The sequence below is a fragment of the Palleronia caenipelagi genome, assembly GCF_007004065.1.
GTDB lineage: Bacteria > Pseudomonadota > Alphaproteobacteria > Rhodobacterales > Rhodobacteraceae > Palleronia > Palleronia caenipelagi.
Genome location: NZ_VFSV01000021.1, coordinates 1 through 55,376 on the forward strand (window position 1 = coordinate 1; position 55,376 = coordinate 55,376).

Sequence of the window (55,376 nt, forward strand, 5' to 3'; positions counted from 1 at the left end):
CTTGTTCTCCTTGCGCAGCCGCTCCAGCTCGGCGGCATCGGCCTTCTGGCGGTGTTTCGCTTCCATCGAGCCGAAGGCCTCGATCTCCAGCCGCCAGGTTTTCAGCTGCGTGCCGGTGATCCCCAGCTCTCTCGCAACGCTGCCCTGCGTCGCGCCTGGCTCATGAAGCCGGTCAACCGCGTTCGATGCGGTGTTTGAACCAGTGGCGCACAGCGCATCTAACCTTTGAACTCATCCGTGTATTTCCGTCGATGCTGTCCCATGGCGTGCTCCTCTCATGGACAGGGGTAAAGTACCCCACTGTCCGGTGACAGGGACGAAGATCAGTTGGCCGGGCTGGCGCCGGACAGGTCAGCGATACTATCGGCGCACGGGCACGGCTTAGTGGCCTGCCAAGCGTCAAATGGCTCCTCGGGGATCGCGGCTATGACGCTGATTGGTTCAGAAAAGCTCTGCAGGACAAGGGGATACGCGCCTGCATCCCGGGCCGGAAGAAACGCAAGACGCCGTTCAGATCCGACAAATGGAGATACAAGCGGCGCAACCGCATCGAAATCATGTTCGGCAGGCTCAAGGACTGGGGGCGCGTCGCCACCCGCTATGACCCCTGTCCAAAGGTGTTCCTGTCTGCCATCATTCAGCGCCGCTCGTTCATCCTTGGGTCGATCCGACGCAAACGGAGGGCGTTGGTGAGGACTGATACCGAAGAGAGCGCCATGGCGCCTGCTGCAAAGACGGGCGATAGCAAGAGCCCGAAGGCCGGATAAAGAACGCCCGCAGCCAAGGGGATCAACGCGACGTTGTATCCAAAGGCCCATGCCAGATTTTGGCGGATGTTCGTCATCGTTCTGCGGGACACCTCGACCGCGTTGACCACGCCACGCAGATCGCCCGACATGAGGACAACATCTGCGCTTTCAATGGCGACATCCGTGCCAGTCCCGATCGCGATGCCAACGTCGGCATGGGCCAGTGCGGGCGCATCGTTGATCCCGTCGCCGACAAATGCAACCTTGCGGTTTCCGTGCCGCAGATCGTCAAGCGCCGCCACTTTCCCGTCTGGCAAGACCCCAGCGATCACATGGTTGATTCCGGTCTCTCTGGCGATTGATTCCGCGGTGGCCTGCTTATCCCCCGTGATCAGCGCGACTTCAAAGCCAAGCTCCCGAAGTGCGGCAATCGACGCCCGACTTGTCGGTTTGACCGGATCGCTCACACCGATCACAGCAGCCAGCTGACCATCCACAGCGGCATAGAGCGCGGTCCTGCCTCGGTGGGCCAGGTCACGCTCGACCGCTGTCAGCGGCGCCATCTCGACTGCTTCGCGGTGCATGTAGCGGTCGGCGCCCACTATGACGTGACGCCCTTCAACTATCGCAGCGACGCCATATCCGGTGGTCGAGCGGAACTCTGCCGCCCGTGGCACGTCAATGCCCTCACTTTCCGCTCCCCGGACAATCGCTTCGGCAATAGGGTGCTCGGATTGGGCCTCGACGGCTGAGATCAGTCTAAGAACCGTCTCGCGGTCGAAGTCTCCTGCCACCGCGACATCGGTCAGTGTTGGACGCCCTTCGGTCACGGTGCCGGTTTTGTCGAGCGCGATGACGTCGACCTCGGCCAAAGCCTGAAGCGCATCACCTTTGCGGAACAGGACGCCCATCTCGGCCGCCCTGCCCGTTCCGACCATGATCGAAGTCGGTGTCGCTAAACCCATGGCACAGGGACAAGCAATGATCAGGACGGAGACCCCCGCCACCAAGGCTAATGTCAGCGCCGGATCGGGACCCAAGATCAACCATGCGAGCACTGTCAGCGCGGCCACACCCATGACTGCGGGCACGAACCACATCGTGACGCGATCGACCAGCCCCTGGATGGGCAGCTTGGCGCCTTGTGCATCTTCGACCATGCGAATGATCTGCGACAGCGTCGTATCGGCACCAACCCGCAACGCTCTGACTGTGAGACTGCCAGTGCCATTGACTGTTCCGCCGGTCACCGTTGCGCCGGACGATTTGGAAACCGGCACAGGTTCTCCGGTGATCATGCTCTCATCGACATTGCTGGTGCCATCGACCACCTCTCCGTCTACGGGAACCCGCTCACCGGGACGAATAAGGACCGTATCCCCGGTGGTCAGAGCATCTACATCCGTTTCGACGAACTGCTCTCCCCGCAAGACCTGAGCGGTGCGCACCTGTAGTCCGAGTAGTGCCTGAATTGCAGCTCCCGTCCGGCCTTTCGCGCGCGCTTCGAGCCAGCGGCCAATCAGGATCAGGACCACGATCACGGCGGCGGCTTCGAAATAAACTGCGCGCACCCCTTCAGGCAACAGGCTCGGCAGGAAGGTCGCCACGACAGAATAGGACCATGCGGCGCCGGTGCCCATCGCAACAAGGCTGTTCATGTCCGGCGCGCCCCGGAGCAACGCGGGGATTCCTTTCGCAAAGAAGTGACGTCCCGGACCGAACAGGACCAGCGTCGTCAGCACGAACTGGATCATCCACGAGGTCTGTGTCCCGATGCTGTGCTGGATTGCCATGTGGAACGCCGGGATTAGATGCGCGCCCATCTCAAGAATGAACACCGGCAAAGTCAGAGCCCCGGCGAGCAGCACGTTCCGCCGGAGGTTCTCCGCTTCGTCGGCCTTGCGCTCGACGCGCGACTGGCTGGCATTCGCCCCGCTGATCTCGGCCGGATAGCCTGCCGCGGTTGCGGCCGCGGCCAGACCGGCGGGCGAGGTTGCGCCTTCGAGAAAAGTCACAGTTGCTGTTTCAGCAGCCAAATTCACCGCCACGGACAGAACCCCGGGAACCTCCACCAATGCCTTGTCCACGCGTCCCACACAGGATGCGCAGGACATGGAGGCCACATTCAGGGTCACTTGCCCGGTCCTCGCGGGATAGCCGAGATGGTCCAAAGCCTCTGCGGCATCCGCGAGGCGGTCCGGACGATCAAGGCTCAGGCGGGCCGTCTCGGCAGCGAGGTTTACGGAAACATCGGATACGCCGTCCAGAGCTGTCAGCGTTCGTTCGACCCGGCCCACACAAGATGCGCACGACATTCCGTCGATGCTCAGTGTCGCTTCAACTTGTCCGGTCATGATGATCGCCTTTTCCTTATTCGGACAGGATATAAGGCTTCCAGTCACTGGAATCTCAAGGGGGAGACGGCCTTTTTCTGCAGGCCCGTTATGCACCCGGCTGGATCAGCGTGCCAGTCTGTGAAGAGTCACCAGAATCTGGCGCTCCTCATTCGCAGGTTCCACGCAAATCTCCAGCGCGCTGCCGTCAGACCGACGAAGGAACGACAGACCCGCTGTGATACGGTCGCGCAGATCGGCAGCGTTTTCACCGATCCCACCGCTGAACACGACGCAATCCAGCCCGCGCATCGCAGCCGCCATTCGGGCAATCTCCTCAATTACCCGCTCGATGAAATAGGCGATGGCCTGGGCCGCCTCAGGGGCGTCCGAGGTGGCAAGGTCGCGCATGTCGTTGGACATCCCTGACAGGCCAAGCAGCCCCGACTGGTGATACAGAACGCGTTCAATCTCATCAGCGTCCGAGCCGTTCTTCATCAGATGCAGCAGCACGCCGGGGTCGATCCGCCCGCAGCGGGTGCCCATGGTGAGGCCGTCGAGCGCCGTAAATCCCATGGAGGTCGCCACCGACCGCCCCCCGGCCACCGCCGTTACGGAGCAGCCATTGCCCAGATGGGCTATAGCGATCTTGCGGTCTGCGAGAGGATAGCCACCGCGCTCCAGAGCATCGCAGATCGAGGCACAGGCGAGACCGTGGAACCCGTAACGCCGGACCCCTTCGTCGAAATACTGCCGCGGAAGGGCGAAGCTTTCGTGCACCCACGGTTTGCCCGCGTGGAACGCTGTGTCGAAGCACGCCACGTGGGTTGCCTCGGGGAATTGCGCCTGCGCGGTCTCGATCCCGAGAATGCCATGGGGCTGGTGCAGAGGAGCCAACGGGATCAGCTCGCGCAACGCGTGAAGCACCTCAGGCGTCACCGGCAGCGGGTCGTTAAAGTGTGTCCCGCCGTGGACGATGCGATGTCCGACGCCGGTGATGCGCAGCTCTGGCCGGAGCCGGGAGATGGCCGCGCAAAGCTCGGTCAGCGCCTCGCCATGACCAGCGGCTCCGAGGCTGCCCTGTACCTGTTTGCCGTACGCGTCACGGATCGCCAATGTGGCCGCATCCGAGCCCAACCGCTCGGCGCTGCCGGACAGGAGGATCTCCGCCGGGTCGCTGGCCTCGGAGAGCCCGAACTTCATCGAGGAGCTGCCTGCGTTCAGGGCGAGATACGCGTCGGTCATGGGAGGTGCCTTTGGGGACGCTAGGAACGACCCCCGACCCCATAGGGCCGGAGGCCGGGGAGTTTACTCTGCCGCCATGTCGCTCGCGTCGACGCCAGCGACGGCCACGGGCTTCTTCATCGCGTCACGACGGAAGGGTTCACCCAGTTCCTGATTGATCATCGCCTCGATGAGCGTGGTCTTGCCGTGCTTCATCTGGTCCTCGATGGCCTGTTCCAACGCAGCGGTGAGCTCGTCCATGGTCCGGGCGACGACGCCTTGCAAGCCGCACGCCTTGGCGATGCCCGCGTAGCTCACCTGCTCATCCAGCTCGGTACCGACGAAATTGTCGTCGAACCAGAGGGTCGAGTTCCGCTTTTCCGCGCCCCACTGGTAATTGCGGAAGACGATCTGGGTGACGGCGGGCCATTCCTTGCGGCCGATGGCGGTCAGCTCGTTCACCGCGATGCCAAAGGCGCCGTCCCCGGCAAAGCCAACCACCGGCACATTCGGGCAGCCGATCTTGGCACCAACAATGGCAGGCAAACCGTAGCCGCACGGACCGAAGAGACCCGGCGCGAGGTATTTGCGACCCTCGTCGAAGCTGGGATAGGCGTTGCCGATCGCGCAGTTATTACCGATGTCGGAGGAGATGATCGCTTCGCGCGGCAGGGCGCTCTGGATCGCGCGCCACGCCATGCGGGGGCTCATCCAGTCGGGCTTGGCGGCACGGGCGCGCTCGTTCCAGGAGGTGCCAGGATCGTCGTCTTCGTGATCCATAGAGGACAGCTGCTGTGCCCAGCGGGATTTGGTCTCGGCGATCTTCGCCTTGCGCTCCTCGCGGCCCGCATCCCCGGCCGTATCGGAGAGCTGAGACAAGATACCCCGGGCGACCTTGGCGGCATCCCCCACGATGCCCACGGAAACCTTTTTGGTCAGGCCGATGCGGTCAGGGTTGATGTCCACCTGAATGATCTTCGCGTCGGCGGGCCAGTACTCCATCCCGTAGCCCGGCAGGGTCGAGAACGGATTCAGACGGGTTCCGAGGCAGAGGACCACATCGGCTTCCTTGATCAGCTCCATCCCGGCCTTCGATCCGTTATAGCCCAGCGGTCCGGCAAAAAGCGGGTGCGAGCCGGGAAACGCGTCATTGTGTTGGTAGCCCACGCAGACCGGCGCATCGAGCCGTTCGGCCAGCGCCTGACTTGCGGCGATCCCGCCATCCGAAAGCACGACACCGGCCCCGTTCAGGATCACCGGGTTCTTCGCTTCGGACATCAGTTTGGCAGCCTCGGCCACGGCTTTTTCACCACCGGCGGCGCGCTCGAATTCAACGGCGGTGGGCAGCTCGATATCCACGACCTGCGTCCAGAAATCCCGCGGGATGTTGATCTGCACAGGGGCGGAGAGATGATGCGCCTTGCCGATCACACGGGCCAGAACCTCGGCGATGCGGGTCGGGTCGCGCACCTCCTCCTGATAGGCCACCATGTCTTCGAACAGCTTCATCTGCTCGACTTCCTGAAAGCCCCCCTGACCGATGGTCTTGTTTGCGGCTTGCGGCGTGACCAGCAGGAGCGGCGTGTGGTTCCAATAGGCGGTTTTTACAGCGGTGACGAAATTCGTGATGCCCGGCCCGTTCTGGGCGATCATCATGCTCATCTCGCCGGTCGCGCGGGTGTAGCCATCGGCCATCATGCCGGCGCTGCCCTCATGGGCGCAGTCCCAGAAGGTGATACCGGCCTTTGGGAACAGGTCCGAAATCGGCATCATGGCCGAGCCGATAATGCCGAAAGCATGGCGGATGCCGTGCTTTTGCAGGGTTTTGACGAAGGCTTCTTCGGTGGTCATCTTCATGGCGTGTCTCGTCCTTTCAAACAGGGTATTCCGGGGTCAGGCGGTGTGGTCTTCGAGGATCATATCCGAGGCTTTCTCGCCGATCATGATCGCAGGTGCGTTGGTATTACCAGAAACGATTTCTGGCATGATGGAACAATCGGCGATCCGCAGACCCTCAATCCCATGGACCCGCAATCGGGCATCGACCACGGCGTCGGGACCGGGGCCCATCTTGCAGGTGCCGGTGGGATGGTAGATCGTCGTGGAGAAATTTCGCGCCCACTCCAGAGTGCCCGCGTCATCCTCCATGTCCAGGGTGTTGTCGGGCCGGTAGGCAGCGGAAATCTTGCCCTTGAGCGGTTCGAACTCTGCGATCCTGCGGGCTATCTTTACCCCGGCGGTGACGGTCTGGCAGTCGGTTTCGGTCGACAGATACCGCGGGTGGATCTTCGGATAGGTGCGCGGGTCGGACGACGCGATCCGGATCTCCCCCCGGCTTTCGGGTCTGAGCTGACAGACCGACATGGTAAAGGCGGAAAACGGATGCACCCCCTCGCCCGGACTGTCCGCTGACCAAGGCTGGACGTGGAACTGAATGTCGGGCGTCTCCACATGGGGGCCGGTGCGCATGAAGCCGGTGGCAAGACTCGCCGCCATGGTCATCGGCCCGGAGCGGAAGAGCGCGTATTTCAGGGCAATGCGCGCCTTGTTCACCAGACTGCGCACCTCGTCATTCAGCGTGGGCTCGTTACATTTGAAGACCAGCCGGGCTTGCAGGTGGTCCTGAAGGTTTTTGCCCACGCCGGGCAGATCGTGACGCACCTCCACACCCGCTGCCCGGAGCTGTTCCGCCTCCCCGATCCCTGAGAGCATCAGGAGATGCGGCGAGCCAATGGCTCCGGAGGACAGCACCACCTCGCGCCCTGCTCTGACCCTTTGCTCGGTCCCTGAGCGGTCGCGATAGACGACCCCGGTCACCCGGCGCCCGTCGAAGGTCAACCGGCTGGCCTGCGCACCGGTGATCACGGTGAGGTTCTCGCGATCCTTCACCGGACGCAGGAACGCTACAGCGCTGGAGCAGCGCCGTCCTTTGTGAGCGGTCAGCTGAAAGTACCCGACGCCCTCCTGCGTGGCGCCGTTATAGTCGGGATTGAACGGGTAACCCGCCGCCTGCGCGGCCTCGACCCAGGCATCGCAAATGGGCCGCGACAGCCGCATATTCGACACCGAGAGCGACCCGTCCGCGCCGTGAAACTCACTGGCACCGCGCTCTTGCCGCTCGGACCGCTTGAAGAGCGGCAGCACCTGATCCCAGCCCCAGCCCGGATTGCCCATCTGCTGCCAGCGGTCGTAATCCTGTGGCTGGCCACGCACATAGAGAAGTCCGTTCAGTGAGGACGACCCACCCAGAACCTTGCCTCGCGGCCAGTCGAGCTGGCGGCCATTGAGACCCGGATCGGGCTCGGTGCGGTAACACCAGTCCACGCTCGGATTATGCATGGTGCGGAAATAGCCGACGGGGATGTGGATCCACGGATTCCAGTCCCGCCCGCCCGCCTCTAGCAGCACGACGCTGTTCTGTGGATCGGCCGAGAGGCGATTCGCGAGAACGCATCCGGCAGAGCCCGCTCCAACGATCACATAATCCGCAATCCTCTCCGCCATGTCCCGGTCTCCCCCCGAACCTCTGCGCCAAGAAATCTTTTTCTTGCCACGCAAGCAATAATACTATCATTATTGAGACTGCAAGTATCAATATTTGCGAACCGGGAGGAAAAAATGAAAGTATCAAAAACTCTGAGCCGCATCTCGCGCCGGGATCTCCTGCGCCTGTCGGGCCAGTATGGCATGTCGTCCGTTCTGCTCGGCGCTGGCGCCCTGACGGGCGCGGCGACGCTGCCGCAGCTCGCCAAGGCAGCCGAGCATACCGCGGAAAAGCGATTCGCGAAGGAAGCAAAGCACACGCTCAAACTCGGCGCGTCGGGCTTTAACGAGCGCAACCTGCTCATCGAGCGGGCCGGTGTTCTGGAATTCGCCCGCGATCTGGAGGAGCGCACCGAGGGCGAGATCCGTGTGGAATTCATCGGGGACAACCAGATTTGCGGCCAGCTAAACTGCGTCGAGAAAACCCAGCTCGGCGTTGTCGACATGTATGCGGCCTCGACCCAGAACTCCGCTGGCGGCGCGCCCTATCTGAACGTGCTGGACTACGCCTATATGTTCCCCAGCCGTGCCTCGCAGTATCATTTCCTCTACAGCCCCGAGTCGATGAAAGTCCTGCGCGAGCCGCTGGAGCAGCGTCACGGGCTGAAATTCCTGTTCAGCCATTGCGAACTGCGCGGCATCCAGTTGGGCCAGTCCTTTGCGGGCAAGCCGACGGTGACGAAGCTCGAAGAGCTGTTCGGCACGAAAAACCGCGTCACCGGCACCCAGCTGGGCCGGATTGCCATGCAACTTCTGAACCTCAACCCGGTGCCGGTCGCCTGGGAAGAAACCCTAGACGGGCTAAAGCAGGGCCTGATCGACGGTGCCGAGACCTGGGCCTCTGCAGTGGCCTATGCCAACATGGCGCCGGTGGTCAGCCAGTCGGTCGATCTGCGCTTCTTCTGCGGCACCGAGCACACCTCCATGTCCGCCAAGGTCTTCGACGGCCTCGAAGGGCACCTTCAGGACGCGGTGATGGAATCCGCCTATCTGGCGCAGGTCCATGTGCAGGCCGCCAATGAAGCCGCGCTGGTGAAAACCGTGGGCTTCAGCGATCCGCAACTGCCCGGCACGATCTTCGCCGAGAATGACGTGACCCCGGCTTTCCTCGCGGATGATCAGATCAAGATGGCCGAGGAAATGTGCTCGCCCGAGTTCAATCCCGATCCGTGGGCCCAGTGGCGCGACCGTCTCGATAAGTGGGCTGGTGGCATGGACACCTATCAGACGATCTACGACGTCGCCCGGCAGATCCCAGCGGACACGAAGCCCGAGAACGTCTCCCCCACCCGCTGGTGGCGCTCGGCCTGAGCAAAGTCAAAACCGGCCGGTGCGCGAGATCACGCGCCGGCCTTACCCGGGGCCGCGTGACGACGTGACCCGGATTTATGACCCAAAGGGAGGAATGGGGCATGACCGGACTATTTCAGGGTGCGGGAGAGATCTTCTCGGCCCTGGCCGACGGCGATTCATGGATGCTGAGCGAAGCGATGACCCAGCCCGCCATCTGGCCGCTGGGCCTGATCGCGATGATGGCCGTGGCGGTGCTGATCCTGTTCGCCTATCGCCTGAGCCCATGGCTGGAGCGTAATTTCGAGTCCACCGTCATGGTGGTCTCCTATCTGGCGATCGGCGGCATCATCTTTGTCGAAGTGTTCCGGCGGTTCGTCCTGTCGCAGCAGGCACCGTGGTCCACCACCCTGCCCCCTTTCCTGTTCCTGATCATGACGTGGTTCGGGTGCAGCTATAACGTCAAGCTCCGGACCCATCTGGCCTTTGCCGAATTTCGGGGGGCCATGCCTCGCGTCGGACAAATGGCCTGCCTGATCCTCGATGCCGCGCTCTGGATCGGGTTCTCGTGGATTGTCGTCGTCACCTCCACCCGGGTCGCGGTGAACTCGGCCTCGAATTTCCAGATCATGCTGGGCACCGACAACGTGATGCAATGGTGGTTTCTTGTCTCGGTCCCGCTGGCCTTTACCGTCCTGGTGGCGCGGGTTCTGGAGAACCTCTTGACCGACTTTGACAACTACCGCACCGGCGCGCCGCTCTTGCAGCAAGCCGTGATCGGAGGCGACTGACATGGCCGATTCAACCATCGTGACCCTGATCTCCATCGGCGTCACCGTTCTTTTCATGCTGGGCGTGCCGGTGTTCCTCGTCATCGGCTACTGGGTGATCGGCATGTCCTTTCTCCTCGGGATGCCGCTGGACAATATCGGCGCAGCGCTGGCGGATGTGTTCACCGACGGCTTTGCGCTGCTGGCCATGCCGCTCTTCATCCTCACCGGGGATCTGATCAACCGCTCGGGCATCGCAAGACGGCTCAGCGATTTTGCCTATGCCTGCCTTGGCTGGATCCGCGGTGGCCTCGCCATGGCGTCGCTCGGGGCCTGCGGGCTGTTTGCGGCGATCTCCGGGTCGAACTCGGCCACCACGGCCACCATCGGCTCCATGCTCCACCCGGAAATGGTCAAGGGCGGCTATGACGAACGCTTCTCCGCCGCCACCGCCGCCGCAGGCGGTACGGTGGGGATCATCATCCCGCCCTCGATCATCTTCATCGTCTACGGGTTCCTGATGAACCTGCCGATTTCCGATCTCTTCGTAGCGGGGATTATCCCGGGCACGATGATGGTTCTGGGCATGATGCTGGCCTGCTTCCTCGTGTGCTGGAAAAACGGCTGGGGCTATATCATCGCCCTCAGCCCGTCCCGGATCATCAAGACCGCCATCGGCGCGTGGCTGGGTTTCTTCGCCATCGGGCTCGTGCTCTGGGGCATCTACACAGGGAAATTCTCGCCCACGGAAGCCGCAGGTGTCACCGTGGGGTTCTGTGTTATCGTCGGGTTCCTGTGCCTGCCGCTCTATAAGCTCATTGGTGGCGCCAAGGAAAAGCCCGTCAGCGAGAAATCCTTTGCCGAGATGCTGGTCGTCGAAGGGTTCAGCCCGCTGGAACTGCCCTCGATCACCATGCGTTCAGCGCAGATCACGGGCATCCTCGCGCCGCTCATTGCCGTTTCAGTGGTGATGCAGCAGATCCTGTCGGTGCTGGGCGCGCAGGAAACCATCGGTAATTTCGTCACCTCCATGGGCGGCTATCACGCCGTGCTCTTCACCTCGATGGCCATCGTCTTCGTCGCCGGGATGGTGCTCGAAAGCCTGCCTGTTACCATCATCCTCGCGCCGATCCTCGCCCCTATCGCCCATTCGGTGGGAATCGAGCCGGTGCAATTCGCGGTGGTGTTCCTCGTGGGCGCGTCCATTGGCTTCATCACGCCGCCATACGGGCTGAACCTCTACGTGGCTTCCGGGGTGACGGGTGTTCCCTATTTCCGCCTGCTCCGCTATGCGATGGTCTACCTGGTAGCGCTGCTGACTGTCTGGATCATCGTGGCACTGGTGCCGTCGCTGTCCACAGCCCTGCTACCGCAACGGTAGGATGATACGCGATGGATGGGGATAAGAGTGCGACGATCCCGACCAATCTGCGTCTCTTGCTGGTGATCGAGGAAATCGCCCGGGCCGGGGTACCTGTCACCCCGACTGAGGTCAACGCTCACCTGGGCCTGCCCAAGCCCACCATCCATCGCCTTTTTTCTACCCTCACGGACGAGGGCTTCCTACAACAGGACATCGACGGTCGTACGTATTCCCCCGGCCCGCGTCTGCGTACGCTGGCCGGGGGTGTTTTGTCTTCGCTCCGGATCCGTACCGCCCGGCAAGCCATCCTGCGCCGGCTCAGTCGCGAGATCGGCGAGACTTGCAACATCGCTCTGCCCGACCGCGACGCGATGATCTATCTGGAGCGCGTCGAGACCGAATGGCCGCTGCGGATCCAGTTGCCCATCGGCACGCGCGTGCCCTTCTATTGCACCGCCAGTGGCAAGCTCTATCTCAGCAGTCTGGCCAGCAATCATCTCAAGAGTTACGTGGCCGCGACGCGTCTTGAAGCGCACACGCCAAACACCCTCACCGACCCCGACGCACTGATGGACGAACTGTCGCGCATTCGGTCTCAGGGCTATGCGCTCGATCGCTCGGAATTTATGGATGGAATGGTCGCACTGGCTGTTCCGGTGCAGGATCCCAACGGGCGGCTGATGGTCACCCTGTCCTTCCACGCGCCGACGCAGCGCTTCGACGCCGATCAGGCGCTCTCGTGCCTCGACAACCTCAAACAAGCTGCCGCTGCGCTGGCCGGACTGGTTGAAAGCGATATAGAACCCGCCTGATCGGACGCCGAAAGACGGTCAGACGCCGCGCTTGTTCCCCCAGATCAGAACATGAAGCTGCGGCAGAATGCGGGGGGTAAACCACCGGTCTTCCATAGCGAGTCCGGTCAACCACCCCAGTCGATCCGCCAGCGCTTGGGGATCGACCGGTATCTCAGGGTCCACCTCAGGATTCCCGGGCTGGAGATAGAGCGGCAGGTCCGGATGGCGCGCATGGGCGTCTTTGGCCCAGTCAAAGTCGGCTTGGTCAAACACGACGATCTTCATAACCGTGCTGCGCGCAGCGCGACCTGCCTCGACACAATCGGCAAAAACGCTCCAGTCCACGGTCTCGCCACTGGAAGGCGGCTTGGGCGACAGAACCAGTGTGTCGAGCGCGCCGAACCAGCCCCGGGCGAGCGAGCCCTGGGTTTCGCAGGCAAAACGGTAACCCGCCGCGCGTCCAAGTGCGATGACCGGTCCAAAGTCCTGAATTGCCGGGTTACCACCGCTGAGCGAAATCGTGACCGGCTGATCTCCGGACAGGTGCCGCAACTCGGCCCAGACGTCCTCTGACGACATTGGCGCCCATGTGTGGCGATAGCGGCTTTCCACGGCATGAAGACTATCGCACCACACGCAGCGATAATCACACCCACCGGCGCGAACGAACAGGGTTGGTTCCCCGATCAGAGCGCCTTCGCCCTGAATGGTCGGGCCGAAGATCTCGGCGATGCGCAGAACCGTCACGGGCGATATTCGGCCCAGGTTTTGGGCGTCTCGCTGACCTGTACGGCGCTCGTTTCCGGCCAGCGGGATTTGCACCAGTCGTAGAAATGTTTGGCCATGTTCTCTGCGGTGGACGGCACATCCATGACGTCGTTCAGGTGACGATGGTCGAATGTGTCATCAATATAGACCTTCAACGGCTTCAGATCGTGGTAGTCACGCACGAACCCATCCGCATTCAGCGTCTCTGAGGCCAGCTCGACCACCACGATATAGTTGTGCCCATGCAGACGGGCACATTGATGATCGTCCGGCAAATGGGTCAGTTGGTGCGAGGCGGAGAAGTGGAATTCCTTACGAATCCGGTACATCAGGATGCCTCCTTCGCCTCAATGGCCGTGGTCCAGTAATCGGGGTCGGCATAGGATGTGGGGTCTTCGACTCCCGCGAGATGAAACGCTTCTCGCCGCTCGACACATGTCCCACACCGCCCGCAATGAACGGCGCCACCCTTGTAGCAGGACCATGTCTCGGCGAATGGCGTACCATGTTTCGCCCCATCCGCAACGATGTCGGCCTTCGAGCGGGTGACGAACGGGGTATAGAGTTGCACATCCGCATAGCCGTCGAGGGCCTGACGCTGCATTGCGTCAAAGGCTGTTGTAAACTCGGGACGGCAGTCGGGATAAATAAAGTGATCTCCCCCGTGAACAGCCGTCGCGACCGCGTCATCCCCATTGGCCGCCGCGATTCCAAAACCGATCGCGAGCATGATCGCGTTTCGGTTAGGAACAACGGTGATACGCATGGTGTCTTCGGCATAATGCCCGTCAGGGACGTCGATGTCATCGGTTAGCGCGGAGCCCGTCAGGGCAGCGCCGATGGTCCGCATATCAATGAGGTGATGCGGCACGCCCAGTCGAACAGCGGCCGACGCGGCGTAGTCCAGCTCTTTACGATGGCGCTGGCCGTAGTCAAAGGACACGAGTCGGGTCAGCTGGTGCTCTGCGGAGACGATATGGGCCAGAGACACGGAGTCGAGCCCGCCCGAGCAAATCACGAGTGTTTTCATTTTTAACCCTTGTTTTGATAACCGGGTAGGCTGCGACCGGTAGGCTCGCTTACAGCGACGGCGTCTTCTCTGCAAGGGTCGCTCTGAGAGACGTCTCGTCTGAGACCGGCAGTGGTACTCTGGATGCAGGTCTCGTGTAGCGCCAGATCTGCCGTTTGCTCAGGTCGCTCAGCGTCGGGGATCCGTATGCCCCATCAGTCGCAAGAGAGACCCTGTGGGATCGCTACCAAGCGGCGATCACACTCCACGAGAACCGTAGTGGACGGCAACAGTTCAGCCGCAGCCTCAGGCGACCGCGGATCCCCCCGATCAACTTCGGTATAGGAGAGGCCATTTGCGGACAGGAAGAGCTTCGCCACAGTCCCGCGGACCGCAAATTTCACATTCTGCGCGATATCTCCCGTCTCGTCTGCGAGTGCGTTCAGCTTCGAAACGACAACGCCGATCACGGCATCCTAACTGTTGATCGCCGGTCCGCCGCTATTGCCGGGCTGCACCGGTGCGGAGATCTGGATGCTTGTCTCATCTCTGCCAAGCCTCTTCATCGAGGAGACGACACCCCGGCCCACCGTCAATCCGTCGAGGAGATCCCGCTCAGGAAATCCGGCAATCTTGATGTCGGCATTGAGCGCCACGCCGTCTCTCCCGAAGGGCAAAGCCCTTGCTTGTATGGATGCTGTGAATGCGAGAGCGGTGAGATTGAAGGTTGAATTTACGCTCTGGACCTGTGCTGGCTTGCCGGCACGCGCCACGATGCTGTATTCTTAGACCACATGCGGATTTGTCTGTGTAACACCGTCGTCGGTCACGAAGAACGCGGTCCACATTGATGTCTCGCCGCCGGCAGGGGCTGTCTCGGCCGGTTCTGCCACCACATCGGCGCGATGCTCGCCGGGAGCCTCGGCAATTTCCCACGCAAAGCGCGTCAGCAGCCCGGTTTCGACGCGTAGAAATTGGGTCGCCTCACCGATCTGGAGACTTCCCGAGACCAGAGCGACGTCAGGCTGCAGATCACGGGCCGCAATGATGACGACCGTTGACCATGGTCCCCCGATCCTGTTGCTGCGGGCATACATGAGTCAGCTGCGCGTCTCGACAGATGTTATTCAGATCTTTTTCGTCGCAGAGCATGTAGGCCCGCCAGGGTCGATCCGGAGATCGTTCCAGCCTATCGTGCAGCTCAATCAGAGCAGCGCTGCCAAGGTCTTCGAGAATGACCGTCAGATCCTTGTCGCGATGCATCCCGCGTTCCATCACATCGGCGCGCAGTGTCCGATCGAGCCGATCCAAGGGCAGGAGCATAGAAATCCCCAACTTCGGCGCATATTTCGGACGGCAACCTTCCTCCTCCATACGTGAAAGCGTCAGTAGCGTCAGCAATCCGACATGGGCATTGGCGGATTTCGCGATATCGAATTCCCTCCTGGTAAACCGCTCCAGCGCTGTTTGGCTCCCGCGGCCCCCAGATCCGTCAAAAAGACCATTGTAATCCCCTGTGAGTGCGATTGCTGCCTGTAAGAACCGCTTTTCACCCAGAGCCAGCGGCCGGGCATCGAACTATGCCGAGAGGTCTCCGGAGACGGAATATCTTCTGTCTCGCCACGCCAGTCGACCTCCCGCAGTTATTTTTGCCCCGTGGAACAACATGCATCCTGCGGGTAATGGACCGGCAGCTTTGCGGCTGGAGAGGATTGCGCCAGCCGCCTCCGCCAGCACAACATCCTCCGCAGTGGCATACCGGCCGTTCTCGCTGAGCGATACTAAAGCCAGGTTGGCCCGCCACCGGTCAACCCCGGGAGTCACGCTCCGGGTGACTTCGGTGTCGGTCCGTCCGCGAGGCGGACCACAAGTCGCGGAGCAGATCTGCGACATCCGCTTCGGCGATCAGGTCGGCCGCCAGGTCTTCCATCATCCGGACGCCCTCACCCGGATCAGGTCGAAGAGCGATGCCGTTCAATCGCAGGAAGGTAAAAGCGGCAACGAAAGCGGTCCGTTTGTTTCCGTCGACGAAAGCGTGAGCCTTGGCGATCCCGTAGGCATACGCCGCTGCAAGGTCGAAGACATCCGGTGTCTCATAGGTGGCGAGATTGACGGCCCGCATGCAGCCCATCTCCAGCAATGCCGTATCACGCGTCCCGGGCGCGCCGCCGTGCCGCGCGATCTGGCGGTCGTGGACAATGTGCAGGGCAGCCAAGGGCACCCACACCCAGGATGTCATGCAAGAGCCTGAAGCAGCTCGCGGTTCTCATCCATAACCACCTCTGCGGCAGCCAGCGCAGACTGTAATTCCGGGTTCTCCGTCATCAGCTTCAACCCGCCATCATCCGTGCGAACAACGTACAGAGTATCGCCTTCCTTGGCATCAAGGAGCGCGAGCATATCAGCGGTCAGGGTCATCACGGCGGAATTCCCGACCTTGCGGATCTTCGACTGAATCATGGAACGCCCCTTAAGTTTATACATCTGTATATCCAAATAGGGCGCATGTCGTCAACTGTCCGTGCTTGAGCCATGCGTGACCGACACTTGCATCAAGAGCTCTGTCCAACTGGCAGAGCTGAGAGAGGATGATTGTCAGGCACCCATCGCGGCGCGGTACATTTTCAGCGTGGGATCATCTCCGAGATCGACGTCATCCAAAGTCAGCATCCCACCGACTTTGATGTTCCGTTTCAGACAGACCCCGTGCGCGAGGCCAATGGGCAGCGCGTGACCGGCCTTCGCCCGAGGCATGGCACGGCCCCACACAGTATATCCGCCCTCTCCATCAAGAGTTTCGCCAGCGGTCAGATCCCGCTTTGCCACAGACGCGACAGTGCCGCGCATCTCACGCGCCTGCCCCGTCGGCTCACACCGCAAAGCAGCGCTCAAGACCGAGACCGACAGTTCCAGCCCGATCAGGTGAAAGGGCTTATACATGGCGGCAAACCGACCCGTCGCGTCGGTAGGCAAGCCATACTGGCGAAAGCACGCGGCCGCATAATCGTTGGGCGCCTCGATGACGACATAGACGCCCCAGCGCAGATCCCGAAACACCGGCCGACCATCGCGTTCCAGCGAGGACACGGTTTCGACCAATCCCCGCCGCTCGAGCTGTCCGCCAAGATCACGGGGGCGCAGGACATGGGCGAGATCATCGACACCGCAGGGTGGAAAGCTCAGCCCGTCATCGGGCACATCCAACCCACAGGCATTGGCGATCGCCACCATCTCGATAGCGCTCTTGGTCCCGTCGAGAAAGGAATTGAACATCTGGGGGTTCATCCCGGCCCCCTGCGCCTCACCTGGAGTGAGCCCGTAATGGGTCCAGACCGTGTCCGGGGTCACCGCGTGATAGGCTGGCAGGTATTTGGTGCCTTTGCCTGCTGCGGCGACGTGAAACCCCGATGCACGCGCCCAGTCCACCATCTCGGAGACCAGCGCGGGTTGGTCGCCATAGGCCATGGAATAACAAAGACCGGCCGCACGGGCTTGCTGCGCAAGGAGCGGCCCAACCAGCACGTCGGCCTCAACGTTGACCATGACCACATGTTTGCCCCCCGACAGAGCCGCCTCCGCGTGGTCGATGCCGGCACGGGGATTACCGGTGGCTTCGATCACCACGTCTACATCATCTGACCACGCGAGGGCTTTGCCATCCTCCACAAACCGGGTCGCTGCAATGCGATCATCGTCCCAGCCCACGTTCCGACACGCCGCTTGCGCCCGATCAGGAGATAGATCGGCAATGACGCTGACCTCAAGACCCGGAATCGTCGGGACCTGACTGAGGAACATCGAACCGAATTTACCACTCCCGATCAACCCGGCCCGAATGGGACGACCACGGTCTTCGGCCTCTCGGGCTAATCTGGCTAGGTTCATCTCTTCCTCCGCGTGACGGGCTGCTCGGACCGAGGATACGGTGCCCAAGGTGATCTGTCACACGCAAAGAAAAAACGCCGCCCGAAGCAACCCGGGCGGCGTGGGGGACTGAGCTCTGACGGGATCAGTTGATCCGAAGACCGTCGGCCCCAAACTTGTGCAATTTGTCCAGCTGAGGCGTCAGATAGATGTCGTCGCCGTGGCTGACCTGAATGTCGCCGTTGATGCGAACCGTTACCAGGTCGGCCAGACCCGTGTCGTGGATGTGGAGGAACGTGTCAGAGCCCAGATGCTCGGCCACGCCCACACGGCCTTTCCAGGTGCCCTCGGTGGTGCTCACATCAATATGCTCGGGTCGGATGCCAACGGTGGTGGCCCCGTGCTTTTGAGCCTCAGCGCCAGTGACGAGGTTCATCTTGGGAGAGCCGATGAAGCCTGCCACGAACTCGTTGCGCGGGTTGTGGTAGAGGTCGAGCGGGCTACCCACCTGCTCGATATTGCCCGCGCGCAGGACGACGATCTTGTCAGCCATGGTCATGGCTTCGACCTGATCGTGCGTCACGTAGATCATCGTGGTCTTCAGGCGCTTGTGCAGCTCGCTGATCTCAAGCCGCATTCCCACGCGGAGCGCGGCATCGAGGTTCGACAGCGGTTCGTCGAAGAGGAACGCCGCCGGTTCGCGGACTATAGCCCGACCAATGGCCACACGCTGACGCTGACCGCCCGAAAGCTGGCCGGGACGCCGGTCCAGATAATCGGTGAGGTTCAGGGCTTTGGCTGCGCTCTCAATGCGCCGGTTCTGCTCGGCCTCGTCAATGCCCGCCATTTTCATCGGGAAGGCAATGTTCTTGCGCACCGACATATGCGGATAGAGGGCGTAGGACTGGAACACCATCGCCAGACCGCGCTTGGCGGGCGGCACGTTCGTTGCGTCCTGACCATCGATCTGGATCTGCCCGCTGGAAATGTCTTCGAGACCGGCGATCAGACGCAGAAGGGTGGATTTACCGCAGCCCGACGGACCAACAAAGACCGTGAACTCCCCGTCTTCGATGGTGAGATCCAGCGGCGGGATCACATTGACGTCGCCAAAAGACTTCGTGACTTGATTCAGTTTAATTTGTCCCATGGATCTAGGTCCTTATTTCACAGCGCCGAAGGTCAGGCCGCTGACAAGTTGCTTTTGGCTGAACCAGCCAAGGATCAGGATCGGCGCGATGGCCATGGTCGAGGCCGCACTGAGCTTGGCAAAGAACAGACCTTCGGGGCTGGAATAGCTCGCAATAAAGGCCGTCAGAGGTGCCGCGTTGACTGCGGTCAGGTTCAGCGTCCAGAAGGCTTCGTTCCATGCCAGAATGAAGTTCAGGAGGAGCGTCGAGGCGATGCCAGGAACCGCCATGGGCGTCAGGATGTAGAGAATTTCTTCTTTCAGAGACGCCCCGTCCATTCTTGCGGCTTCGAGGATCTCGCCGGGAATTTCGCGGAAGTAGGTGTAAAGCATCCAGACAATGATCGGCAGGTTCATCAGCATCAGGATGACAACCAGTGCGAGCCGGCTGTCCAGAAGGCCGAATTTGATGCAAATCAGGTAGATCGGATAGAGCACACCCACCGCTGGCAGCATCTTGGTGGAGAGCATCCAAAGCAGTATGTCCTTGGTCCGCTTGGACGGCACGAAGGCCATGGACCATGCGGCGGGTACAGCGACCAGAATGCCCAACAGGGTCGAGCCACCGGCGATGATGATCGAGTTCCAGAGGAATTTCGCGTAATTCGAACGCTCCATCACCGCCGTATAGTTCTCCAGAGTCCAGTCAAAGTTCAGGAAAACCGGCGGATCCGCGATCGCGGTGGCCTCGGTCTTGAAGCTGGTCAGGATGGTCCAGAGGATCGGGAAGAAGATCAGCAGGCCGATGCCCCAGGCGATGGCGGTGTTGATGAGCTTGCGTTGTTGCGTGACTGCGCGTGCCATGATGTCCTCCTCACGCGTCCAGGTTCTTGCCAACGATGCGCATCAGGAAGATCGCAACGATGTTGGCGAGAATAATTGCGTAGACACCCCCCGCAGAGCCAAGGCCCACATTCTGCGCTTCGAGAACGCGCTGGAAAATCAGGTAGGTCAGGGTCCGGGTGCCAAAGGCGCCGCCCGTGGTGACGAAGATCTCGGCAAAGATGGCGAGCAGGAAAATCGTCTGGATCAGGAGCACGATGGTGATCGCGCGGCTGAGGTGAGGCAGCGTGATGTAGAGGAAGCGCTTGAAGGTCGGCGCTCCGTCCATCTCAGCGGCTTCGAGCTGTTCGCTGTCGAGGGACTGGATGGCCGTCAGCAGGATCAGGGTCGCGAAGGGCAGCCATTGCCATGACACGATCATGACGATGGAGGTCATCGAGGCTTCGGACAGCCATGAGACTGGCTCTGCACCGAAGAACCGCCAAAGATGCGAGAGCAGACCGTTTGTCGGGTCCATGAACATGTTCTTCCAGACCAGCGCTGACACAGTCGGCATAACGAAGAAGGGAGCGATCACGAGGATCCGGACAATCCCCTGCCCCCACATCGGCTGATTGAGCAAAATCGCGAGCAAAATGCCAAAACCAATGGTGATGACAAGAACGCCGCCAACGATAGCGAGTGTGGCGACGACGGACGGCCAGAACGCACTGGAGGTCACAAAGCGGGTGTAGTTTTCAAACCCGACCCATCCCAGATCACCGCCCCGTAGCGGGAGATATTTCTTGAATGAAAAGGTCAGGGTCATAATCAGCGGAACCAGCATCCAGCCCAGGAGCAGGATCACTGCCGGGGCCATCATGAGGCGCGCTGCTGATCGGGAGTGTTGGGTTGCCATCGGGCAAGCCTCCTCTGTTGACCGCCCAGTGGGCAGTCGCGTTCAGAACCGCAATTTCTGGAAAATGAACCGGAGAGCGTCCTGATTTCTGGCGCTCTCCGGCGATCTTAGGCCTGAAGCTTAGCGGTAGCCGGCAGCTTCCATGGCGTCGTTAGTCAGCGCCTGCGCCTTTTCAAGCGCTTCGTCGATGCTCTGCTGACCAGCATAGACAGCCGAGAACTCCTGGCTGACTTCGGTTGCAATGCCCGCAAATTCCGGGATCGCCGCGAACTGGATGCCAACATAGGGCACCGGCTTTACGGTCGGGTTCGTCGGGTCGGCGGCATTGATCGAGTCGAGGGTCATCTTGGCAAAGGGAACCGCCTGATACTCGGGGTTCTCATAGAGAGAGGTCCGCGCACCCGGGGGAACGTTGGCCCAGCCTTCCTTGGACGCAACGAGCTCGATGTAGTCTTTGGAGGTGGCCCACTCGATGAACTGCTTGGCCGCAGCTTCTTTCTGGGTGCCAGCCGGAACGGCCAGAGCCCACGCCCAGAGCCAGTTGGACTTCTTGTCCACGCCCTCGGAGTTCGGCGCCAGAGCAAAGCCGACGCTGTCCGCAACGGTCGAGTCGTTGGTGTTGGTCACGAACGAAGCCGCCACGGTGGCGTCGATCCACATGCCACACTTGCCCTGCTGGAACAGCGACAGGTTCTCGTTGAAGCCGTTGGTGGCATAGCCTTCGGGGCCGTAGTCATTCATCAGGCCCACGTAGAACTCGAGCGCTTCTTTCCACTCGGGCTGGTCGAACTGAGCGTTCCACTCTTCGTCGAACCAGCGCGCGCCGAAGGAGTTGCCGGTCACGGTGATGAACGCACCGCCCTCGCCCCAGCCGGCCTTGCCGCGGAGGCAGATGCCGTTGATGTCGTTCTCGGGATCATCCATGGCCGCAGCGGCTTCGCGGATGAACTGCCAGGTCGGGGCCTCAGGCATTTCCATCCCGGCCTTTTCCATCAGATCGGTCCGGTACATGACCATGGAGCTTTCGCCGTAGAAGGGCGCGGCGTAGAGGGTGCCTTCGTGGCTCAAGCCGTTGGCCATCGCGGGCAGAATGTCAGCGACATCGTACTCTTCCGAAAGGTCATCCAGCGGCACGAGCCAGCCATTGGCGCCCCAGATCGGCGTTTCGTACATGCCGATGGTCATGATGTCGAAAGAACCGCCCTTCGCCGCGATGTCGGTCGTGACGCGCTGACGCAGCACGTTTTCTTCCAGCGTGACCCACTCGACCGTGTGCCCGGTCTTTTCGGTGAAGTCATCGGTGAGGCCCTGCATCCGGATCATGTCGCCGTTGTTCACGGTCGCGATCACGAGGTTCTCAGCAAAAGCAGCGCCGGTCATCACCAGCGCCATGGCCGATGCGCCAAAGAGCGTTGTCTTGAAAGACATCCACATTCCTCCTGTTTGTGTTGTCGCTATCAAAATAGCGCTCGCGCCTGACCGAAGTCAATTACAAATTGACGCGCGGAAAAAAACAGAAACGCTAAAGATATTATCAGATTATGCGGAATCCCGCATGATAAGGCGACCTTCGAACGTCGTATCGATTCTTTCGCTGCGAGACCGATCTCGCTCGATGGCCTGCAGGAGAGACGTGACTGCGCGACTCACAATTCCGTCATAATCCTGCGAAATCGTAGTCAACGCCGGACATGTAAAGCGTGAAAACGGATGATCGTCGTGGCCAGCCACCCGCAGGTTGCAATCCGCCCCATGACCGACACGCCGTCCGAGACCGTAAGCCGCGGCGAGCAAACCGATGGCAAGCCTGTCATTGCTGCACAGGATTGTCTGGGTTTCAAAAGCACCCGCCGACAGCAGGCGTCCACCTTCGGCCAGCCCGATCGCCTCAAAATCCCACCCCTGCCCCATGGCCTGATGCACGCGCGGCCTCTCATTGTGGCGCTCCATGCTCTCAATATACGCCTGTCTCCGTGTATCCGCGTTTGGGTTGGCGGGAGTTTTCATTTCAAAGAAGCATGGCGGCTCTCCGCTGCGGCACAGATATTCCACCATGAGATTGATACTTTGAAAATTGTCTGTACCGCAGAACGCCTGGCCGACACCCGACAGATCTGCGTCAAACAGAACAAGGGGGAAGTCGTGATCGAACTTCTTTATGCTGCGAATGTCGGACTCCCTGCCAAACGGAGCGAGAAGGACGCCCGCAGGTTTGAGATCGCGCAGGGTCTCCAGGTTAGCTGATTCCAGTTCCGGAACACCATGCGAACTCCTCACTATCGGCGTATATCCGGCATCAATGCAAGCCAGCTCGACCCGCCTCGCCAGTTCGAGGAAAAACGGATCTGCGAGATTGGGGACGACCACACCTATATTCTTCGTCGACCGTCTGTTCTGATTGATCGCAAAGACATTTGGCCGATAATCGTGCCGCTCCAAAGCCTCTTCGATCTTCTCACGAGTCTTTGGACGGACGCTTGCAGGGTCGTTGAAAAACTTCGAAACGGTCGGCCTGGAAACACCGATGGCCGCCGCGAACTCTTCCATGTTGCGGATCTTCTGCTCAGACATGTTTACATGAAGCGCAAGAATTTGGTCCGCGTCAATATCAAAGCTTGCGACGTAAAGTTTCGAGGTTTCTTCACCGCGCCGAAAGAGGGCGTACGGGTTGCCCTTCACGAATGTACGAAGGGCGACATCTGCAGCCCGCCCAGGACCGAGGCTGCAGATCGGTGGCGGTTCATCGTCTTAGAGGTCTGAAAGGTTCACGCGAGTTGGTCGTCAGGTCGACCCGAAAATCCCTCTCGACGGAGGTAGAAGCTGCTTCTCTGCGGACAGAAATAGAGTGGACCGGGTCCCACGGACCGCCTACCTCGTGAGATTTTTAACCGCTTCGTCTTCCACGACCACCCTATATCTCTACTGGAAACCATCGGCTTCCCTCTTGGCTGAAACCGTAGGCTAAATCGAGCGCTCAGGCGACACTTCGATCGAATCGAACACGAGGCGTGTTGGCGAGCAGGTCTTGGGAATAGCCAGCCGCTGGACGGGTGAAAAACGGCTCGGAAGGGCCGGTTTCCACCAGCTTTCCTCCTTGCAGGACGGCGATGTCGTCGGACATCTGCCGCACCACTGCGAGATCGTGGCTGATGAAGAGGGTAGTGAGACCAAACCGGGATTGCATATCCTTCAGCAGGTTCAAGATCTGGGCCTGAATAGAGACATCGAGGGCGCTGGTGGGCTCGTCGCAGATCAGCAGGCCGGGGCGGGACAGGAGCGCGCGGGCAACCGCGATCCTTTGGCGCTGACCTCCGGAGAACTGGTGCGGGTAGCGGTCAGCGGCTTCCGGCGGCAGACCCACCAGTGCCAGCATGGACCGCACCAGCCGGTCGCGGCGTGTGCGGTCGGTTTCCAGACCATAGAGCCAGAGCGGCTCGCCGAGGATGGTGGCGATCCGATGTCGGGCATTCAGGCTTGAGAACGGATCCTGAAACACCATTTGCAGCAATCGCCGTGATGGATGGTGCCGGTGGCGGGTTCGCATGAATGGCAACTGGGCACCCCCAAGACGCATCTCGCCGGAGCTTGGCTGAACCAGCGCGGCGACAACCTTTGCCAGCGTTGATTTGCCGGAGCCACTCTCGCCGACGAGACCCATCACCGTGCCGGGCCGGACCGTGAGCGACACGTCATCGAGCGCAGTAAAGCTCTCACGGGCGCCGAAGAACCCTTGCCGCTCGCCGTGGAAACGTACGGTGATACCCGACAGCTCCAGTTCCGGTCCTGCCGCGCTCCCGATCCCCTCGCGCAGCCAGTCTTCTGCTTCGCGCGCGGCCTCTGCGCCGGCGGTCTCCGTTTCCTCGCCCACGACGACCGGCAGATGAAAGCGGTCGAGGCGATGGTCGAGCGGAGGTACAGCAGCCATGAGCGCTTGCGTATACGGCGCCTCCGGCGCGGTGAGGACCTGCCGCGTTTCACCTTGTTCCACGATCCGACCGCCCCGCAGAACCGTGACGCGGTCCGCAACCTGAGCGATGACGCCAATATCATGGGTAATCAGAATGAAGCCCACTCCCCGATCGCGGGCGAGGCTTCGCAGCAGCTTGAGCACCTGCGCCTGCACAGACACATCGAGGGCCGTAGTGGGTTCGTCTGCGACGATAAGCTCCGGGTTGGTGCAGAGCGCCAGCGCGATGACGACGCGTTGCCGCATGCCCCCGGAAAACTGGTGCGGATAGGCGCGGATGCGGCGGGTCGCGTCGGTGATGCCGATTTCTTCCAGCAGGGCGATCGCACGGGCCCGGGCGGCATCGGTGCTGATCTCCTCATGGGCCTGAATGGTCTCGATGAGCTGGTCGCCGATGGTCATGAGAGGGTTCAGGCTCGTCTGCGGGTCCTGAAAAATCATCGAGATGCGCTTGCCCCGAATCTGGTGAGCCTCGCTTGCGGTCAGTGCGCGCAGGTCGGTTTCACCGAGCATTAAGCGTCCCGAAGCGATCTCACCCGCAGCCGGCAGAAGCCCCATGATCGAGGCGCCAATCGTTGATTTCCCTGCCCCCGACTCCCCCACAAGGCCGTGGATCTCGCCCTGCCCCACCGTCAGCGACACGCCCTCAACGGCGGTGGCCGCGCCGGATCGGTGATGGAAGCGGACAGTGAGGTCTTCGACCGTGAGCATCAGCGCAGTCCCGGATTGAACAGGTCGCGGAGGAAATCACCGAGCAGGTTGATCGATACCACCAGCACCACGAGGAAAATCGTCGGGATCCACAGGATCCACCACTCGCCGGACAGGAGGTACTGCATCCCGATGCGGATCAGCGTCCCGAGCGACGGCGAGTCCGCCGGCAGCCCGACGCCGAGGAAGGACAGGGTCGCTTCGAGCAGGATGGCGGAGGCAAGGTCCACCGTCGCGATGACCAGCAGGGGTCCGAGGATGTTGGGCAGAATGTGGCGCAGCATGATCCGCAGCGGATGCTGTCCCATCATGATTGCGGCTTGCACATAATCCTTGCTCCGCTCGACAAACACCGAGGCCCGGGCGGTGCGGGCGAAATTCACCCAGAGAGACAGAGCAATAGCCAGCGTGATCACCCCGAGGCGCAGGTCGTCATGCAGCTCCCGCGGCAGGATTCCCCGGGAGATGCCATCGATCAGCAAGGCTGTCAGGATGGCCGGCAGGGCCAGTTGAATATCGGCGATGCGCATGACGATGGCGTCGAAGCGCCCGCCGAAATACCCCGCCGCGAGGCCGAGCCCCACGCCGAGGACCAGCGCCACCGCCATAGCCATGCCCGCAATCGCCAGAGAGAGCCGCGCCCCGTAGAGGATCGAGGATAGCATGTCGCGCCCCTGATCATCCGTGCCCAGCAGAAAGCGCGGATCGCCGCCGTCTTGCCAGACCGGCGGCAGGAGGCCGTCGATCAGGGAAAAGGACGACAGGTCATAGGGGTTCGTCGGTGCGATCCAGGGGGCCAGTACTGCCGCAGTAATGATCACCACGGCTATCAGCGCCGCCAGCATCGCCGCCGGGCTGCGGCGAAACAGCCAGAGCGCTTCAGACTCGCGGATTTTTGCCAGCATCAGGCGGCCTCCCGCACACGAAGGCGCGGGTCAATCAGCAGGTAGAGCAGATCGACCAGCAGATTGATCACCACGAAAAAGAACGCAATCACAACGAGGTAGACACTCATGACCGGGATGTCGACGAACCGGATGGACTCGAGGAACAACAGGCCCATCCCCGGCCACTGAAACACGCTCTCGGTGACGATGGAAAAGGCGATGACCCCGCCGAATTGCAGGCCGATCACGGTGATCACAGGGATCATCGTGTTGGACAGGGCATGGCGATAGCGAATGCTTCTCCATGGAATACCACGGGCGATGGCAAAGCGGATGTGGTCGGTGCGCATGACCTCCATCATTTGCGCCCGGACGAGCCGCATGGTCAGGGTCAGCTGGAACAGGCCCAGAGTCAGTCCGGGCAGGACCAGTGACCGCCAGCCATCGACGGTAAAGAGCGATGACCGCCACCAGCCAATCTCCACAGTGCCGCTGCGGCCAAAGGTAGGCAGCCAGCCCAGTTGCACGCCGAACAGAAAAATCAGCAGGATCCCGATGACGAAGGTCGGGATCGACACGCCGATCAGGGTGGCGATCAGCATGGATTGGCTCAGCACGCCGCGCGGGTTCAGGGCGGTGTAGATCCCCGCCGGTATGCCTGCGATCAGCGAGATGATCAGTGCCACGGTTCCCAGTTCCAGCGTCGCGGGAAGACGGTCGAGCAGCATCGCTCCGATCGGCTCGCGGGTCCGGTAGGAATAGCCGAAGTTACCTTGCAGCATGTCGCCGGTAAAGCGGGCAAATTGCACGATGAACGGGTCGTTCAGGCCCAACTCCTCACGGAGCCGCGCCTGATCTTCGAGGGAGGTCTCGACCCCGGTCATCTGACTAATGGGGTCGCCCACAAAGCTGAACAGCGAAAAGGCCAGAAAGGCGACAGCCAGCATCACAAAGACCGACTGGATCAGCCGTTTCAGGATGAACACAGCCATCGCCCCGATCCGCTCAGTTCACCGAAACCCAGCGCAGCAGGAAGAAGTTATCGGGCCGCTGAACCACATCCACGCTGTCCTTCATCGCCCAGATCAGCGGTTGGGTGTAAAGCGGCACATAGGCCACCTCGTCCTGCAGAATGCCAGCAACTTCGTCGATCATGGCCTGACGCGCGGCAGGATCGACCTCGGACTGGATCGGCTCCAGCAGCTCGTCGATACGGGCATTGGAATAGCCGCCGAAGTTCCAGGTCCCGAGACGCTCGCCCGGCGTATGGGCGAGGAAGCGGATCGGGTGCTCCGCGTCAAACGTGCCCGGGGACCAACCCAGCAGATACATATCGAAGTTGTCGGCCCGGAGCTCGTCCCAGTACCCGCGGACCGGCATGGCGTTCACCTTGGCCGTCACGCCGATTTTTGCCAGCATGGAAGCCACGGCCCGGCACAGCGCTTCGTCGTTGATGTAGCGGTCGTTCGGGCACATCAGGCCAAAGGAGAACCCGTCGGGATAGCCCGCCTCCTCCAGCATCGCCTTGGCCGCGTCGGCGTCGAAGGCAGGGCGGTCGGGATGGGCTTCGGACCAGCCGGAGAGCCCCTCGGGCAACAGCTGGCTCGCGGGCTCAGAGGCACCGCGCATGATCACCCGGTCAATGGTCGCCACGTCCACGGCCTGCGCTACGGAGAGGCGCACGCGGGGATCCTGGAAGGGGTTCTTGTCGGTGGTCTCGTCAGAGTATTTCAGCGTGTCGTGGTCATGGCCAAAGCCCAGCATGATGACACGGGTCTCAAGCCCGGACAGCACCTTGAAGCCGTCACGCCCTTCGACCTGCTCCACGTCTTGCAGCGGGATCGGCGAAATAAAGTCGATTTCCCCTGAAAGAAGCGCCGCAAGACCGGTGGCCGCATTACCGATGGGCGTCCAGACGGCCTCAGTCACGTTGCTGTCGAGGCTATCCCACCAGCCGTCGTTCGGAGCCAGACGGGTTTCAACGCCCGGATCACGGGCCGTCAGGCGGAACGGCCCGGTGCCGTTGGCATTACGGGTGGCGAAGTTCTCGGACTCCCGCGCCGGGGCCGTGGCGTCATTGGCTTCGGCCCAGCCGGAGTCGAGGATCATGAAGTTGGCAATGGAGCCCGGGAAAAGCGGGTTCGGCGACGACGTCTTGAAATCGACCGTGTAGTCATCGACCTTCTCCACGGCGGTCACAGAGGCAAACCACGACTTCACGTCCGAGGTCTCGGAGACGGCGCGCTCATAGGAAAAGAGCACGTCATCAGCGTTGAACTCCGCACCGTCATGGAAGGTGACGCCTTCGCGCAGCATAAACCGCCAGCCCGCACCTTCGGGCAGAGGCTCCCATGACGTCGCGAGGGACGGCTCTACCGCCATCTCTCCGTTCCGCCGCACGAGGCCCTCATACACGTTGTTCAGAAATGAGAGCACCGGCGCAGCATTGACCGCATGGGGGTCCATGGTCTGCGGGTCGGTGGTGCCTGCCCAACGGAATGTCTCGGCGCTCACGGCTGACGCGACACTCATGGCGGCACCGATCAGCAGGGCGGCGGACGATATCTTATGACGAGCCATGGAAAACCTCTTGTTTGTTCGAGATGCGCAGTCAGACTTATTAATCACGCATCTCGCTGTGTTTCCAGCGGCATGTGAGCGCTCCCTCATCCGCCCTGCCCACCTGCCGCCGACAGGGCGTCGCCCGCGCAGGGGCGGCGGATCACGCCGATGGCATCTGCGCCGAGGGGGTCGAGCGGGACATCTCCTCTTCTTCTTCGGTCATGCTCTCGGCAATTCCGTCAAAGAGAGGGGTCGAGAGATATCGCTCGCCCGTATCAGGCAACATCACAAGGAACGTGGACCCTTCGGGTGCGCTGTCGGCAAGCTGCATGGCCACGGCAAAGGTCGATCCACCGGAGATGCCTGTAAAGATTCCCTCTTCGGCGGCAAGCCTGCGCGACCATGCGATCCCGTCTGCCCCGACCACGGGGATCAGCTCATCGTAGTAATTGTTATCGATCGCTTCCTGGAGAACCCACGGGATGAAATCCGGGGTCCAGCCCTGAATGGGGTGTGGCTGAAACGACGGATGGCCCTCTGTCGGCTGATGCTGGTCGTTGCGGGTGTTCACGTAACCCGAGGCGACCAGAGCAGCGTTGGCCGGCTCACTGAGGATGATTTTCGTCTCGGGCGACTCTTTGCGTAACACACGGGACACCCCCGTTACCGTGCCGCCTGTGCCGTAACCCGTCACCCAATAGTCGAGCTGCGTGTCGCTGAAATCGGCGAGAATCTCCCGGGCGGTTGTGGCCGCGTGAATATCGGCATTGTCGCGCGTCTCGAACTGGCTGGCGAGAAACCACCCGTTCTCCTCGGCCAGCTCCTTGGCTTTCGTGTACATCCCAAAGCCTTTCAGTTCCTTGGGAGTCAGCACAACCTTGGCGCCGAGAAAGCGCATCAGCTTGCGCCGCTCGACAGAGAAGCTTTCGGCCATCGTGACCACCAATGGGTAGCCCTTGGCAGCGCAGACCATCGCGAGCCCGATGCCGGTATTTCCCGAGGTTGCCTCCACCACGGTCTGACCGGGCTGAAGCCGCCCGTCGCGCTCGGCAGCCTCAATAATGTTCAGAGCGAGACGGTCTTTGACAGAGCCTGCGGGATTGAACGCCTCGTATTTCACGTAGACATTCACATGCGAGGGCGCGATGCGGTTTACCCGGACGGCGGGTGTATTGCCCACTGTGTCGAGAATGCTGTTATAACGCTGGCCGCGGCCCGTTGTCGTTCGGATTGTCATCGCCTGATCCCCTGTCAGTTGGGTTGCCGGGTTGTCTCGACCCGGTTCTGCCAAGGAGGGTATCCCGGCAAGACGGTCACGGGCAACCGCCGCTGCGGACAAACTGCCGGCATGCCTTCTGCTAAGAGGACACACGGGCACCGTAAAGTTAAGGCGGTGGTCGGTGAGATATGCGATCTGTCAGCATGACCAGGACCGACCTCTATCGCCGCCACCGCTTTCCACCGGACGTGATCGCGTATACAGTTTGGCTGTATTTCAAGTTTCCGCTAAGCCTGCGGATGGTTGAAGATCTGTTAGCCGTGCGCGGGATCATCGTGTCGCACCAGACTGTGCGGGCCTGGGCTGAGAAATTTGGACGGCAGTAAGCAAGAAAGATTCGTGAACGGTCATCCGGGCAGATGGGCGATAAGTGGCAACTTGATGAGGTTGTGGTAAAGATCCGGGGCCGGAAACACTGGCTCTGGCGCGCCGTAGATCAGGAGGGCTTCGTCCTTACCCAGAGCCACCGGGATAAAAAAGCCGCCAAGCGTCTTCTCGGTAAGCTTCTGAAAAGCATGGCCTTCCCCGCGTCATGATCACCGACAAGCTGCGCTCCTGTCCGGCGGCGATGAGGGAGATCACGCCGGGTGTCGCGCACCGATCCCATAAAGGCCTTAACAATCGTGGTGAGAATTCTCACCAACCTGTGCGACGAAGGGAGCGGGTCATGAAGGGTTTCAAGTCGCCGAGACATCTGCAGCGCTTCGTCTCGATCCATGACTCAATTGCCAATTTGTTTCACCTGCCCCGCCATGAAATGACCTCCGCCGAATTCCGCGATCTCCGTAAAACTGCAATGGACCATTGGTGGTCCATCGCAGGCATCGAGACGGCATTGTCAGGTTGTTGACGCCGTGGCGTTCCATGTCCAGCGCCATACAATGATCAAGAAGCGAACGCATCCCCGTCTGAAAGGTTATCGCTTCCCGCGGTCCATTATTTCGTATGCAGTTTGGGCGTATCATCGCTTTGCGCTGAGCCTTCGCGATGTTCAGGATCTGCTCGCAGAAGGAGGGATTGTGGTCAGTCATGAGACGGTCCGGACCTGGGTATCAAAGTTCGGGGCTCAAATGGCGAAACGTCTCAGGCAAACGCGAACACATCCGTCGGATAAATGGCATCTGGACGAGGTTGTCATCCAGATTGGTGGCGTGAAATATTTGCTTTGGCTTGCTGTCGACAGTAACGGTGAGGTGCTTGACACACTGGTGCAAACACGCCGCAGCGCGGAGGCGGCAAAGCGGTTTCTCACCCGGCTGTTGGCTCGATGGGGAAAACACCGGGTGGTCATAACGGACAAGCAGCGCAGCTATGGCGCAGCATTGCGTAAATTGGTTCTGGATGTTGATCACCGGGCACACAAAGGGCTGAATAACCTGATCGAAGGGTCTCACAGGCCGACCCGAAAGCAAGAGAAAATACAAGGTCGCTTCAAGTCACCCAGACAGGCACAAATCTTTTTGACAGCTCATGATTAAACCGCAAACTTATTCCGTGTCGCCGCCACAAAATCTCCGCATCAACCTATCGCCAGAAACGAGCTCTTGCATTCGGGCACTGGAATGCCCGTGCCGCCGCATTGGCTGCCTGATGGGCTCCTGCCAAGCAACTCTTACCCAATTAAAACAACCCGACAATGCCGGTCAAATATCTGAACAATCGCATCGAGCAGGACCACAGGTTCATCAAGAAGATTACCCGTCCGATGATGGGTTTCAAATCGCTCTATGCGGTGCCAGCGACGCTTGCGGGAAATGAGACAGCTCACATGATCCGGAAGGGGCAGCTTGGTGATGCAGGCTCCAGTCCGTTTCAGACTTTCGCAAACCTCGCAGGATAAGTGCGTCTGACCAAAGGGCTATCCGCTCGCGTCAGAACCTTCCGACTTCCACCACAAGGTCCGGGACTTCTGTTGGCACGTCCGGCACGCGTTCCTTCTGTTCAGCCACCGGGATCGCTTCGGCAAACCCATCCGCCGCGCCAACCCGGTCACAACGACACCACTTTTCCCGAACGAGCAACCGTCGCCCGGGCGCTCGAACACCTTCCTCCAGGACTTCGTCGACTATCCCGAACTCATCACACGCATCAGGGACCAGCCACCTCGGTGGAAATCGGGCGATTACGGATCAACAGGTCACTACAATCCTGCGCGGTCGCCGTTCATGCTGCTCACGCACGCCGCAGCCAGCGATTCAGCCGGAACCGAAGGCCGTCCGTCTCTTTCGCCGGTGCTGCTGACCTGCTGGCAACGGCGGCGGCAGTCAGCGCGACGACAGTGACGGTCCCGGCCCGGTTCTCGGCGGCGAACAACAACTCGGCATCCGCAGCGTCGATCAGCGTCCCCGTCGCAGGGTCAAAGACATAGCCTTGCCCCACAGAAACCAGGCGCCGGTCGCCGGCCTTGTTGCCCCGGGTCGTTGTGGCGGATGTGTCACCAGACAGCAGAACCGCGCCCTCATCCACGGCCATCGCTGTCAGATCGTCATACTCGCTGGGCAATATAGTGGCCATGCCGGAGGTCATCGTCGCCAGAACATCGGAGTCGGTGTCATCTGTCGGCTGCACCCCGGGGTCCTGATATTCAGTGTCCCCCGACGTGCTGATCGAACCGTCGACCCCGATCCGCGTGGCGGTGTCGATATCGGAGTCCATAATTTCGATGTCGCCGTGGCCATCGCCGAGCAGATGGCCGATCTCGTGCCGAAGAACGGTCAGCATATCGACACCAGAGCCCAGATCATCATCGGTTTCCGGCGTCCAGTCGAGGAACCAGCCAGCCCCCGCAGCCGTGACATCCAGCAGGATCTGGCCACCCTCTGTCGCGCGGGCGACGGAGGCACCTTCGAGAACCGTCACGATGAGTTCGACATCGGCAAGCGCCGCGATCTGACCCTGCGTGACCAGACCGGATTCGGCCCAGTCCTCAAGCGCGGCATCATAGAGCGCCTCCACCTGCCCGGCATCCAGCGGTTCGACCGTTTCATCGCTGGTGACCAGACGCGCGCTTTGCGCCGACAGGACCATCGCCGCGTTGAAGGCGTCGTCGTCGGTGGCGACCCGCAGATTGTCGAATGTGGCCGATCCGTCGAACACAATGACCCCAAAGCCACCATCCACGAGGGCCAAATTGAACTCGTATTCGGCAACGATCACACCATCGACACGGATCGTCGCACCTGCACCCTGAAGGGTAATCTGCAGATGATGGGTCAGACCGGCATCCAGCGGAACGGCAAAGCTGGCATCGGTGACACGACCATCGCCCGCGGTCGCATGGCCCAGGATGACCGCGTCATTTGCAGTATCGAGCGCGATGAACTTGTAGTCATCCGGTCCGTAGCGGTCGAAGATAAAGCCGCTGCTGCCTGCTGTGGACAGATCCACCTCCATTTCGAGCACCGAACTTGACTTGAGGCCGACACCCAGCTCGACCGTCTGGACGGCGGGTTCGGATGCCCCGGCAGATCCTATCAATTTGCCAGAGCTTTCCATCCACGCCATCGACTGTACCTGACGCGGCAATTCGGCCATGGCGATGAAGTCGTCCGTGACGTCCAGCGTCCAGTCCGGTGGCAGGATCTGCACCGCAAAGTTGTCGACCCGCCCCCGAGAACCATCCATGCCCACGCCGACCATGCCGGCGTTCATCGGGATCAGATCGCCGCGCGAGTCCAGCTGTGGCGTGTAGTCGTAGCTGAACCAGTTTACGCCCGCGACGGCCACGGTCACGTTGTTGCCATTGATCGCAACGGTCACAGTGTAGTTTACACCCGGCTTGATGCGGACCGGCTTGTTTGACTGCTTGACGTAGTGCCAACCCGTTTCGTCGACATAGCCCATCTCGATCTTGTTGGTTGAGACATTGATGCCTGCGAACTTGAAATCGACGTCGCTGTGATAGTCGAAGACGACATAGGCGTTCGATTTCCAGCCCTTGGTAGGTTTGTCGAGATTGAAGGTCGCGACGACCTCAAAATAGGTTGGCTTCCAGTCATCCAGCAGGAACACTGCGGCTGCGGTGTCTTCGCCAGAGGCAGCCGATATTGCAAGCGCCCCCCGGTCGCGGTGAACTTGCCGCGATCCGGCGCAAAGCCGTCAAGGGAGCGGTTGTTGAAGTCCGCCGTCCGCAGAATATCACGGCGACCACCGGGTATGTTTCCTGCCTGCGGATCGGTAGACGGGCCGGGCTGATCCTGCCAGAAGCCGTGATCCTGCTGGACGACAAGACCCATTTTGCCATAAGGCTCACCCTGCTGGTCGAAGACCCAGGAATAGCGTGATCGCAAGTTGTTCTGGCCGATATCGGTCGTCCGGGTCAGGTCGACACCATCGCTATACGCCTGCCCGGCGAGGAAATCCCAAAGGTGCGGCGGAACCTGACGGCTGACTGTTGATATGCCGAACGGTGCAAACGGGACGATGTAGGAGTTGAACTCGCCCAGATGGTCGATGAGACGGTCTCCGCCCGTGTTCCCGATCAGGACATCGAGACCGGCACCGCCAAAGACACGGTCTTCCCAGCTCAGATGCGTCTCGGGCGTATCGTTCAGACCCCGATCGCCGGTGCCGCCGGCATCGACACCAAATGCGCCGGTATCGTAGGCCGAACCCGGCCCCCCCATGACATCGTCGGCATTCATCAGGTCGTTGCCAAAGCCGCCGTAGATATGGTCGCGCCCGGTCCCGCCGACGATCCAGTCATTGCCCATGTCGCCAAAGATCGCGTCATTGCCATCCGACTGAACCGCAACAAGAACCGCCCCATCGGCTGGCGCGCTGCCATTCGGGGTAAAGTCGACATAGCTCTCGACCAGATCCCCCTCATCATCGGCCTGATTCAGTATCCAATGCCTCAGGGACGGATCATCGATCGGCACCTCTCCTTGCCAGACAACACTGACAGTGGTATCGGAGATGCCATCCCCGTCGGTGTCAACCTCCTTGTCGTGGAACAGGATCACCAGAGGCGAGTCGTACTCGTCGTAAAGATAGAACTCGCCCGTCCGCTCCTGAACCGGCTTCGGCTCGTTCCAATGGGGATCGCCATCGCCGAACATCAGGACATCGCCCGAATTCCAAGGGCGGCTGAAGTCGGATCGCACCAGCATCAGTGCGTCTTTCTCGATCCCTTCCTCGAAATAGGTGCCAACGACCATAGGTGCGTAGGCTTCGTCCAGCGCCTCGCCTCCCGTAATGGCGTCATCACCGCCTCCGCCATGGATGAAATCGTCCCCGAGTCCGCCAAAGATGATGTCATCCGCGTGCTGCGGGTTGTGGTTGGTCGGGTCCGCAGACGAGACCGGCACCAGGATCGCCCCCTCGACGTTGTCGAACGGCGTCAGATCGACCGACTTCACCAGTTCGCCCTCGATGTTGATCGTCGTCTGCTGGACATAGCCCGGCGTATAGATGACCTCGTTCAGGACATTGCCTTGGCTGGTGCGTGTATCAGGGTCGTTGTTCAAGAGGCTAAACACCCCATACAGCGACTCTGCATATTCGGTGGTGTAGTTACCGTAGCTGTGCGTATTGCCCTTGAGGCTGACGGCGCCATCGCTCGACAAACCGGTGTTACGGCTGGTGAAGATCTGACCGTCATCGCCGATGATCCCGTCGATTCCCGTTCTCCCGGAAATCCAGTCATTGCCCCATCCGCCGATGATGTCATCATCCGAAGCGTCGCCAAAGGCGATGTCGTTGCCTCCACCGACATAGATGACGTCATCATCCTGTTCGCCGTGGATCTCGTCATTGCCGCCAATATCAACCTGCAACCAGAAGCCGTAGGTATTGCGCCAGAGGTCGTCGGCCCCGGGATCAAGCAACGCATTCCGATCCACATCAATCGGCGTGTCCTTGTCGAACAGAGCCGTCTGCATGTCAGGCCCGCCCGGCGTGTAGTCCAGAAGGGTAACGCCGCGGACGATGATCCGCTCGGCATCGGGATAGATGTCGTAAGCAAAGCGCAGATACAGCGCATCCTGCGGATCTGCCGCCAGATAGGCAGCCTCGTAATCCGCGATCACGCCATCGTCGGCGATCAGATCGACTGAGTTGATGCCAACAAGCCGGATGATGTCGGCGTTATCGCCGGCAATCACATCCGCGTCGCGCGAATGGCTGCGATCAGGCAGTTCCTGAAGCAGGACGCCGCTGGCGTCGGTCGGGGCATAGCTGCCCTCTTCCCAACCATCGTTGCGGGCGTAGTGATCTCCGTTTCCACCAAAGACCATATCTTCACGGTCAGGACGGAGGTCAGCGGTCACGAGGCTGAAGAAGCTGGACGAACCGCCGACCAGATCATCCTGACCCGTGCCGCCAAAGATCACGTCGCAGCCGCCACCGCCTTCCACATAGTCGTTATTGTAGGTGCCGCCCACATCGTCTGAGGTGGTCTTCGTCCCTGTCTCTGGACAGCGGGGTACTTTACCCCTGTCCATGAGAGGAGCGCGACATGGGACGACATCGACGGAAGTATTCAGACGAGTTTAAAGCTGCAGCGGTTGAGCGGCTTTACGAACCGGGAGCGACGCAGGGCAGCGTGGCGAACGAGCTGGGGATTACCGGCACCCAGCTGAAAACCTGGCGGTCGGAGATCGAGGCGTTCGGCTCGATGGAGGCCAAACGTCGCCAGAAGGCGGACGCCGCCGAGCTGGGGTGACTGCGCAAGGAGAACAAGCGGCTGGCAGAGGAGAGCGAAATTCTTCAAAAGGGTGAGCAGGCGAACGCCACTGGTCCGAGGGCGCCTGCGAACGCTTTTTTCGCGTCTCGGGCGGTGAAACCACGATGAACAAGCGCGCTTTCATCACTGCCCACAAAGCTCAGTTCGACTGACCGTGGCCCCAGTGGGGCCGCGTAAGCGGGAGAACGCGGTTTCTACACTTTGCCGGCTGGTCCGCCTGTCACGCAGTTGGTTTTATGGTCACGGCGCCGGTGAGGCAGCCCGTGAAAGTCGGGAGGCGCGGCGTGCGGCACGGGACAAGGCTCTGCTGGAGCGGATCAGCCATTTTTTCAAAGCCAGCAAGGGGCGCTACGGGTCCAAACGCATCCACCGGGATCCATGCGCTGACGGGGAGAGCGTCTCAGAACGTCGTGTAGCCAGAATAATGCAGGAAAACAGGATCTCAGCCCGTCCGCGCAAGCCGCGCAAACCGGTGACCACAAACAGCAATCACCAGCTGACCCCGTCGCCGAACCTGCTGCAGCGGGCGTCTCACTGCACCACCCCGAACACCGTCTGGCTGGCCGACATCACCTATGTCGGTACCGGCGAGGGCTGGCTCTACCTCGCGGCCGTCAAGGAATGTGCCTTTGTCCGCCGTCGCCCATCGGGCTCCGACCGGTGGCGCCGCGATGGGCAACTCCAAGGACAATGGCGCATGCGACCCGCGAAATCGTCGGCTGGGCCATGGCCGAACATCTGAAAGCGGAGCTCTGCTGCGACGCGCACCGGATGGCCCTGGACCAGCGCGGCCCGGTCCCGGGGCTGATCCTGCATTCGGACCGCGGCGTGCAATATGCCAGTGGGGACTATCGCAAGATCATCCACCGCGCCAAGCTGGTTTAATCCATGAGCCGCAAGGGTCAGTGCCTCGGGTTCAAGCTGGTCCGCGCCAGCGGATCGAACGAACCGGGGGATCGTTTGAAGGCGCAGAACGCCCCGATGGAGAGCTTCTTTTCTTCGCTGAAGAAGGAGCTGGTCCATCGCCATCGGTTCGGACCCCGGGAACAGGCCAGGGCCGCGATCTTCGGGTACATCGAGGTCTTCTACAGGCCGCCAACGCCGCCATTCAGCCATCGGCTACCAGACACCGGTTCAGGCGTTCACAGAAATGAGTTCGAAAATGGCCGCGTAGGATCAACAATCAGACTGCCCCGAAACAGAGACGAAGTTCATCGTCAGATTGCCGAAATTGAAGCACAGATCAAACACACCATCATCTCAGATGACGAGATGTTCCAAACCGCCGAAATCCTGCGCTCTGTTTCAGCGACAGGCCCGGTTACAGTCGCAATGCTGATCGCGGAAATGCCTGAACCTGGACAGATTACAGGCGAACAAGCCGCCGCACTGACTGGACTTGCCCCCATCGCACATGAAAGCGGCGCATTGCGCGGGAAACGCGCCATCGCAGGTGGGAGACGTTCTCTTCGTCATGTGATGTTCCAGGCCGCTCTGGTAGCCAGTCACCACAATCCAATCCTGAAAACACTCGCACAACGCCCTCAAACTGCGGGGAAGCCACACAAAGTCATTGTCACGGCCGTCGCGCGAAAGCTCGTCACAATCGCAAACGCGCTGTGCAAATCTCGCCAGAAATGGGCTTCTCAGCCGGATTGAGAAATACAGTTGCTAGGGGACTGATACTTGGCCAGCGCCGCATCGCCGATGTAGCTCGCCGCGTTGGTCAGGATGCGGATCTTCTTGCCTTGGCTTCGGAGAGCGTCGAGGCAGGCAGCAGCGCCCGGAATGGCGGTCTCACCCACATTCAGGACACCGAAGCTGTCAAATAGGAAACCATCGAACTCGCCTGCCACCTCCAACAAGCCCCCGACGCGCCACGGAACGCCAGGGGATTTTGCGGCAGGCAGGCGGTCACGGATCGCCTCGTAACGCGCCCAGGCTTCGGCGAGGGGCAGCATCGGGGGGGTATCGGTTACAGCGGTCGGGCGGTCATCGAAGCTCATTCATCACATCCTTGAGGCGCGCGAACTGGTCGCGGAGGGAGGGATAGAGGTCCCGGTAAACCTCAAACAATGCGGCGTATCGGGCGCTTTGGGCCGGGTCGGGCGCATAGCCACGCCCACCCCCGCTCATGGTCGCGGCGGCGTCTTCGATACTGTCGAAAAGCCCGACACCGGCAGCGGCCAGCATTCCGGCGCCGAGGCAGGTGGCCTCGGCTTCGCGGGCAATCTCCACCGGGCGCTCCAGCACATCGGAGACAATCTGACACCAGAGCGGGCTATGGGTCCCGCCCCCCATCAGCCGGAAATGCGCTGTCCGCGCGCCGAGCACGTCTTCGGCACCAAAGGTCGAGAGCCGCTGTTCGAGCGCGAGCCCTTCGAGGATCGCGCGGTAGATATGCGCCTTGCCGTGGCGGGGGCTGAGACCAAAGAGGACGCCACGCGCGTTGCTGTCCCAATAGGGCGTCAGCACGCCGGTGAGGTACGGGAGGGCCAGCAGCCCCTCGGATCCGGCGGGCAAATCCGCGGCCGCCGCTTCGAGGATCTGCTCAGGCGACAGATCGAGACCAAATGGCTTCGGTCCGATGCCGGAGAACCGCTCATTGAACCAGGTCACATTATAGGTGCCGCCGCCAAAGAACGTCTCAAGCAGATAGGTCCCCGGAACCCCGCCGGTCATGGTGCGGAAGGTGCGGTCGGTGCGGTATTCTGCGCTAAACGTCCCCGACACGATGCCTGTACCGAGATTGAGATAGGCCTCGCCCGGACGGGTGATCCCGACCCCAAGCCCCGCCGCCTGCCCGTCGCCCAGCCCAGCCACCACCGGCAGACCCGGGGTGATACCCAGCAGATCAGCGACATCACGGTGCAGCTTGCCCAGCACGGTGCCGGGGGCGTGGACCGTCGGGAAATGTACGGCGCTGAGGCCCGACTCCGCAATCAGCCCGTCATCCAGCGCAAAGCGCTCCAGATCGAGCACGCCGAGCGGATCGACGCTGCCCCAGGAGGTCGCCCATTCGCCGGTCAGCCGGTTGACCAGATAGGAATGCACATCCGCAACCCGCGCTGTGCTGTCGAGGATACGTGGCTCATGGGCGCGGAGCCACAGCAGCTTATACCAGCTTGTTGCGGTGTTGGGTGGCTTGCCCGTGGTCCGGTGCACGGCATCGCTGCCAAAGTCCTCCACCTCCGCCGTCGCGCGGGTGTCGAGCCACAGCATGGCCGGGCGCAGGGCGTGACCGGCCTCATCGAGGCAGACGAACGTCTCCCGCTGATGGGTTATCGACAGCGCCGCGAGCCGGGCGACATCAATCTGCCGGCAAGCCTTGCCGATGGCCTCGACGGTGGCGGTCCACCAGTCGACCGGGTCCTGTTCTCCCCAGCCTGGATGCGGCGCCGAGTGTGTAAAGCCCGAGCGACCCATGCTGACCGCGCGGCCTTCGAGATTCCAGACCACCGCCTTGGCGGCCGTGGTGGAGCAATCGACGGCAAGGACAAGATCGCCCATCACCCTGCCCTTTCGGCAGCGGCGCAAGCCTCCTCGACGCGGGCCATGACCCGCGCCACGCCGGCCTCATCCCACCAACCGGCCAGCGTCAGAAGATCGGCGACGGTAAAGCGCTCCCGCATGAACTGGCAATTCGCCACCACCCAACGCATCCGCTCGGAGGTGGGGGCGGGGTCGAGATCGGAAAAGCGCTTGGGCGCCCCGGCGCGGTGCAGGTAACGGGCGATGGCGTGGGAGCCAAAGACCAGCTCATCATGCCCCGCACGCAGGCCGGCCCAGTCGTCAAATGCCCCGAGGATTTGCGCACGACCGGCGTGCCACATGCTGAGCTTGCTGCGGTAGCGGCCCCAGCATTCGGCCCCGATCCGGCCCGTGGGGTCCAGCCAGGCAAAGGCCTCCGTCACACGCGCCTCGCAGCCGTCAATCTCGGGGAACAGCGCGGCAGGGTCCAGTCCCTCCTCATCGCGGCGTTCGCAGAAGACTTCCCATGCGGCGGCACGTACCACCGAGCCCACGCCCACCTGCGCGCCATGGAGCCCGGTCGGTTCGTGCAACTCGCCATTCACCATATCGAACATGTGGCTGATCAGGTGCTCCATGCCCGATAAAGAGGCTGTGGTGCCGCCCACGCCGGTCACGATGCCCCGCATGGCCAGCGCGGTGGCCAGATTGGCACAGGCCGAAGCTTCGCCGCGCCCGATCCCCTCGCACCAGTCCTCGACGCCCTCACCGCAAAGCTTGAGCATCTCCAACAGGACAGGGGCGTATTTCGGGTCCATCCCCATGCGCGCAGCCAGATACCAGTCGCCGGGGGCCACATACATCGACAGGAGCTCCCCGAAACCGGAAGCGTTTAGATAATGTGGCGCCTCGGCAATCACCTGCGTGTCGGTCAGAACAGCCTCGGGCCAGCGCGAGAGGAGCGTTGTCTTGACGCCGTTTTGCAGCACCACGGAGAAGTTATCCGTGTAACCATCCACCGAAGCGGCGGTCTGCACCACAACATGCACCGGCACCGCGCCGCGCTCGGCGGCGATCTTGGCCATGTCGGTGATTGTGCCTCCCCCAACCGAGACGATCACATCGGCGCCAACGCTCGCTTCGGCTGCCTCATCAAGGCTCCGCTCGTCGGCGTGCAGGATTGGATGACCGTCATCGATAATGATGCGTTGCGCATCATAGCGACCCGACAGGAGCGCCTCGACGCGGGCTTTGAGATCGGTTCCAGCGCGCGTGATCCGTACCGGATCAACGATCATGCACACGCGGGTCCGGGGTCCCGGAACCCGGCCCGCCGCCCGCAGATGGCGATCAATCACCTCGGTCAGCGAGGGCAGGACATCGTCGGAGATATGGACCTCCGCCATACCCAGCTCGGCGAACTGCCCGTTCGGGTCGTTCTCCGCCAGCACATTACGGACGCGGGCAAGTCTGGAGAGATCGCTCAAGGCGAGATCAAGGGCCATAGGAGCCTCCTGTATCGGATATGTGGAGCGCCCGGAGGCGCCAGGTCAGTGTTGCGAGCGCCGGTCGAGCATCACCGCGAGGATGATGGCGACGCCGATGACGACAGGTTGCAGGTTGGGCGAGACGTTCAGCAGTGCCATACCGTTGCGCAGCACCCCGATGATCAGGAGCCCGATGAAGGTGCCGAACATGCCGCCCGACCCGCCTGCGAGGCTCGCTCCGCCAATCACCACCACGGCGATAACCGACAACAGATCCGCGATGCCGGCCGTCGGATGCGCCGAGTCGAGACGGGCCCCGAGGATCAGCCCCGCCAGAGCGGCGAGGAGTCCGGCGATGACATAGACCAGCACCTTGACCTTGCGCGTGTCGATCCCCGAAAGCCTTGCCACTTCTTCATTGCCGCCGATCGCGTAGAGCGCGCGCCCCATGGGCCGGAAATTCAGCCAGAATGCCACGCAGAGATAAACTGCGACGAGGATGATCATCTCCAGCGGGATGCCAAAGACCCGGAGCGTGGCCAGATTGGTGAACCAGTCGGGGAAACCCGTGACCGGCCCGCCATTGGTGACAAAGAGCGCAATGCCCGAGCAGGCCGACATGGTCGCCAGCGTCGCCACGAACGGCTGGATGCGCCCATAGGTCGAGAGCACGCCATTGACGAACCCCACCAGTGCGCCGACACCAAGGCCGATGAGGGTCGACAGGGCAAAGGGCACGCCGAAATCCCGGTAGAGCCAGGCATTGACCATCAGGCTCACGGCGAGGACAGCGCCCACCGACAAATCGATACCACCTATCAGGATCACCAAGGCTGCGCCGGCCGCCATGATGCCGATCTCGGAGACCTGACTGAAGATGTTGATGAAGTTCCGAGTGGTCAGAAAGTAAGGCGACAGCCAGGAGAAGACGATGCACACGAGGATGAGCCCCAGGAGTGGGCCCGGGATCGCACGGGTGATGGATTTGAGAAGGTCGGTGACGGTCGTGTGCCCCTCGCGCTCCCGGGCAGCGAAGGCAACACTTTTACCAGACAGATCAGCGGTATGGTTGGTATCGGACATGATGGTATCTGCCTATGCTGAGGGTTGCAGAATGGGGGAGGTGTCCCCCACGGCGAGGGCCATTACCCGCTCAGGACTGGCCTCCTCGCGGGACAGGATGCCCTTTTGGCGGCCTTCGGACATGACCAGCACCCGGTGCGACAATCCGAGCACCTCTTCGAGCTCGGACGAGACAACGATCACCCCCATTCCACTGGCGGCTAGGTCGCGGAGGATCTGGTAGATCGCCATTTTCGCGCCCACATCCACGCCGCGCGTGGGTTCATCGACGATAAACACGCGGGGGTCGCGGACCAGCCACTTGGACAGGAGGACCTTTTGCTGGTTGCCCCCGGACATCGAACCCACCGGGATGCCCATCTGGCCACGAATATCGAAGCGCTCTCGCTGCGACTGCCCGAGGTCGCGCACATCCGCCGGGCGGATCATGCCGAACCGGGCCAGCGTCCGCTCCCAGGGCAGCGTGATATTCGCCGATGCTGTCCGGTCGAGATTCAGCCCCAGCCCCTTGCGGTCTTCGGGAACCATGACGATCCCCGCCGCAATGGCAGCTCTGGGCGATTTGGCGCGAACCGCAGCGCCATCAACCTCGATGGTGCCGGTGTCGGCCCGGTCAGCACCTGCGATGGCCCGCACCACATCGGTGCGGCCCGCTCCGACCAGACCGGCAAAGCCGAGGATCTCACCCTCTGCCAGCTCAAAGGAAATGTCACTGAACGCACCCGCCCGGCCTAACCCCTCAACCTTCAGCGCGATTTTGGTGCGGCTGGGTTGGGGCGCCTGATGGGCAAAGGTGAATTCCCGCCCGACCATGGCGTTGATCATGTCCTGCTTCGCCACCGGAGTCTCATGCCATTCGGCAACCTTGCGACCGTCGCGGAAGCAGGCCACGTGATCGGCCAGCGTAGTTATCTCATCCAGCCGGTGCGAGACATAGATCACCCCACGCCCTTCGGCCCGGAGCCGGTAGATTTGCTCAAAGATCAGCTCGGCATCGGCCTCGCCGAGTGACGCGGTCGGTTCGTCAAAGATGATGTAGCGGGGGTTGCGCAGGAGCGCCTTCGCGATCTCGATCTCCTGCTGCTGTGCCATGGAAAGACCGCGCACCGGCCGGCGCGGGTTCAGGGAGACGCCCAGATCCGCCAGCACCGAGCGGCTCTGCTCTTCCATGCTGGCCCGGTCTACGCGGCCTTTGTGCAGGGGCAGGCGCCCGAGAAAGAGGTTTTCCGCCACGGACAGGTCGGGCAGCCGGCGGATTTCCTGATGGATCAGCGCCACGCCGCGCGCCAGAGCGTCATGAGGTGAATGGGGCGCGTAAGGCGTGCCATCGAGGGTCATCGCCCCGCCACTCGCAGGGACCACCCCGGCGATGATATTGTTGAAAGTCGATTTCCCCGCCCCGTTCTCACCGATGAGGCCAAGAACCGAGCCCGGTCTGACGGTCAGGTCGATGGATTTCAGCACCTCGACTTCGCCATAAGACTTGACCAGTCCCCGGCAGACCAGACCGGTCTCTTCTGAGTGTTGATCGAACATTCCCGCCTCCTCCGAGCCGAAACGTGCAGGGACATGGGTGGCAGGTCCGGCGTGGGAGACGCGCCGGACCTGCCGGGGTCGTCACATCTTGTCGGCAGCCGGACCGTAGAAATCCGACGGCTTGACAGAGCCGACCGTGTCACCGGTCACCAGAACCGCGTCCTGATACTGCAGCTCGGGAAGCTCACCCGTGCCTTCGATCAGCTGGACCGCCTGCTGGACGGCCATCTGACCCATCTTGTAGGGAACCTGCGCCATGGTGGCCTGAGTCAGGCCTTCCTTGATCGCGGTGAGCTGGGTCGGAAAGCCATCGATGCCCACCGAAATCAGGTCCTCGCGACCGGCCTGACGAGCAGCCTTGGCGGCGCCGAGGGACATGGCGTCGCTCTCGCCGAACACCGCGTCAAGATCGGGATGGGCGGTGAGGATGTTCTGGGTCGCCTTAAACGCTTCGTTTTCGTCCCAGTTGGCGGTCTGCTCGGCCACAACCTCGATGCCCGGGTAATTCTCCAGCGCCTCGTTGCAGCCTTGGGTCCGCTGCTGCTCGGCAGTCGAGCCAAGAACACCGTGCAGGATCGCGATCTGACCTTCGCCGCCCATCTGGTCGAACATCCAGGTGCAGAGATCACGGGCAGCCTTGACGCTGTCGGTGGCGATATAGGTGGCCAGCACCCCGTCGCCGGATTCAGGTCGCTGGTCCACGGCGATGACTGGAACCTCGGCGGCATTGGCAGCCTTCACCCCGGCAGCGGCAGCGGTGCTGTCCTGTGAGGTAAAGATGAGCGCGCCGATCTGCTGGACGAGCAGATTGTTCACCTGATCAATCTGCTGGCGGGCATTGTTGTTCGCCGACTGGACGTTCAGCTCGTAGCCCAGTTCTTCTGCGGCAGCCTTCATGCCGTCGACGGCGGCAATGTAGAACAGGGATTTCTGGTCCGCCACGGCGACGCCGATCACTGGCTTATCCGCAGCCGTCGCGAGCGACGGGGCCAGCGCGAGGGCACAGGTTGCCCCAAGCAGAGTGGCAACGAGACGACGACGGGGCAGTGTGCTTGCAGTCATAACCAAATCCTCCATCAGGTTATTTTAGGTCTATCGAGCGTTTCCCGGGCAAGGTTTTTTGCCCGGAGAACATCACTTTGCATCGCCCCCTTCGAGGCGGGTCTTCAGATCGGCAAGGAAAGACGCCGCGCGGGCGCCGTCCACGGCACGATGGTCGCTGGTCAGGCTGAACTCGGCGATCGGACGCCACTCGGGCGCGCCGTCATTCCAGACCTGCCGCATGGTCGTCCCGCCAACCGCAAGGATCGCGACCTGAGGCGGATTTATAATCGCCGTGAACCGCGCGACCCCAAACATACCGAGATTGCTGACGGTGAACGTGCCGCCCATCACTTCGGCGATAGCGATACGCCCGGCCCGGACTTTCTCGACCAGAGCGCCGCGCCGCTCGGCGATGCCGCTGAGGCTCAGGGTCTCGGCGCCGTGGATGACCGGCACAGTGAGCCCGCGCTCGGAGGCGACGGCGAGGCCGAGATTGACGCTGTCAAATTCGACCACACCCGCCTCACCCCAATGGGCGTTGATGCCAGGGTGCCGGGCGAGCGTTGCAGCGCAATCGGAGAGGATCACGTCCGTGAGCGTCACACCCGGGCTGCGACGGGACGAGGCGGCGGACATATCCACCTCGACGGTCACCTGAAACATCGGCGCCGCCCAGGCTGCATTCATGGCGCGGACCATCAGTTTCTCGGTTTTTCCCAGCGGGCGCAGGCGTCCTTCGGGGTCCGCGAGGAGCGTGTCAGTCATCGGATCCTCTCCCTCACGCGGCGCGGGCGGGCGCGGCTTTGCCAGCGCAACCGTACTGGCGCATCTTTTCGATAGTCGCGTCCACCATGCGGGCGCGGCCCTCGGCCATGGCCTCTTCGAGCTGGCGGTCGCCTTGGGCAAAGACCGATTCCAGACCCGCCCGGAAGGCGTGGCGCAGATCGGTGTCAGCGTTGAACTTGTGCACCCCCGCAGCCTTGGCCTCCTGTACTTCGCGGTCGGTCAGACCGGATGCGCCGTGCAACACCAGGGGGATCCCGGTCGCGGCCTTGATCTCACGGATGCGCTGGATGCTGATCGGTTGCTGCTGGAGACCCGGCACAACGCCGTGCACGATGCCCACCGAAATCGCCAGATAATCGATGCCCGTCTCGGCCACAAAGCGGCGGGCCTCTTCGACGTCGGTATAGTAATCTTCCCAGTTAACGGTTTCGTCGGCATCCGGGATCTTGCCCAGTTCCGCCTCGACCGGAATACCGAACGCATGGGCGATCTCGACGATCTTGCGGGTGGTCTCGATATTCTCCTCAAAAGGCAGATGGGCGCCGTCATACATGACCGAGGTAAAGCCAAGCCTGATCGCCTCGAGCACCTCGTCCCAAGAGCCGTGATCCAGATGGATGACATATTTCGCATTGGAGCGTTCGGCGATGCGGCGGGTCATCTCGAAGGCCCGGGCCACACCCATATGGGGGATGATCGCCCGCCCGACCTGCATGAAGATCGGAGAATCGGCCTGCTCTGCCGCCCAGAGCAGCGCCTCGGTAGTCTCTTCGTTATGCATATTATAGGCACCGACGGCATAGCCGCCACGGCGGGCATTCTCGATGAAGGATCGGGGATCGGACTGGGGGTTCATGGCACTGTCTCCAGGGTTCAGCTTGAGGTCATTCCGCAGCAGCAGTTGAGGCGGGACTGGTGCGGCCCGGCACATCGAAGCGGCTGATATAACGAAGGTAATCTTCGATTTCGTGGATCCGGCGGGTATCACTCCAGCCTTGCCGTTCGGCGAGGATCGCGGCGGCCCGGTCGAGTGAGGCGCGGCCACAGGTGCCGTTCAGCCCCACCATGATCCGGCGGATCAGCGCGTCGGTCAGCGTTCGGCAGAACTCGGTCTCATAGGTAAAGACCAGTTCGGCCCCGATAGCGCCGGTTTCCGGGTCGAAGCTCTCCAGCAGGCGGGGATCTTCGGCACCAATGGCGAGGATATCTCCCGCCCGGGCCCCGTAGATCCCGACGAGCCGCTCCACCGTCGCGGAGGGGACCTGCGTGGTCGCGACAAGCTGGGTGCGATAGGCATCCCAATCCGCCACCCGCGCGCCGGGAAACACCGCCCGCGCCGTAGTACACGGAGGCGCCTTACGACCGAGCTGGGCGAATACCTCGTCCACGGTCTCTTCGGCGAGACTGCGATAGGTCGTCAGCTTGCCGCCTATGATCGACAGAAGCCCCCGACACTGGGGTGCGTGATCGTGAATGACGTGGCTGCGCGGCACCTTCCACTCCGATTGCGCCGGGACAAAAGGCAACGGACGAACACCGCTATACGTGTAGAGGATATCTTCTTCGGTCAGGTTCGCCGTCGGGATCAGACTGTTCACCTCGCCGAGGAGATACTCAACTTCCGCGTCATCAGCGCGGGCCAGATCGGGGTCCTCGTCGAACTTCTTATCCGTGGTGCCGATCAGGTATTTCTCGCCCCACGGGATCACCAGAACCAGCCGCCCATCGGCGCGAGATTCGTAGTATACGACATCTGCGGGCGCGCCCGGGAAGGGGTCGACCACCAGATGGCTGCCCTTTGCACCGCCGATATGGCGCTTGCCGCCAGCGGGTTGCCCCTTGAGCACCGTATCGACCCAAGGGCCGGCTGCGTTCACCGCCAGCCGCGTTGCCAGCGTGGCTCGCGCGCCGGTGATCTCGTCGACAAAGGACGCACCCGTCAGGGTCTCGCCCTCCTGGGTGAAGCCATCCACCCGTGAGTGGGTAAAAATGTGACAGCCCTCGGCGGCGGCCTGTAACGCGACCTCGGCGCAGAGCCGTTCAGACCAGACCACTTGTCCGTCATAGAAGATCGCAGAGCCCACCAGCCCGTCACCATTCATCTCCGGAAAACGGCGCAAGGTGTCCTCACGGGACAGCACCGTATGATTGGGGGGCGACTTGTCGAAAGACAGCACGTCATAGGCCAGCATCCCGGCCCGAATTGTCCAGCTTGACCGACGATTATGGGCGTAAAACGGCATCATCAGTGGGACCGGCTTGACGATATGGGGCGCGAGGCGGAACAGGCGTTCCCGCTCTCGCAGAGACTCCCGCACCAGTGCCACATCGCCCTGCTCCAGATAGCGCAAACCCCCATGGATAAGCCGACCCGACCAGCTGGATGTGCCGCTGCCGATATCCTCCTTCTCGATCAGAGCGACACGCAGACCGCGCGCAGCGGCATCGCGGGCAATGCCCAGACCATTGATCCCAGCGCCGATCACCACGAGATCGTAGACGGCTCCCGGACCGGGGCGTGGGGCAGTGTTCTGATCAGGGCTGGACATGGCGTGGGTATCCCTTGTTTCGCCCACGAGGGCGCTTGGGTGATCTGCGGCGCGGGAGGCGCGCCGCAGATCGGTGCAAGGTCAGTCGTCGGTCTCGATGATCGCGATGACGGTCCGGACCTTGGCGTCTTCGCCGCTCTGCACGAGGATCTCGGAGAGAACCCCGGTCGCTGGCGACTCCAGCTCCTGGGTCGCTTTCTCGGCCTCGATCTCAGCGAGAGGCTCATCCTCTTCGACACGGTCGCCGATATTCTTCAGCCACTCGGTCACGGTGCCTTCGCTCATGCCCATGCCCCACTGGGGCAGCAAAACTTCGACTTTCATCAGCCAACTCTCCGATTTTCTGACATTAACTGGTCCGCGCAGACCGCCTCGATGGCGGCGACGATGCGCTCTCTGGTGGGATAGATCTGGGCTTCCAGCGCAGGGCTGAAGGGCACTTGCATATCGAGCGCGCAGACCCGCTTGATCGGGGCCACCAGAGCGTGGTGCGCCTTGTCCGCGACGAGGGCGGCGATCTCAGCGGCGGCACCGCAGGTTCGGTGTGCAGGTTCGGCGATCACCAGCCGGCCGGTCTTCTCAACCGACCTCACGATGGCGTCACTGTCGAGCGGCACCAGAGTGCGTGGGTCAATCACTTCGCAGGACACACCGCGCGCAGCCATGTCCTCCGCAGCCTGCAAGGCCAGCGGCACCGAGCCGGAAATACCCACTACGGTCACATCCGCCCCCTCGCGCCGCGTACGCGCGACCCCAAAGGGAATACGGTATTCTTCTTCCGGGACTTCTTCTTTCTGCCCCCAAAGCGGAACCGCCTCGAAGGTCAGCACCGGGTCATCGCTGTCGATGGCGCTGCGCAGCAGACCCTTGGCGTCAGCTGCCGACGCCGGCGCCATGATCTTCAGCCCCGGCACGTTCATGAACATGGGATAGGGCCGATCGGAGTGATGGGCACCGGTGTTCAGTCCGTAGAACATCGCCGAACGGAACACGACCGGGATCGAGCTCTGACCACCGAACATATAGCGGTTCTTGGCCGCCTGGTTCACGAACTGGTCCATCGCCATGTAGAGAAACGAGGAATAAGACAGATCAACGATGGGACGGAGCCCGGTCATCGCTGCACCAATGGCGGTCCCGACAATAGCCTCTTCGGAAATCGGGGTGTTGCGGATGCGGTTCTGGCCAAATTGCTGGACAAAATCCCCCTGTTCCGCCCGCTGCTTTCCACCGCCGGTGGTGCCGTATACATTGGCCTCGACATCTTCGCCGATGATGATCACGCGCTCATCGGCACTCATCGCTTCCTGTTGCGCTGCGCCAATTGCGCCGATGTAGGTCATAATGCTCACAGCACAGCCTCCAGCTCGTATGGGTCGGTGTAAAGATGCTCGAACGCGACCGAGAGATCGGGGTCCGGGCTTTCAAGTGCAAAGGTCGCGCAGGCCTCGACCTCTTCCTCGATCCCGGCCTCCAGCGCGTCCATCTCTTCAGTTGAGGCGATGTCGCGCGCGACCAACGCCTCGCGGAACAGGATGATCGGATCGCGGGAGGTCCAGAAGGCTTTCTCCTCCGCGTCACGGTAATCCACGTTGATCCGCAGACCCTCGGAATGCTCGCGGAAGCGGTAAGTCATCACCTCGACGAGGCTTGGCCCCTCACCGCGCCGCGCCCGGTCGGCCGCCTCGGCCACCGCATCATAGACCGCGAGCACATCCTGACCGTCCTCGACCCGGACACCCGGCATGCCAAACCCAGCCGCCCGGTCCACGATCCGTCCACCAGTCACCGTGTGGGACGGCGTAGACAGGGCGTAGAAGTTGTTTTCGCAGAGAAAGATGGCCGGCAGCTTGTAGGCTGAGGCGAGGTTCATCGACTCGTAGAGCACGCCCTGGTTCGCTGTGCCGTCTCCGAAAAAGGTCAGAGCCACCCGGTCTTCGCCCAGCACCTGAGCGGAAAGGCCCGCGCCGACTGCGATCGGAATCGACGACCCGGTGATACCGGACTCGCCCAGGCTACCCACCGCATAATCGGCCAGATGGAGCGAGCCGCCCTTACCGCCGCATACACCGGTCGCCTTCCCAACCAGCTCCGCCATCAGCGGCCCGAGGGGCGAGCCCATCCCAATAGGATGGCCGTGGCTGCGGTGGTTGCCGGTCATATGATCGCCCGCGTTCAGCGCCATGCAAGCGCCGACCACCTGAGCCTCTTGCCCGATGCTCGTGTGCACGGTTCCGGGAATGTACCCGCGCTTGACCATCTTTGAGGCCCGCTCGTCGAACAGCCGGATGCGCAGCATCCTGCGCTGCATCTCAAGCAGCGTCTCTCTGGGAAGGTTTCGGCTCAATTCCATTTTTGCACCTTTTGTCCTAGATTGGGTATTTTGTATCAATGACACAAACCGCGATCAAGAACTATTTGTCCAGATACCCATCATTTGCTTCACACCCCGAATAATATGGGCTTTCCGCACTTCCAGTCTGCAAGAACCACCCGAATCACAGGTGAATAATGGCGCACATAGGTCGCGCCGATACCGGTGCGGGGCTGGACGCATGGAGTGGAATGCGCCATCTATCGTGGTAATAGAGCAAATGTAGCAGAGAGGCACATCCATGCAGGAGATAGAAAAGAAGTCGAGCGATACGGCCCGCGCGGCCTGGCTCTACTACATCGAGGAAATGACCCAGAGCGATGTGGCCAAGAAGCTGGGAGTGAGCCGCAGCACAGTGATTCGCCTCTTGCAACGCGCCCGGCAGAGCGGGCTGGTCACCATCTCGCTTGGCGTGCCCCAGGAAACCTTCGAGGTCGAACGGGACCTGGAAAAGCTGTACGGCCTGAAAACCGTGAGGATCGTTCCCGAAGCCGATGACAGCATCGCCCAGCGCCGATGGCTGGGTCAGGTTGCTGCGGTGACTTTGCAGGAAATGGCGCGACCCAATTCGATCATGGCCGTCAGCTGGGGGCGAACACTCCGCGCCATGGCCGACTCACTGCATGGGGATGTGACAGTGCCAGGAATGCAAACCGTCGCGTTGATCGGCGGACTGCACAATGCCGACCGGGGAACAAATCCCTATGAAGTTGCCGAAATCGTTGGCCAGTTCTTCAAGGCACCCGCTCGCGCTCTCTACGCGCCGGTTTACGTGCGGAACACGGAGACCGCCGCGGGCCTGATCAGCGATCCCGGGCTGGCCGAAGCGCTGGATATGGCGCGCCGCGCATCGCTCGTGGTCTTTAGCGTCGGCTCATTGTCAGAGCAGGCGACCATGCTGCGACTAGGCTATGTGAACGCCACCGAAAAGGAGTTCCTTGAGAACAAGGGGGCCGTGGCCGATATTGCGTGCCGCTGGATTGATGGCGACGGCGCGCCCGTGGATCTGCCGCCGACGATTCACCCCATTGGCCTGTCCATGGGGGATCTGCGCAACATTCCGCAGCGGCTGATGGTGGCGGGCGGTACGTCAAAGCATCAGGCGATTCTGGCGGGCCTGCGCGGCGGATATGCGACCCATCTGATCACCGATGAGGGGAGCGCCGCCATGCTGCTTGCAGAGGCGCGGAAAGGCATCTGATAAATGATACACTTGATCTTGCATTGAACATGTGGCTCATTGATGCCGTAGGCGCGGTCCCGCGCCCTGCGACCTGGTGCACTTTCGGGAGGACACATGATACTTGGCATCGATCTCGGCACCTCGATGGTAAAGGCCGTTATCTTCTCGGATGAGGGGCGCTGTCTCGCTGTTGCCTCTCGCCGCAGCTCTCCGCAGGCGCTCGGCGGCGGCAGAATTGAGCAGGATTTTGAAGAGATCGTCACCGCTGTCAGCGACGTGGTCCGCGAGGTCTGTGGTGCCCCGGGCCATGTGCCAGACGCCATCGGCATCACCGGACAGAGCGACGGGCTCTGGCTGCTGGATGAAAACGGTCGCGGTGTGCGCCCCGCAGTGTCGTGGCTGGACGATCGGGGCAATCCCTATCTTCAGGGCTGGATCGACAGTGGCGCTTTCGAGGCCGTGTTCCGCCGAAATGCCAATGCCATCTTCCCCGGCAGCCACGCCCCTCTGATGGCAGCCTTGCGGGACGGCGATCCGGACGCGCTCACACGCGCCCACACGGCGAGCTACCTGAAGGACGGAATTCTCCAACGCCTGACAGGCGCGCGCGTCACGGATGCTTCGGACGCGTCTTTGCCGTTTCTGGATATTGCCCGCCGCGATTACGATCCGGAGATCCTGGATATTCTCGGCCTGAGTGAGATGCGGAGGTTGCTGGCGCCGGTGATGCCCGCGCCGGGTCGGAGCTTTGCTCTGAACGCGGAGGGCGCGGCCCTGACCGGACTGCCCGAAGGCGTGCCGGTTCATGCCGGACCATTCGATCTGGTGGCCTGCCCCATGGGAGCCGGTCTGCGCGAGGTCGGCGACGGGCTGATCATCATCGGAACCACTCTGGCCTGCGAAGTTCTGACCGACCACGTCGACACCAGAGGTGCGCCGGTTGGGATGACCCTCTGTATGCCGCAAGACGGGCGGTGGGTTCGCTCCATGCCCGCCACAGTCGGGACGGCGACCCTCGACTGGGTTCTGGACCTCGTCGGAGCATCCCACACGGATGTGGAGGGCCTGCTGGCCCAGAGCCCTCCGGGGGCCAATGGCGTAACCGCCCTGCCCTTCTTTTCGGCCACCGGCGAACGCGCGCCCTTTGTGGATGTGCGCGCCCGGGGGCAGCTCGCAGGGCTCAGCACAGCCACCAGCCGCGCCGATCTGGTGCGGGCGGTCTGCGAATCCGTCGCCTATGCCGCGCGGCACTGCATCGAAGCAGCCGGGCTAACAGGCCGTGTGCTGGTCTGCGGTGGTGGCTCAAACTCTCAAACCTGGAGCCAGATGGTCGCCGATGTGCTGCAACGCCCACTTCATATTGCCCCCCGGCCCGAGGTCGGTGCCCGCGGTGCGGCCATCGCCGCCATGGACGCGGTGGGGCTAGCCTATGACGCCGACCTCTGGACCAGGGCCGAAAGCATCATCGAGCCGAACCGCGATGCGGCCCAACATTATGAAGACGGCTTTGCCGTCTATCTCGACACGGTGGAGGCCGCCCGTGGCCTCTGGAACCGCTGATGCGGAGAGGACACCCATGCCACGCGATCTGACCAACCCCGCGGAGCGCCATCCCGAAAAGGCCCATCGCGGCGCGTCTCCCCGCCTGCCCAAGCCAGACTGGATCCGGGTCAAAGCCCGCACGGGCGCAGGCTACAAACGCACCCGCGCCATTGTAGAAACCCATAGTGTCACGACGGTCTGCGAAGAGGCCGGTTGCCCCAATCTCGGAGAATGCTGGTCACAGGGCCACGCTACAATGATGATCATGGGCGAGATCTGCACGCGGGGATGTACCTTCTGCAACGTCGCCACCGGACGTCCCGACGCGCTTGACCTCTTCGAACCGGGCCGTGTGGCCGATGCGGTAGCCAAGCTGGGCCTGAACCACGTGGTGGTCACGTCGGTCGACCGCGATGACCTAGCGGACGGGGGCGCGGCGCATTTTGCCCAGACGATCCGCGCGATCCGTCACAAGGCGCCAGGCACCACTATCGAGGTCCTGACGCCAGATTTTCTGAAATGCAGCCCGGAGGCGCTCGAAACCGTGATCGCCGCCCGGCCAGACGTGTTCAACCATAACCTCGAGACGGTCCCGCGCCTTTATCCCGCAGTTCGCCCCGGCGCGCGCTATTTCCACTCGCTGCGTCTGCTACAACGAGTGAAGGAGCTGGACCCGGCTATCTTCACCAAATCCGGCATCATGGTCGGACTGGGCGAGGACACGGGCGAGGTCCGGCAGGTGATGGACGACATGCGTGCGGCCGGGATCGATTTCCTGACCATCGGCCAATATCTCCAGCCCACGCCCCGCCACCATGCCGTCGCCCGTTTTGTCACTCCGGAAGAGTTCGGCGACCATGACCGTGCGGCGACCGGCAAGGGCTTTCTCATGGTCTCCGCCAGCCCACTCACACGCTCGAGCCACCATGCCGGCAGCGATTTCGAAAAGCTCCGGGCGGCTCGGGACCACCAACCGGCTCGGGCGTGACCTGCCCGCAGGAAAAGGACATTGACCATGTCACAAGCGCTCAGATTCGCCTTTCTCAAAGCCCGCTGGCATGCGGAGATCGTGGAGCGCGCCCACGAAGGCTTCGTCGCCTGTCTGGCCGAGCGCGCGCCCGGGGCACAGGTCGACGCCTTCGACGTCCCCGGCACCTTTGAACTGCCCCTGATCGCCCAGCGGCTCGCCCAAACCGGAACCTATCACGCCATTGCCGCCGCTGCCTTCGTTGTGTATGGCGAGATTTACCGCCACGACTTCGTCATGCAGCCGGTAGCCTAGCAGCTCGTGATTTTCTGGAACAAAAAAGTAGTCGATGCTGGTCAACGGGCTCCGGCGGCGATTTGCGGCCTTTGATGGCGGTCGGCGCCGGGGGTGAACCCTCGGAGCAGTGTGATCAGCCAGATGAAATGGCACAGACAGACCCTCAGGTTTCGCAGGATCATGCGGATGTTGTGACCGCAGCCGCAGAGGCCCGCGAAAAGGGCATCACCTTCGGTTCCTTTGAGTGGGCATCGGGTCAGACGTCCGTCGGCTTTCATATGGCCCGTCATTGGTTCGATGGCGCTTCGTCGTCGCAGCAGTTTCGCGATGGTCCTGGTGACACCGCGCCTTACACCGCTGATGAAGACCTTCACTGTTTCAACGCCGTG

Annotated in this window: 48 protein-coding genes and 6 pseudogenes; 16 read left to right on the forward strand and 38 right to left on the reverse strand. The window is 61.8% G+C overall.

Going from position 1 to position 55,376, the window contains the following annotated elements; genetic code table 11:
• On the reverse strand, nucleotides 1-213 hold a 213-nt coding region (locus FEV53_RS22115), incomplete at its 3' end, for a transposase (RefSeq protein WP_142835137.1).
• A 128-nt stretch (nucleotides 214-341) separates the two neighbouring features.
• Here FEV53_RS22115 and FEV53_RS12190 point away from each other — a divergent pair.
• A pseudogene (locus FEV53_RS12190) lies at nucleotides 342-635 on the forward strand (transposase); the annotation flags it as partial.
• A gap of 2 nt (nucleotides 636-637) precedes the next feature.
• Here FEV53_RS12190 and FEV53_RS12195 read toward each other — a convergent pair.
• The 4 genes from FEV53_RS12195 to FEV53_RS12210 form a co-directional block, all read right to left on the reverse strand.
• Entirely contained in the window at nucleotides 638-3,103 is a 2,466-nt protein-coding gene (locus FEV53_RS12195; RefSeq protein WP_142835079.1) for a heavy metal translocating P-type ATPase, read from the reverse strand.
• A 105-nt stretch (nucleotides 3,104-3,208) separates the two neighbouring features.
• Nucleotides 3,209-4,327: an acetate/propionate family kinase gene (locus tag FEV53_RS12200; RefSeq protein ID WP_142835080.1), complete on the reverse strand. Its 1,119-nt coding sequence runs from the start codon at nucleotides 4,325-4,327 to the stop codon at nucleotides 3,209-3,211.
• A 63-nt stretch (nucleotides 4,328-4,390) separates the two neighbouring features.
• Nucleotides 4,391-6,163, reverse strand: coding sequence for a sulfoacetaldehyde acetyltransferase (xsc, locus tag FEV53_RS12205; RefSeq protein ID WP_142835081.1), 1,773 nt, complete (start codon nucleotides 6,161-6,163; stop codon nucleotides 4,391-4,393).
• 36 nt (nucleotides 6,164-6,199) lie between these two features.
• The gene (locus FEV53_RS12210; RefSeq protein WP_142835082.1) at nucleotides 6,200-7,810 is read right to left on the reverse strand and encodes a GMC family oxidoreductase; all 1,611 of its coding nucleotides are present in this window, start codon (nucleotides 7,808-7,810) and stop codon (nucleotides 6,200-6,202) included.
• A gap of 114 nt (nucleotides 7,811-7,924) precedes the next feature.
• On the opposite strand from FEV53_RS12210, the gene FEV53_RS12215 reads away from it, so the two are divergent.
• The 4 genes from FEV53_RS12215 (at nucleotide 7,925) to FEV53_RS12230 (ending at nucleotide 12,084) form a co-directional block, all read left to right on the forward strand.
• The gene (locus tag FEV53_RS12215) at nucleotides 7,925-9,160 is read left to right on the forward strand and encodes a TRAP transporter substrate-binding protein (protein ID WP_142835083.1); all 1,236 of its coding nucleotides are present in this window, start codon (nucleotides 7,925-7,927) and stop codon (nucleotides 9,158-9,160) included.
• 101 nt (nucleotides 9,161-9,261) lie between these two features.
• The gene (locus FEV53_RS12220) at nucleotides 9,262-9,930 is read left to right on the forward strand and encodes a TRAP transporter small permease (RefSeq protein ID WP_142835084.1); all 669 of its coding nucleotides are present in this window, start codon (nucleotides 9,262-9,264) and stop codon (nucleotides 9,928-9,930) included.
• A gap of 1 nt (nucleotide 9,931) precedes the next feature.
• Complete coding sequence (locus tag FEV53_RS12225; RefSeq protein WP_142835085.1) at nucleotides 9,932-11,290, forward strand: TRAP transporter large permease; 1,359 nt, start codon at nucleotides 9,932-9,934, stop codon at nucleotides 11,288-11,290.
• 11 nt (nucleotides 11,291-11,301) lie between these two features.
• On the forward strand, nucleotides 11,302-12,084 hold the full coding sequence (locus tag FEV53_RS12230; RefSeq protein ID WP_142835086.1) for an IclR family transcriptional regulator: 783 nt from the start codon (nucleotides 11,302-11,304) through the stop codon (nucleotides 12,082-12,084).
• 18 nt (nucleotides 12,085-12,102) lie between these two features.
• Here FEV53_RS12230 and queE read toward each other — a convergent pair whose 3' ends face one another.
• The 18 genes from queE to FEV53_RS12320 all read right to left on the reverse strand — a co-directional run bounded on the left by queE (nucleotide 12,103) and on the right by FEV53_RS12320 (nucleotide 29,941).
• A complete protein-coding gene (queE, locus tag FEV53_RS12235; protein WP_142835087.1) occupies nucleotides 12,103-12,813 on the reverse strand; it encodes a 7-carboxy-7-deazaguanine synthase QueE in 711 nt (236 codons plus the stop codon).
• Nucleotides 12,810-13,163: a 6-carboxytetrahydropterin synthase QueD gene (gene queD, locus FEV53_RS12240; RefSeq protein WP_142835088.1), complete on the reverse strand. Its 354-nt coding sequence runs from the start codon at nucleotides 13,161-13,163 to the stop codon at nucleotides 12,810-12,812. The genes queE and queD overlap by 4 nt, the downstream gene beginning before the upstream one ends.
• Complete coding sequence (gene queC, locus FEV53_RS12245; RefSeq protein WP_142835089.1) at nucleotides 13,163-13,864, reverse strand: 7-cyano-7-deazaguanine synthase QueC; 702 nt, start codon at nucleotides 13,862-13,864, stop codon at nucleotides 13,163-13,165. The genes queD and queC overlap by 1 nt, the downstream gene beginning before the upstream one ends.
• 455 nt (nucleotides 13,865-14,319) lie before the next feature.
• Complete coding sequence (locus FEV53_RS12250) at nucleotides 14,320-14,616, reverse strand: trypsin-like peptidase domain-containing protein (RefSeq protein ID WP_185962186.1); 297 nt, start codon at nucleotides 14,614-14,616, stop codon at nucleotides 14,320-14,322.
• Between the two features lie 12 nt (nucleotides 14,617-14,628).
• Entirely contained in the window at nucleotides 14,629-14,940 is a 312-nt protein-coding gene (locus FEV53_RS12255) for a hypothetical protein (RefSeq protein WP_142835091.1), read from the reverse strand.
• 710 nt (nucleotides 14,941-15,650) lie between these two features.
• Nucleotides 15,651-16,064 (reverse strand): type II toxin-antitoxin system death-on-curing family toxin, encoded by a 414-nt coding sequence (locus tag FEV53_RS12260; protein WP_425465485.1) that lies wholly within the window; start codon nucleotides 16,062-16,064, stop codon nucleotides 15,651-15,653.
• 14 nt (nucleotides 16,065-16,078) lie between these two features.
• A complete protein-coding gene (locus FEV53_RS12265; RefSeq protein WP_246100802.1) occupies nucleotides 16,079-16,327 on the reverse strand; it encodes an AbrB/MazE/SpoVT family DNA-binding domain-containing protein in 249 nt (82 codons plus the stop codon).
• Between the two features lie 111 nt (nucleotides 16,328-16,438).
• A complete protein-coding gene (locus tag FEV53_RS12270) occupies nucleotides 16,439-17,728 on the reverse strand; it encodes an NAD(P)H-dependent oxidoreductase (RefSeq protein WP_142835093.1) in 1,290 nt (429 codons plus the stop codon).
• 124 nt (nucleotides 17,729-17,852) lie between these two features.
• Entirely contained in the window at nucleotides 17,853-18,857 is a 1,005-nt protein-coding gene (locus FEV53_RS12275; protein WP_142835094.1) for an ABC transporter ATP-binding protein, read from the reverse strand.
• Nucleotides 18,858-18,869: 12 nt separating this feature from the next.
• Nucleotides 18,870-19,700 carry a carbohydrate ABC transporter permease gene (locus FEV53_RS12280; protein WP_142835095.1) on the reverse strand — a complete coding sequence of 277 codons (831 nt, stop codon included), beginning with the start codon at nucleotides 19,698-19,700 and terminating at the stop codon, nucleotides 18,870-18,872.
• A gap of 10 nt (nucleotides 19,701-19,710) precedes the next feature.
• Nucleotides 19,711-20,577 carry a carbohydrate ABC transporter permease gene (locus FEV53_RS12285; protein ID WP_142835096.1) on the reverse strand — a complete coding sequence of 289 codons (867 nt, stop codon included), beginning with the start codon at nucleotides 20,575-20,577 and terminating at the stop codon, nucleotides 19,711-19,713.
• A gap of 120 nt (nucleotides 20,578-20,697) precedes the next feature.
• Nucleotides 20,698-22,005 carry an ABC transporter substrate-binding protein gene (locus FEV53_RS12290; protein WP_142835097.1) on the reverse strand — a complete coding sequence of 436 codons (1,308 nt, stop codon included), beginning with the start codon at nucleotides 22,003-22,005 and terminating at the stop codon, nucleotides 20,698-20,700.
• A 111-nt stretch (nucleotides 22,006-22,116) separates the two neighbouring features.
• Complete coding sequence (locus tag FEV53_RS12295) at nucleotides 22,117-23,148, reverse strand: LacI family DNA-binding transcriptional regulator (protein WP_142835141.1); 1,032 nt, start codon at nucleotides 23,146-23,148, stop codon at nucleotides 22,117-22,119.
• 403 nt (nucleotides 23,149-23,551) lie between these two features.
• On the reverse strand, nucleotides 23,552-25,255 hold the full coding sequence (locus FEV53_RS12300; RefSeq protein ID WP_142835098.1) for a dipeptide ABC transporter ATP-binding protein: 1,704 nt from the start codon (nucleotides 25,253-25,255) through the stop codon (nucleotides 23,552-23,554).
• Nucleotides 25,255-26,160 (reverse strand): ABC transporter permease, encoded by a 906-nt coding sequence (locus FEV53_RS12305; protein ID WP_142835099.1) that lies wholly within the window; start codon nucleotides 26,158-26,160, stop codon nucleotides 25,255-25,257. The genes FEV53_RS12300 and FEV53_RS12305 overlap by 1 nt, the downstream gene beginning before the upstream one ends.
• A complete protein-coding gene (locus tag FEV53_RS12310) occupies nucleotides 26,160-27,134 on the reverse strand; it encodes an ABC transporter permease (protein WP_142835100.1) in 975 nt (324 codons plus the stop codon). The genes FEV53_RS12305 and FEV53_RS12310 overlap by 1 nt, the downstream gene beginning before the upstream one ends.
• A gap of 13 nt (nucleotides 27,135-27,147) precedes the next feature.
• Nucleotides 27,148-28,722: an ABC transporter substrate-binding protein gene (locus FEV53_RS12315; protein WP_142835101.1), complete on the reverse strand. Its 1,575-nt coding sequence runs from the start codon at nucleotides 28,720-28,722 to the stop codon at nucleotides 27,148-27,150.
• Between the two features lie 142 nt (nucleotides 28,723-28,864).
• Nucleotides 28,865-29,941, reverse strand: a complete 1,077-nt coding sequence (locus tag FEV53_RS12320) for a PLP-dependent cysteine synthase family protein (RefSeq protein ID WP_142835102.1) — start codon at nucleotides 29,939-29,941, stop codon at nucleotides 28,865-28,867.
• 185 nt (nucleotides 29,942-30,126) lie between these two features.
• On the opposite strand from FEV53_RS12320, the pseudogene FEV53_RS12325 reads away from it, so the two are divergent.
• The 3 pseudogenes from FEV53_RS12325 to FEV53_RS12335 all read left to right on the forward strand — a co-directional run.
• Nucleotides 30,127-30,833: pseudogene (locus tag FEV53_RS12325) on the forward strand (IS6 family transposase).
• A 31-nt stretch (nucleotides 30,834-30,864) separates the two neighbouring features.
• Nucleotides 30,865-31,574 (forward strand): annotated as a pseudogene (locus tag FEV53_RS12330) (IS6 family transposase).
• 51 nt (nucleotides 31,575-31,625) lie between these two features.
• A pseudogene (locus tag FEV53_RS12335) lies at nucleotides 31,626-31,823 on the forward strand (DDE-type integrase/transposase/recombinase); the annotation flags it as partial.
• 332 nt (nucleotides 31,824-32,155) lie between these two features.
• Here FEV53_RS12335 and FEV53_RS20875 read toward each other — a convergent pair.
• Nucleotides 32,156-33,826: a M10 family metallopeptidase domain-containing protein gene (locus tag FEV53_RS20875; RefSeq protein ID WP_185962187.1), complete on the reverse strand. Its 1,671-nt coding sequence runs from the start codon at nucleotides 33,824-33,826 to the stop codon at nucleotides 32,156-32,158.
• The gene (locus tag FEV53_RS12340; RefSeq protein WP_142835103.1) at nucleotides 33,751-36,426 is read right to left on the reverse strand and encodes a hypothetical protein; all 2,676 of its coding nucleotides are present in this window, start codon (nucleotides 36,424-36,426) and stop codon (nucleotides 33,751-33,753) included. The genes FEV53_RS20875 and FEV53_RS12340 overlap by 76 nt, the downstream gene beginning before the upstream one ends.
• A 14-nt stretch (nucleotides 36,427-36,440) precedes the next feature.
• Between FEV53_RS12340 and FEV53_RS12345 the strand changes: the two genes are divergently transcribed.
• The 4 genes from FEV53_RS12345 to FEV53_RS12360 all read left to right on the forward strand — a co-directional run bounded on the left by FEV53_RS12345 (nucleotide 36,441) and on the right by FEV53_RS12360 (nucleotide 38,327).
• Nucleotides 36,441-36,647: a transposase gene (locus tag FEV53_RS12345; RefSeq protein ID WP_142835104.1), complete on the forward strand. Its 207-nt coding sequence runs from the start codon at nucleotides 36,441-36,443 to the stop codon at nucleotides 36,645-36,647.
• Between the two features lie 184 nt (nucleotides 36,648-36,831).
• Entirely contained in the window at nucleotides 36,832-37,410 is a 579-nt protein-coding gene (locus FEV53_RS12350) for an IS3 family transposase (protein WP_246100803.1), read from the forward strand.
• Nucleotides 37,395-37,553: a DDE-type integrase/transposase/recombinase gene (locus FEV53_RS20880; protein ID WP_185962188.1), complete on the forward strand. Its 159-nt coding sequence runs from the start codon at nucleotides 37,395-37,397 to the stop codon at nucleotides 37,551-37,553. The genes FEV53_RS12350 and FEV53_RS20880 overlap by 16 nt, the downstream gene beginning before the upstream one ends.
• A gap of 3 nt (nucleotides 37,554-37,556) precedes the next feature.
• Entirely contained in the window at nucleotides 37,557-38,327 is a 771-nt protein-coding gene (locus FEV53_RS12360; RefSeq protein ID WP_142835107.1) for a transposase, read from the forward strand.
• On the opposite strand, the gene FEV53_RS12365 is transcribed toward FEV53_RS12360, so the two are convergent.
• From FEV53_RS12365 to FEV53_RS12420, 12 genes are all read right to left on the reverse strand, one after another.
• Entirely contained in the window at nucleotides 38,315-38,674 is a 360-nt protein-coding gene (locus FEV53_RS12365) for an HAD family hydrolase (protein ID WP_142835109.1), read from the reverse strand. The genes FEV53_RS12360 and FEV53_RS12365 overlap by 13 nt on opposite strands.
• Nucleotides 38,661-40,178 carry a xylulokinase gene (locus tag FEV53_RS12370; RefSeq protein ID WP_142835110.1) on the reverse strand — a complete coding sequence of 506 codons (1,518 nt, stop codon included), beginning with the start codon at nucleotides 40,176-40,178 and terminating at the stop codon, nucleotides 38,661-38,663. The genes FEV53_RS12365 and FEV53_RS12370 overlap by 14 nt, the downstream gene beginning before the upstream one ends.
• A complete protein-coding gene (locus FEV53_RS12375; RefSeq protein WP_142835112.1) occupies nucleotides 40,178-41,644 on the reverse strand; it encodes an iron-containing alcohol dehydrogenase in 1,467 nt (488 codons plus the stop codon). The genes FEV53_RS12370 and FEV53_RS12375 overlap by 1 nt, the downstream gene beginning before the upstream one ends.
• Before the next feature lie 45 nt (nucleotides 41,645-41,689).
• Entirely contained in the window at nucleotides 41,690-42,709 is a 1,020-nt protein-coding gene (locus tag FEV53_RS12380; RefSeq protein ID WP_142835114.1) for an ABC transporter permease, read from the reverse strand.
• A gap of 12 nt (nucleotides 42,710-42,721) precedes the next feature.
• Nucleotides 42,722-44,245 carry a sugar ABC transporter ATP-binding protein gene (locus FEV53_RS12385; protein ID WP_142835116.1) on the reverse strand — a complete coding sequence of 508 codons (1,524 nt, stop codon included), beginning with the start codon at nucleotides 44,243-44,245 and terminating at the stop codon, nucleotides 42,722-42,724.
• 81 nt (nucleotides 44,246-44,326) lie between these two features.
• Nucleotides 44,327-45,307 carry a substrate-binding domain-containing protein gene (locus FEV53_RS12390; protein WP_185962189.1) on the reverse strand — a complete coding sequence of 327 codons (981 nt, stop codon included), beginning with the start codon at nucleotides 45,305-45,307 and terminating at the stop codon, nucleotides 44,327-44,329.
• A gap of 72 nt (nucleotides 45,308-45,379) precedes the next feature.
• The gene (locus FEV53_RS12395; RefSeq protein ID WP_142835120.1) at nucleotides 45,380-46,054 is read right to left on the reverse strand and encodes a 2-oxo acid dehydrogenase subunit E2; all 675 of its coding nucleotides are present in this window, start codon (nucleotides 46,052-46,054) and stop codon (nucleotides 45,380-45,382) included.
• Between the two features lie 13 nt (nucleotides 46,055-46,067).
• The gene (locus tag FEV53_RS12400; protein WP_142835122.1) at nucleotides 46,068-46,931 is read right to left on the reverse strand and encodes a class II fructose-bisphosphate aldolase; all 864 of its coding nucleotides are present in this window, start codon (nucleotides 46,929-46,931) and stop codon (nucleotides 46,068-46,070) included.
• A gap of 28 nt (nucleotides 46,932-46,959) precedes the next feature.
• Complete coding sequence (locus FEV53_RS12405; protein ID WP_142835124.1) at nucleotides 46,960-48,624, reverse strand: glycerol-3-phosphate dehydrogenase/oxidase; 1,665 nt, start codon at nucleotides 48,622-48,624, stop codon at nucleotides 46,960-46,962.
• An 81-nt stretch (nucleotides 48,625-48,705) separates the two neighbouring features.
• Nucleotides 48,706-48,948 carry a biotin/lipoyl-containing protein gene (locus FEV53_RS12410; protein WP_142835125.1) on the reverse strand — a complete coding sequence of 81 codons (243 nt, stop codon included), beginning with the start codon at nucleotides 48,946-48,948 and terminating at the stop codon, nucleotides 48,706-48,708.
• The gene (locus FEV53_RS12415) at nucleotides 48,948-49,967 is read right to left on the reverse strand and encodes an alpha-ketoacid dehydrogenase subunit beta (RefSeq protein ID WP_246100804.1); all 1,020 of its coding nucleotides are present in this window, start codon (nucleotides 49,965-49,967) and stop codon (nucleotides 48,948-48,950) included. Before FEV53_RS12415 ends, FEV53_RS12410 begins: the two co-directional genes overlap by 1 nt.
• 5 nt (nucleotides 49,968-49,972) lie before the next feature.
• Nucleotides 49,973-50,977, reverse strand: coding sequence for a thiamine pyrophosphate-dependent dehydrogenase E1 component subunit alpha (locus tag FEV53_RS12420; protein ID WP_221931612.1), 1,005 nt, complete (start codon nucleotides 50,975-50,977; stop codon nucleotides 49,973-49,975).
• 262 nt (nucleotides 50,978-51,239) lie between these two features.
• Here FEV53_RS12420 and FEV53_RS12425 point away from each other — a divergent pair, with 262 nt between their 5' ends.
• The 4 genes and pseudogenes from FEV53_RS12425 to FEV53_RS12440 form a co-directional block, all read left to right on the forward strand.
• Nucleotides 51,240-52,199: a sugar-binding transcriptional regulator gene (locus tag FEV53_RS12425; RefSeq protein WP_142835129.1), complete on the forward strand. Its 960-nt coding sequence runs from the start codon at nucleotides 51,240-51,242 to the stop codon at nucleotides 52,197-52,199.
• A 96-nt stretch (nucleotides 52,200-52,295) separates the two neighbouring features.
• Nucleotides 52,296-53,741: an FGGY-family carbohydrate kinase gene (locus FEV53_RS12430; protein ID WP_142835131.1), complete on the forward strand. Its 1,446-nt coding sequence runs from the start codon at nucleotides 52,296-52,298 to the stop codon at nucleotides 53,739-53,741.
• Nucleotides 53,742-53,757: 16 nt separating this feature from the next.
• A complete protein-coding gene (lipA, locus tag FEV53_RS12435; RefSeq protein WP_142835133.1) occupies nucleotides 53,758-54,711 on the forward strand; it encodes a lipoyl synthase in 954 nt (317 codons plus the stop codon).
• Nucleotides 54,712-54,738: 27 nt separating this feature from the next.
• A pseudogene (locus tag FEV53_RS12440) lies at nucleotides 54,739-54,999 on the forward strand (6,7-dimethyl-8-ribityllumazine synthase); the annotation flags it as partial.
• A 47-nt stretch (nucleotides 55,000-55,046) separates the two neighbouring features.
• Here FEV53_RS12440 and FEV53_RS12445 read toward each other — a convergent pair.
• A pseudogene (locus tag FEV53_RS12445) lies at nucleotides 55,047-55,376 on the reverse strand (hypothetical protein); the annotation flags it as partial.

Coding starts and splice junctions, on each gene's coding strand:
- FEV53_RS12295 (WP_142835141.1), bottom strand. CDS start 23,148: ATGTCTGAGCAGAAGATCCGCAACATGGAAGAGTTCGCGGCGGCCATC.
- FEV53_RS12215 (WP_142835083.1), top strand. CDS start 7,925: ATGAAAGTATCAAAAACTCTGAGCCGCATCTCGCGCCGGGATCTCCTG.
- FEV53_RS12265 (WP_246100802.1), bottom strand. CDS start 16,327: ATGTATAAACTTAAGGGGCGTTCCATGATTCAGTCGAAGATCCGCAAG.
- FEV53_RS12410 (WP_142835125.1), bottom strand. CDS start 48,948: ATGAAAGTCGAAGTTTTGCTGCCCCAGTGGGGCATGGGCATGAGCGAA.
- FEV53_RS20875 (WP_185962187.1), bottom strand. CDS start 33,826: ATGGGCTATGTCGACGAAACGGGTTGGCACTACGTCAAGCAGTCAAAC.
- FEV53_RS12230 (WP_142835086.1), top strand. CDS start 11,302: ATGGATGGGGATAAGAGTGCGACGATCCCGACCAATCTGCGTCTCTTG.
- FEV53_RS12210 (WP_142835082.1), bottom strand. CDS start 7,810: ATGGCGGAGAGGATTGCGGATTATGTGATCGTTGGAGCGGGCTCTGCC.
- FEV53_RS12425 (WP_142835129.1), top strand. CDS start 51,240: ATGCAGGAGATAGAAAAGAAGTCGAGCGATACGGCCCGCGCGGCCTGG.
- FEV53_RS12380 (WP_142835114.1), bottom strand. CDS start 42,709: ATGTCCGATACCAACCATACCGCTGATCTGTCTGGTAAAAGTGTTGCC.
- FEV53_RS12365 (WP_142835109.1), bottom strand. CDS start 38,674: ATGAGCTTCGATGACCGCCCGACCGCTGTAACCGATACCCCCCCGATG.
- lipA (WP_142835133.1), top strand. CDS start 53,758: ATGCCACGCGATCTGACCAACCCCGCGGAGCGCCATCCCGAAAAGGCC.
- FEV53_RS12220 (WP_142835084.1), top strand. CDS start 9,262: ATGACCGGACTATTTCAGGGTGCGGGAGAGATCTTCTCGGCCCTGGCC.
- FEV53_RS12195 (WP_142835079.1), bottom strand. CDS start 3,103: ATGACCGGACAAGTTGAAGCGACACTGAGCATCGACGGAATGTCGTGC.
- FEV53_RS12415 (WP_246100804.1), bottom strand. CDS start 49,967: ATGACCTACATCGGCGCAATTGGCGCAGCGCAACAGGAAGCGATGAGT.
- FEV53_RS12390 (WP_185962189.1), bottom strand. CDS start 45,307: ATGACTGCAAGCACACTGCCCCGTCGTCGTCTCGTTGCCACTCTGCTT.
- queD (WP_142835088.1), bottom strand. CDS start 13,163: ATGTACCGGATTCGTAAGGAATTCCACTTCTCCGCCTCGCACCAACTG.
- FEV53_RS12385 (WP_142835116.1), bottom strand. CDS start 44,245: ATGTTCGATCAACACTCAGAAGAGACCGGTCTGGTCTGCCGGGGACTG.
- FEV53_RS12400 (WP_142835122.1), bottom strand. CDS start 46,931: ATGAACCCCCAGTCCGATCCCCGATCCTTCATCGAGAATGCCCGCCGT.
- FEV53_RS12305 (WP_142835099.1), bottom strand. CDS start 26,160: ATGCTGGCAAAAATCCGCGAGTCTGAAGCGCTCTGGCTGTTTCGCCGC.
- FEV53_RS12420 (WP_221931612.1), bottom strand. CDS start 50,977: ATGGAATTGAGCCGAAACCTTCCCAGAGAGACGCTGCTTGAGATGCAG.
- FEV53_RS12320 (WP_142835102.1), bottom strand. CDS start 29,941: ATGACAATCCGAACGACAACGGGCCGCGGCCAGCGTTATAACAGCATT.
- xsc (WP_142835081.1), bottom strand. CDS start 6,163: ATGAAGATGACCACCGAAGAAGCCTTCGTCAAAACCCTGCAAAAGCAC.
- FEV53_RS12360 (WP_142835107.1), top strand. CDS start 37,557: ATGAGCCGCAAGGGTCAGTGCCTCGGGTTCAAGCTGGTCCGCGCCAGC.
- FEV53_RS12300 (WP_142835098.1), bottom strand. CDS start 25,255: ATGCTCACGGTCGAAGACCTCACTGTCCGCTTCCATCACCGATCCGGC.
- FEV53_RS12255 (WP_142835091.1), bottom strand. CDS start 14,940: ATGTATGCCCGCAGCAACAGGATCGGGGGACCATGGTCAACGGTCGTC.
- queC (WP_142835089.1), bottom strand. CDS start 13,864: ATGAAAACACTCGTGATTTGCTCGGGCGGGCTCGACTCCGTGTCTCTG.
- FEV53_RS12340 (WP_142835103.1), bottom strand. CDS start 36,426: ATGGACAGGGGTAAAGTACCCCGCTGTCCAGAGACAGGGACGAAGACC.
- FEV53_RS12270 (WP_142835093.1), bottom strand. CDS start 17,728: ATGAACCTAGCCAGATTAGCCCGAGAGGCCGAAGACCGTGGTCGTCCC.
- FEV53_RS12275 (WP_142835094.1), bottom strand. CDS start 18,857: ATGGGACAAATTAAACTGAATCAAGTCACGAAGTCTTTTGGCGACGTC.
- FEV53_RS12405 (WP_142835124.1), bottom strand. CDS start 48,624: ATGTCCAGCCCTGATCAGAACACTGCCCCACGCCCCGGTCCGGGAGCC.
- FEV53_RS12375 (WP_142835112.1), bottom strand. CDS start 41,644: ATGGCCCTTGATCTCGCCTTGAGCGATCTCTCCAGACTTGCCCGCGTC.
- FEV53_RS20880 (WP_185962188.1), top strand. CDS start 37,395: ATGGCCGAACATCTGAAAGCGGAGCTCTGCTGCGACGCGCACCGGATG.
- FEV53_RS12370 (WP_142835110.1), bottom strand. CDS start 40,178: ATGGGCGATCTTGTCCTTGCCGTCGATTGCTCCACCACGGCCGCCAAG.
- FEV53_RS12310 (WP_142835100.1), bottom strand. CDS start 27,134: ATGGCTGTGTTCATCCTGAAACGGCTGATCCAGTCGGTCTTTGTGATG.
- FEV53_RS12290 (WP_142835097.1), bottom strand. CDS start 22,005: ATGTCTTTCAAGACAACGCTCTTTGGCGCATCGGCCATGGCGCTGGTG.
- FEV53_RS12430 (WP_142835131.1), top strand. CDS start 52,296: ATGATACTTGGCATCGATCTCGGCACCTCGATGGTAAAGGCCGTTATC.
- FEV53_RS12200 (WP_142835080.1), bottom strand. CDS start 4,327: ATGACCGACGCGTATCTCGCCCTGAACGCAGGCAGCTCCTCGATGAAG.
- FEV53_RS12225 (WP_142835085.1), top strand. CDS start 9,932: ATGGCCGATTCAACCATCGTGACCCTGATCTCCATCGGCGTCACCGTT.
- FEV53_RS12345 (WP_142835104.1), top strand. CDS start 36,441: ATGGGACGACATCGACGGAAGTATTCAGACGAGTTTAAAGCTGCAGCG.
- FEV53_RS12315 (WP_142835101.1), bottom strand. CDS start 28,722: ATGGCTCGTCATAAGATATCGTCCGCCGCCCTGCTGATCGGTGCCGCC.
- FEV53_RS12280 (WP_142835095.1), bottom strand. CDS start 19,700: ATGGCACGCGCAGTCACGCAACAACGCAAGCTCATCAACACCGCCATC.
- FEV53_RS12395 (WP_142835120.1), bottom strand. CDS start 46,054: ATGACTGACACGCTCCTCGCGGACCCCGAAGGACGCCTGCGCCCGCTG.
- FEV53_RS12285 (WP_142835096.1), bottom strand. CDS start 20,577: ATGGCAACCCAACACTCCCGATCAGCAGCGCGCCTCATGATGGCCCCG.